This is a genomic window from Rahnella aceris (genome assembly GCF_011684115.1).
Lineage (GTDB): Bacteria > Pseudomonadota > Gammaproteobacteria > Enterobacterales > Enterobacteriaceae > Rahnella > Rahnella aceris.
Genome location: NZ_JAADJV010000001.1, coordinates 2,590,514 through 2,648,064, shown reverse-complemented (window position 1 = coordinate 2,648,064; position 57,551 = coordinate 2,590,514). Strand labels below are relative to the sequence as shown.

The following is a 57,551-nucleotide window of genomic DNA, read 5'->3' as shown; positions in this document are numbered from 1 at the left end:
CGGTCTTCAACCATACGTTTGACGGCTTCGGTACGTTTCACCTGCACCATTTCGCCTTCAAGATAACAGGAGTTAATCCCTGCTTCGCGCAACCACGCAACCAGCTCATGCACACGCTCGCGTTTACGCACAAAGATCACGGATTTAGTGACATCTTCCTGTTTCAGCAAATGGATGAGCATCCGGGTTTTATGCGCCAGATCGTCGGCACGATAATACCATTGCAGGATTTTTTTGCGTTCGCGGCGTGACGGGTCAGCTTCGATTTCCACCGGCTCAGTCAGGATGCGTTCTGCGAATTCACGGATGGCTTCCCCTTCCAGCGTTGCGGAGAACAGCAACGTCTGTTTGCGCCAGCGTGCTTCGGCGGAAATCGTTTCGATGTCCTGAGCAAAACCCATGTCCAGCATGCGGTCGGCTTCGTCGAGGATCAGCGTTTCGATTGCGCGGCAGTCAAAGTTTTCTTCTTTAATGTATTGCAGCAAACGACCGGTGGTCGCAACAACGATGTCCTGGTTTTCGCTGAATACTTCGGCGTGGTTCATATAAGCCACACCGCCGGTGATGGTGGCGATATCCAGTTCGGTATGTTTGGCTAACTCACGCGCCTGCTCAGCAACCTGCATAGCAAGTTCACGGGTTGGCGTGAGGATCAGAATTCGTGGCGGACCAGATTTCTTACGCGGGAAATCCAGCAAATGCTGCAATGCAGGCAGCAGGAATGCCGCTGTTTTGCCGGTGCCGGTAGGAGCCGAACCCAACACATCGCGTCCGTCCATTGCTGGCGGAATGGCCTCTGCCTGAATGACAGTAGGACGGCTATAGCCTTTGTCGCCAAGGGCTTCAATCAGGCGTTCATCGAGTTCGAGTTCGGAAAAAGTGGTTACAGTCATGGTCTACCTCTACTTGGGGCGCCGATTATAGACGTGTTAGACGCGATCTTCACCTATTTAAGCGGTTTGCGTGGCTTTTACTCTGCTTCTCTTTGCCCTATGCTACGACAGTTTTCGTTTACAGGCCTGTTGGCTGGCGTAATTACGGTGAAATTAGTGACAAAAGTAGTCAGTTCTGCAAACCCTTTACGGCGTAATGGATTTACCTTTAAGCAGTTTTTCGTTGCACATGACCGATGCGCGATGAAAGTCGGTACCGATGGTGTCCTGCTCGGTGCCACGGCGCCGGTTAGCCATGCACGACGTGTTCTTGATATTGGCTGCGGCAGCGGCCTGATTGCCATGATGCTGGCGCAACGCAGTAATGCTCAAACTGTTATTGATGCCGTCGAACTCGAACCTTCCGCAGCGGCGCAGGCTGAGGAGAATTTCCGCAACTCAGTTTGGGCGCAAAGGCTGGCGGTGTATGCGCAGGACATTAATGTTTATGCCGGCGAACATCAGGCTGAATACGATCTGATTGTGAGTAATCCGCCTTACTTTGAATCGGCTGTTGCCTGTCGCGATGAAGCCCGAAATGCCGCCCGTTACACCGAAACTCTGACGCACGATGCATTGCTTGAATGCGCAAATAAGCTGCTTACGCCAGAGGGATTGTTTAGTGTTGTTTTGCCGTACGACATCGGGCTGGCGTTTGAAACTCTGGCTCACCGAAAAGGCTGGTTCAGCGTACGGCGGATGGCCGTACGCGACCGACCGGGAAAACCGCTTAACCGGCTAGTGCTGACCTTATCAAGGCAATCAGCTGAAAGGGTTGACGAGGAACTGGCACTGCGGAAATCGGAAGGCGTTTACAGTGAAGCATTCTGTGCGCTGATTACTGATTTTTATCTGAATTATTAGTGGATGGCTGGGCTTTCAAAAAGTGCGTTCCTTCGCACTTTCCCGATACCATTGCTGCAAATATTACGGCTGCAAAATGGTCGGCTGCGGATTTTCCTGTAGATCAGGATAGTCCAGCGTGAAATGCAGTCCTCGACTCTCTTTGCGTTCCAGGGCACTGCGGACGATCAACTCGGCAACCAGCACCAGATTTCTCAATTCCAGCAAATTATTGGAAATACGGAAGTTGGCATAATACTCGTCAATTTCCTGTTGCAGCGTCATGATGCGGCGCAACGCGCGCTCCAGACGTTTTGTCGTGCGCACAATCCCTACGTAATCCCACATAAACAGCCGCAATTCATGCCAGTTATGCTGAATGACCACCTGCTCATCGGAATTATCCACCCGGCTTTCATCCCATTGCGGAATATTTGTCGCCAGTTTGGCATGCGGCAGACGTTTAATTATATCTTCTGCTGCCGACCAGCCATAAACCACGCATTCCAGCAGTGAGTTAGAGGCCAGACGGTTAGCGCCATGCAGGCCGGTATAACTGACTTCGCCAATCGCATACAAACCATCGAGATCGGTGCGCCCGTGCTGATCAACCATTACGCCGCCGCAGGTGTAATGCGCAGCCGGAACAATCGGGATCGCCTCTTTGGTCAGATCAATACCCAGTGATTGCAGCTTTTCATCAATCATCGGGAAATGATGCTTAATGAATTCCGGCGGGCGATGGCTGATATCGAGATACATGCAGTCGGCGCCAAGACGCTTCATTTCATGGTCGATGGCCCGTGCCACCACATCGCGCGGTGCCAGTTCTCCACGTTCATCGAAATCCGGCATAAAACGGGTGCCATCCGGGCGTTTGAGCAGGGCACCTTCGCCGCGCAGTGCTTCCGTCAGCAGAAAGTTACGTGCCTGAGGGTGATAGAGGCACGTCGGGTGAAACTGGTTGAATTCAAGATTGGCAACACGGCAGCCTGCACGCCACGCCATGGCGACGCCATCGCCGGAAGAGATATCCGGATTGGTCGTGTATTGATAGACCTTGGCTGCGCCCCCCGTGGCCAGTACAACGGCCTTGGCACGGAGCGTTTCAACGTGCTCTTTATCGCGGTTCCAGACATACGCGCCAACGACGCGTTGTGTCCCCGGCAATCCAAGCTTGCTTGAGGTAATTAAATCAACGGCATTATAGCGTTCTTTCACGCAAATATTGGCGTGTGCCCTTGCTTTCCCAACCAGCGTAGTCTCTACTTCTTTACCTGTAGCATCAGCAGCATGCAGGATCCTACGGTGGCTGTGGCCGCCTTCACGTGTCAGATGATAACGTTCTTCTGAGCTTGTGTTGGTTTCGGTATCAAACAGTACGCCCTGGTCGATCAACCACTGGACACAATGACGTGCGTTGCTCGCGATAAATTCAACAGCTTCTTTATCGCATAAGCCCGCACCGGCAATTAATGTGTCATCAACATGTGAGGCAATGCTGTCTGCTTCGTCGAAAACGGCGGCAATCCCGCCCTGGGCGTAAAATGTTGAGCCTTCGTTGAGCGGGCCTTTACTGAGAACAGTGACATGACAGTGGTCTGCAAGTCGCAAAGCCAAAGAAAGGCCTGCAGCGCCACTTCCGATTATCAATACATCGCTAACAAATTCAGATGAAGGTTGCATAACGTATGATGTTTGCAGAAGAAGAGGGAAATTCATGTTAGCCTAAACTCCCGTGCAAAAGCCACGGGCTTGAGACTTCAATAGAAAAAACAACGGCGATGTGGAACTTAATGTTTCATGTGAACTCCAAGCAGTACTTGCTCAGGAATATAATGATGAAAGCTGGCAGTACGACTTTAAGCGCGGAGAAGATTTTGGGGAGATTTTACCTCGGATGAGCGAGCAGTTAGCCGATCAGGTTCTGGTTGAGCGGGTCCAGAAGGGTGATCAAAAATCGTTCAATTTACTGGTTATTCGTTACCAGCATAAGGTAGCGAGCCTTGTATCCCGCTATGTGCCACAAGGTGATGTGCCTGATGTGGTTCAGGAATCTTTTATCAAAGCATATCGTGCGCTGGAATCTTTCCGCGGCGACAGTGCTTTTTATACCTGGCTGTATCGTATTGCAGTCAACACAGCGAAAAACTATTTAGTTGCTCAGGGGCGACGCCCGCCATCCAGTGATGTCGACGCGAATGAAGCCGAAAATTTCGAAAGTGGCGGTGCACTGAAAGAAATTTCGAACCCTGAGAACTTGATGTTGTCTGAAGAGTTACGGAAGATTGTTTTCCGTACTATTGAAGCACTTCCTGAAGATCTTCGTATGGCGATTACCTTGAGGGAGTTGGATGGATTGAGCTACGAAGAAATAGCCGCCATCATGGATTGTCCGGTGGGTACGGTGAGATCCCGTATATTCCGTGCCCGGGAAGCAATTGATAACAAAGTTCAACCGCTCATCCAGCGTTAGAGATGACGGACACAGGAAGGATACTTAGGCATGCAGAAAGAAAAGCTTTCCGCTCTGATGGATGGTGAAGCCATTGATACCGAACTGTTAAGTTCGTTATCAACAGATACCAGGCTTCAGCAAGACTGGCAGAGTTATCATTTGATCCGCGATACCTTACGTGGTGATATTGGGAACGTTGTGCATCTGGATATCGCAGACCGTGTGGCCGCAGCGCTGGCTAATGAGCCGGTAAAACTGGTGCCGGGTTCAGCAACCGAATCACAACCTCAGCCTCATACCTGGCAAAAAATGCCATTCTGGCAAAAGGTGCGCCCTTGGGCGAGTCAGTTGACTCAGGTCGGCGTGGCTGCTTGTGTATCACTTGCTGTGATTGTTGGCGTTCAGCATTATAACCAGCCTGACGCATCGGGTGCTTCTCCGGAAACCCCAGCGTTCAATACGTTGCCTATGATGGGTAAAGCCTCTCCGGTGAGCTTCGGCGTGCCAAATGAAGGCAATACCACCAGCGGGCAACAGAATGTTCAGGAGCAACGTAAGCGCATTAATGCGATGTTGCAGGATTACGAATTGCAGCGTCGCTTGCATTCAGAGCAGCTTCAACTCGAACCAGTTACTCCTCAGCAAGCCGCTGTTCAGGTCCCAGGAACTCAGTCTTTAGGAACGCAAACGCAGTAATGAAGCAAATTTGGTTTGCCGTTTGTTTAGCTGCGGGCAGCCTGCTTACTCCAAGTATCGCCTCGGCAGATTCTTCTTCCGAGGCGTTACTGCAAGAGATGGGCAAAGCTTCCCAGACGCTGAATTATGAAATGGGTTTTATCAACATTACGAAGCAAGGGATTGATTCCTTTCGCTATCGTCATGCTGTTTCTCATCAAACTTCCCTCGCTCAACTGGTTCTGATGGATGGTCCGCGCCGTGAAATTGTCCAGCGTGGAAAAGACGTCAGCTACTTTGAGACCGGTTTACAGCCCTTTACGTTGGATGGCGATCATATCGTTGATTCCCTGCCTTCCATCGTGTTCAGCGATTTTTCTCTTCTGACCAAATACTACGATTTTATCGCCGTAGGCCGCGCACGCACAGCGGATCGCCTGAGTCAGGTGATCAGAGTTGTATCCCGCGATGGTACCCGATTCAGTTATGTCATATGGATCGATGAGCAGACGAAATTGCCGATGCGTGTCGATTTACTGGATCGTGACGGTGAAACGCTTGAGCAGTTCCGTGTGATCAGTTTTGATGAGGGAGAACAAGTTGTTGGAACGCTTTCTGATCTCGAAAAAGCCAGTTTACCGCCTGTGCTGTCTTTACCTGCGTCTGAGCAGGTGAAGTTTGACTGGCAAATAAAATGGCTGCCGGCTGGCGTGACAGAGGTGGCAAGTAGCCGCCGAAACTTGCCCAATATGTCCGTATCGATAGAATCGCGGCTGTACACTGACGGATTGTTCAGTTTCTCTGTCAATGTCAGTGCAACAACTAATGGCCCTTCTGAGCAGTTGATCAGGCAAGGGCGCAGAACTGTGCAGACTGAAATACGCAATGGCAATGAAATTACGGTCGTCGGTGAGCTTCCTCCTTCGACTGCCAAACGTGTTGCCGATAGCATCGTTTTCTCAGAAAAGTAGCTTTTAATCAGAAAAACTGCCTTCGCAATAGAAATACAGGGTGATTACATGATGAAAGAATGGGCCACGGTGGTGTCGTGGAAAGACGGTATTGCGACGTTGCGTTGTGAAACACAGGCGGGTTGCAGTAGTTGCCATTCACGTTCAGGGTGTGGCGCTCGCGTATTGAATGAGTTAGGGCCGCAGACTGAACATAATCTTCAGGTCAGCGTTAACGAGCCTCTTGCACCTGGTCAGAAAGTTGAACTGGGGATACCGGAAGGAAGCCTGTTGCGCTCGGCGTTGCTGGTTTATATGACGCCGCTCTTTGGTGTGATTGCGGGTGGTGGTGCGTTGCAGGCCTTGCTGAAAGCAGATGTATACGCGGTTATTGGTGCGGTGTTGGGTGGTGGATTAGGTTTCCTGATTGCTAAAGCACTGGCTGCGAAAGTCGATGGAAAAGCAGGTTACCAGCCAGTCATCTTGCAGGTGGGTTTGCCTCCTGATGCTTTCCGTTATTCGGTTGAAAGCAAACTCCCTTCTTAACTTTCTGCATCCTACAGTGCTTAAAAATGCCACAGTGTTCGCTAACCCTGTGGCATTTTTTTAGTTTCTGACCGGTATACGGTTTTGGATCATATGCTCGATCAATGCGATGAAAAGATCTGCGCTAGAAAGCGATGTATACTCTACAGAGAAAAGGATGCGGCCGTGTTTATCGAGCAGACGTATTAACGGGCTGTTGCTGCCGCCACTGATAAACTGAATATCCTCAACAGGCACTATTTTCCCTTCGTCGGTGGTTAACATCAACGCGCTCAGATGTATCTTTTTTTCGTTCAGCGCCAGAAGGTTAGCGCCGATAAATCTTTTCCACCCGCAATGTGGATTCACCAGATATGTAAAAAGAATATCTCCCCCCTGAGCCAGCCTGTTTAGGGCCCATGGGCCGCGATACATCAGGTGTTCGTTTTTAATGACTTCAATTAATCTTTCAGAATTGGCAATGTTTGGCGTAATACGATGCCAGGTTTTGCTATTTCCCTCACGGAAGATCATCGTATTTAAAATACGACGGGTGTATTTTCCGGTTCTGAATCGATATATATCCATGATGCGGTCAAAAGGAATAAAACGATTTTTTTTATCCGTTTGGCTTATAACTAAAATTCCATTTTCATGAAGCTGATAGAATTGATTGGGTCGTATCAGACGTCGCAGCAGAATGAGCACCACCCCCAGGGCAATACTGAGCAGAGCGGACAAAATTACGGTATGCAGCCCCTCAGCGGTGTGGCCAAAGGCCAGCAAAAATGCAATTTGCACTGCGCCGCCGATCAACAACAACACAGACAGGACCAGAGTGATCCAAGAGTTGGCTTTGGCAAAGCCATGCTGACTGAGCAGCCGCCCTTCATTGATCATATTGATAACCTTGTGACCGGATTGAATTAAAAATAAAAAAGATATTTGTGGAAGAAGTTGAATGAGAACTTTATGAGTTAGAAATTATGTAATTTCTTTTATAACAATATATTAAGTTTCAATACGCGTTTCTGTATATGGGGATTTTCCTAAAACCAAAAGGCAGGAAGCCCATACATGGAATACCGGACTGAGACAAACCTAGGAAGCACACAGACGCTCCGGTAATGAAAACAAATGAAAATGTGGGGATTTCATCCTGAGAAAGCTCGCATAATCTGGAGTTAGGGTGTGCGGAGACTAGGTTTTCATGGTGCTGGCATGTAGAATGCTGCGACTTAGGCGAAAGACAGCCAACCTACAAACCGTCGCTGTATGTTCATGGCGAATGATTCAGAAATACCAAGGTAGAAAAACTTTTATAATGAAGCATATACGAAATTTCTCCATTATTGCCCACATTGACCACGGTAAGTCGACGCTGTCAGACCGTATTATTCAAATTTGCGGTGGCTTAGCCGACCGTGAAATGGAAGCGCAGGTCCTCGACTCAATGGATCTTGAGCGTGAACGCGGCATCACCATCAAAGCGCAAAGCGTGACGCTCGACTACAAAGCAAAAGATGGTCAGGTTTATCACCTGAACTTTATCGACACGCCGGGGCACGTTGACTTTTCCTATGAAGTATCCCGCTCTCTCGCTGCCTGCGAAGGCGCATTATTAGTGGTGGATGCTGGTCAGGGTGTTGAAGCCCAGACGCTGGCAAACTGCTATACCGCGATGGAAATGGATCTGGAGGTCGTGCCGGTTCTGAACAAAATCGACTTACCGGCCGCCGATCCTGATCGTGCAGCGCAGGAAATCGAAGACATCGTGGGTATCGATGCCACGGATGCTGTTCGTTGTTCAGCGAAAACCGGTGTCGGTGTGCCAGAAGTGCTGGAGCGTCTGGTGCGTGATGTACCACCGCCGGAAGGTGATCCTGAGGCGCCACTTCAGGCGTTGATCATCGATTCATGGTTCGATAACTATCTCGGCGTTGTTTCTCTGGTGCGTATCAAAAATGGCACCATGAGAAAGGGCGACAAAATTAAAGTGATGAGTACCGGGCAGGTTTATAACGCCGATCGCCTGGGTATTTTCACGCCTAAGCGTGTCGATAAAGACATTCTGAACTGCGGTGAGGTCGGCTGGCTGGTATGCGCGATTAAAGATATCCTCGGCGCACCAGTGGGGGACACCCTGACTCTGGCTCGTCAGCCTGCTGACAAAGCGCTGCCGGGTTTCAAGAAAGTGAAACCTCAGGTTTACGCCGGCCTGTTCCCGGTCAGCTCCGATGATTATGAAAACTTCCGTGATGCGTTAGGCAAGCTTAGCCTTAACGATGCATCCCTGTTCTACGAACCAGAAAGTTCTACCGCGCTGGGCTTCGGTTTCCGTTGTGGCTTCCTGGGGCTGCTGCACATGGAAATCATTCAGGAACGTCTGGAACGTGAATACGATCTGGATCTGATCACCACAGCACCGACTGTTGTTTATGAAGTTCTGACGACCAGCAATGAAACTGTCTATGTGGACAGTCCGTCTAAACTGCCTGCACTGAATAACATTCTGGAACTGCGTGAGCCTATCGCTGAGTGTCACATGCTGATGCCACAGGAATATCTGGGTAGCGTGATTACTTTGTGTATTGAGAAACGTGGTGTCCAGACCAACATGGTTTACCACGGTAATCAGGTCGCACTGACTTATGAAATCCCGATGGCGGAAGTGGTACTCGATTTCTTCGACCGTCTGAAGTCAACGTCACGCGGTTATGCGTCGCTTGATTACAATTTCAAACGTTTTCAGACTTCTGACATGGTACGTGTTGATGTTCTAATCAACGGCGACCGTGTGGATGCACTGGCGCTGATCACTCACCGTGGCAATTCCCAGTTCCGTGGACGCCAGCTGGTTGAGAAGATGCAGGAACTGATCCCGCGTCAGCAGTTCGATATTGCTATCCAGGCGGCGATTGGTGCTCACATCATTGCCCGTTCAACCGTGAAGCAATTACGTAAAAACGTTCTCGCCAAATGTTATGGCGGCGACGTCAGCCGTAAGAAGAAACTCTTGCAGAAACAGAAAGATGGTAAGAAACGCATGAAACAAGTGGGTAATGTTGAGTTACCACAAGAAGCGTTCCTGGCCATTCTTCACGTGGGCAAAGACAGCAAGTAAATCCTTTATTGAGTCGTAGGGAGTATGCATGGCTAACATGTTTGCCCTGATTCTGGCGGTTGCAACGCTGGTGTCAGGGATTATCTGGTGCCTTGATCGTTTCAAGCTGGCACCCGCACGCCGGGCTAAAGTTGCTAAAATTAAGGCTGAAACGGGTGGTTCTGTTGACGATTCAACGCTGAACAAAGTGGCGAAGCAACCGGGCTGGGTGGAAACCTGTGCTTCGGTATTCCCTGTCTTGTTAGTTGTGTTTGTGGTGCGTTCATTTATTTATGAACCTTTCCAGATCCCGTCTGGCTCGATGATGCCGACGCTGCTTATTGGTGATTTCATCGTGGTTGAGAAATATGCCTACGGCCTGAAAGATCCCATTACTCAAACCAAGCTGATCTCAACCGGTGAACCGAAACGTGGTGATGTGGTGGTATTTAAATATCCGCAAAACCCGAGCGTGGACTATATTAAACGCCTGGTAGGCTTGCCCGGTGACCGGGTGACTTACGATCCGTTCAGCAAGCAGGTGACCGTGCAGCCTGCTTGCGAAACGGGCAAAAATTGCAGCACCGCGCTGGCTGTGACATATGATTCCGGTGTTGCCAGTGATTTCGTGCAGACTTTTGGTCAGTCTTCGGGCGGCGAAGCGAGCAGTGGTTTCTTTGAAACGCCGCCGTCCGCTAACGTGCCGCAAGACGGTATCCGTCTTGTACAGCGCAATGAAACGCTGGGCAATGTGACGCATCGTATTCTGACCGTGCCAGGTGCACGTGACCAACTGGGGGCTTATTATCAGCAACCGGGTCAGCCACTGGGGACATGGGTGGTGCCGGCTGGCCATTATTTCATGATGGGTGATAACCGTGATAATAGCGCTGACAGCCGTTATTGGGGTTTTGTGCCGGAACAGAATTTAGTGGGTAGAGCTTCTGCAATTTGGATGAGCTTTAAAAAACAGGAAGGTGAATGGCCTACCGGTGTTCGTTTAAGCCGTATTGGTGGAATTCATTAATTTAATGATGCCTATTAGCGCAGCATTATATTTCCACTCGTTGTAGAATATCCTTTCGGGCGATAAAAGTTGGCTCCCCTGATTTTAAATTTTAATTTAAGACGAACAGAGGGAGCCACTGCAAACGAAACAGCTTTGGATTGGCTTAGGGCGAAGCAGGCCTGTTCCGTATGCTGAAGTTTTTGACGCATTCTTAGTCTATTGGTAACTCATGAATCCCATCGTAATAAACAGGCTTCAGCGGAAGCTGGGCTACACTTTTCAACAGCAGGAGCTTTTATTGCAGGCACTGACTCACCGCAGCGCAAGCAGTAAACACAATGAGCGTTTAGAGTTCCTGGGTGACTCAATTCTTAGTTATGTCATTGCTAACGCGCTGTATCATCGTTTTCCTCGCGTAGACGAGGGCGATATGAGTCGCATGCGTGCCACGTTAGTACGTGGAAATACGCTGGCGGAAATGGCGCGTGAATTCGATCTCGGCGAATGCTTACGCTTAGGGCCGGGCGAATTGAAAAGTGGTGGTTTCCGCCGCGAGTCGATTCTTGCGGATACGGTGGAGGCACTCATTGGCGGCGTGTTTCTGGACAGTGATATCCAGACCGTCGAAAAGCTGATTCTCGATTGGTACCGTAGTCGTTTAGACGAAATCAGTCCCGGTGATAAGCAGAAAGACCCAAAAACCCGTTTACAGGAGTTTTTGCAAGGTCGCCATCTGCCGTTGCCTTCTTATCTGGTTGTGCAGGTTCGCGGTGAAGCGCACGATCAGGAGTTTACCATCCACTGCCAGGTCAGTGGCTTGAGCCAGCCGGTTGTAGGAACCGGTTCAAGTCGCCGTAAAGCCGAGCAGGCGGCAGCGGAACAAGCGCTGATACAGCTGGAGCTTGAATGAGCGAAGAAAAGAATTACTGTGGTTTTGTTGCAATCGTAGGCCGTCCTAACGTCGGCAAATCTACCTTGCTGAATGAATTATTGGGGCAAAAAATCTCCATTACTTCCCGCAAACCGCAAACCACGCGTCACCGTATCATGGGTATCCATACCGAAGGACCCTATCAGGCCATTTACGTGGATACCCCGGGGCTGCATATTGAAGAAAAACGGGCCATCAACCGTCTGATGAACCGTGCTGCAAGCAGCTCAATCGGTGATGTTGAACTGGTGATCTTCGTTGTTGAAGGCACTCACTGGACTCCGGATGACGAAATGGTGGTTAACAAACTGCGTGATTTGAAATCACCGGTTCTGCTGGCGATCAACAAGATTGATAACGTCACCGACAAATCTAAGTTGTTGCCACATTTGCAATTCCTTAGTGAGCAGATGAACTTCGTCGATATCGTGCCTATCTCTGCAGAGAAAGGAACGAATGTTGATACTATCGCGGCTCTGGTGCGTAAACGTCTGCCGGAAGCGGTTCATCACTTCCCGGAAGATTACATTACTGACCGTTCACAGCGCTTTATGGCTTCTGAAATCATCCGTGAAAAACTGATGCGTTTCCTGGGCGAAGAGCTGCCGTATTCTGTGACCGTTGAAATCGAACGCTTTGTCAGCAATGAACGGGGTGGGTACGACATCAATGGCCTGATTCTGGTAGAACGTGAAGGCCAGAAGAAAATGGTTATCGGCAATAAAGGCTCTAAAATCAAGACGATTGGCATTGAAGCCCGCCATGACATGGAAAACATGTTTGAAGCGAAAGTCCATCTTGAGTTGTGGGTTAAGGTCAAATCCGGCTGGGCAGACGACGAACGTGCGTTGCGCAGTCTGGGTTATGTAGACGACTTATAAGGTCCGCGCCTATGGAAGGCTGGCAACGCGCATTTGTTTTGCATGGGCGACCTTACAGTGAAACCAGCTTAATGCTGGATCTGTTCACTGAGGGACAAGGGCGGGTTCGCATACTGGCTAAAGGTGCGCGTGGTCGCCGGTCCAATTTAAAAGGCTGCCTGCAGCCTTTTACGCCTTTACTGGTTCGCTGGAGCGGGCGGGGCGAAGTGAAAACCTTGCGTAATGCTGAACCGGTCTCCCTGGCACTTCCCCTTTCTGGTCTGATGCTTTACAGCGGTCTGTACGTCAATGAACTCGTTTCTCGGGTGCTTGAGCAGGAAGCTAATTACTCTTCGTTGTTCTTCGATTATCTCAATTGTCTGCAAAATCTCGCCAGTGCCAGCGGTTCTCCTGAGTATGCGTTGCGTCAGTTCGAACTCTCTCTTTTACATCATCTGGGTTACGGCGTGGATTTCCTGCATTGCGCAGGCAGCGGTGAAGAAGTCAGTGACACCATGACGTACCGTTACCGTGAAGAAAAAGGTTTTATCGCCAGTCTGGTGATTGATAATTCCAGTTTCACCGGCAGAGATTTGAAAGCACTGGCCAGCCGTGAATTCCCGGATGTCTCAACGCTGCGGGCTGCCAAGCGTTTTACCCGTATGGCGCTGAAACCCTATCTTGGCGGCAAACCCCTGAAAAGCCGCGAGCTCTTCCGCCAGTTTCAGGTCAAAAAACCTGTCTCACCTTCTGACAATTCTTCCAGCTAATTCGGACTCCGGGCTACACGCCGCCACTCTCAAGGGTGTAAACTGCAGAAATTAGCTTTTTGTTCCATTCATAAATCAATTCATTCTTAAATCTGGAGCTGTTATGGCTGAGTTGCTGTTGGGCGTTAATATTGATCACATTGCGACACTGCGTAATGCACGCGGTACGGCTTACCCTGATCCGGTTCAGGCGGCATTTATCGCTGAGCAGGCTGGTGCTGATGGGATCACCGTCCACCTGCGTGAAGATCGCCGTCATATCACCGATCGCGACGTACGCCTCCTGCGTCAGACTATCCAAACCCGCATGAACCTCGAAATGGCTGTCACCGATGAAATGGTCGGTATTGCCTGTGAAGTTTTACCGCATTTCTGCTGTCTGGTGCCGGAAAAACGCGAAGAAGTGACGACCGAAGGGGGGCTGGATGTGGCTGGTCAGTTGGATAAAATGACCGTTGCAGTCAGCCGTCTCAGCGAAGCGGGCATACTGGTTTCCCTGTTTATCGACCCGGATATGCGCCAGATTGATGCTGCTGTTGCTGTGGGGGCGCCTTATATCGAAATTCATACCGGTGCTTATGCTGAAGCGAAAACTGACCTTGAACGTCAGGCCGAGCTGGAGCGCATTAAACAGGGCGCGGCATATGCAGCCGGTAAAGGTCTGAAAGTGAATGCCGGCCACGGTCTGACATACCACAACGTGCAGCCGATCGCCGCATTGCCTGAAATGCATGAGCTGAATATCGGCCATGCGATTATCGGTCAGGCTGTTATCGACGGATTATCTTGTGCAGTACGTGAAATGAAAAACCTGATGCGGGAAGCGCGCCGGTAATGAGTATTTTAGGTTTAGGTACGGATATCGTTGAAATTTCCCGTATCGAAGCGGTGATTGAACGCAGTGGCGACCGTCTGGCGAAGCGTATTTTGTGCGCGAATGAATGGGCGGTTTATGAGCAACATCAGCAACCGGTCCGATTTCTGGCGAAGCGGTTTGCTGTCAAGGAAGCCGCGGCTAAAGCGCTGGGAACCGGTATCCGCAACGGTCTGGCGTTTGAGCAATTTGAAGTCGTCAATGATGTGCTGGGGAAACCAGGTCTGGTTTTCCATGCCCGCGCGGCGGAAATGGCGGCCGAGATGGGTGTGAAATCGGTTCATGTTACACTGGCGGATGAAAGGCGTTATGCCTGTGCCACTGTAATCATAGAAAACTAATACTACTTATTTTTGGCATTGCATCACGGCGTGATTACAGCGTGTGATGCAATGCCACAAATTTATCCCAAAGCTGTTCGTTGGTTTCGGTGTGTTGCGGATTGATGATGATGGTATTGTCGATCGGGCAGACGCTCTGACAGGTTGGTTTATCATAATGTCCGACGCATTCCGTACACCGATCGCTGTCAATTTCGTAAATCTCATTGCCCATCGAGATCGCCTGATTCGGGCACTCCGGTTCGCACATATCGCAATTAATGCATTTGTGTGTGATCAGCAGGGCCATGACGTTTTCTCTTATGTTCAATAAACAGGTCAATAATCAGGGCGCGCAGTATAGCAGAATTGCGCTGGTGTAGGTTCTGCATTCATGCCTTTCCACGCCCCCAATGATCCTGATCAAATCAGCTTTTTCACCAGTTCTTCGCTGTGGCGGATCCTCTCCGGCGCGTGCGCTGTATCCTGTTGAACCAGCGCGACAAACAGCAAATCAGTCAGGGAATATTGCGCCGTGGTGGCCGAGAGCGCTGCGCCGCGGGTCGCGGGTAATTCTGCCACTGTATACAAACAATGGTCTGCCTGTTGTTGCAGGGTATTAGGTGAAAACCCGGTAATGGCCAGGACCTTTGCACCACTCTCGCGGGCGACTTTTGCCGCGAGATTGATTTCGTTCCGTTCACCGCTGAAGGAAATCGCCAGCAATAAATCTTCTTTCGACAGCGCCTGCACGGTAGCAACCAGGACATGAGTATCGGATTCGGCAATGGCCGTGACCCCGATTTTCAGCAACTTATACGCCAGATCCTTCGCCACTAATCCGGATGCGCCAATACCGCTCAGCACAATTTTTCGGGCACCGGTGAGCATCGACAACGCAATTTGCAGACGCGGTTCGCTGTTAATATCCAGTGTTGCGCGAAGCGCCGACTGTTTCTCTGCCAGTAATTTCTCCCCCACAACATGCAGGCTGTCGGTGCTTAAAATCTGATTATGCACCGTCACCGGCTCACTGTTTTCCGGTGATGCCAGGGATTCACTCATTGCGAGTTTCAGCGCGGGGAAGCCTTTATAGCCAAGTTTTTGGGCAAATTTCACCACGCCAGACTGGCTGACACCCGCTATTTCAGCCAGTTTCTGCGAACTCATATGACGCGCTTTCTCCGGCTGAGCCAGTAGAAAATCAGCCAGTTTTCGGTCATTTTGCGCCAGCGTCGGATAAAGCTGGCGGATACGGATCATACAACTCATTGAGGATTTATCCCGGCGTCTCTGAATACTTGCATCACATTTTACGGATTATGTTATCTAAAATAGCAAATATTCCTCGCATTGATGAATAATATATTCAAATATTGAGTAATAAATTTGAATTAAAAATTCAGGAGAGAAGCATGAACACAGATCTTAATTTAGGGGCACTGGTTTCAGAAAGCCGAAATCCGGATACGATGAATTTAGATGAGATGTCTACGCTGGAACTGGTGGCCTGTTTTAATCAGGAAGACCGCAAAGTGCCGGAAGCCATCAACAAGGTTCTGCCGCAGATTGCCTTGGCTATCGATAAAGCCGCTGCGTCATTTCAGGCTGGCGGGCGTCTGATTTATCTCGGTGCCGGTACCAGTGGCCGCCTCGGCGTTCTTGATGCGTCTGAATGCCCGCCGACGTTTGGCGTTCCGCACGGTATGGTTGTCGGGTTAATTGCCGGTGGGCCGGGCGCGCTGCTTAAAGCGGTGGAAGGGGCGGAAGACAGCGAAGCGCTGGGTGTTGAAGATTTAAAGAATCTGAATCTGAAGGCTCAGGACACCGTTGTCGGATTAGCTGCGAGCGGACGTACGCCTTATGTCATTGGTGCTTTGCGCTATGCCACAGAAATGGGCTGCGCCACAGTAGCGATTTCCTGTAACCCGGATTCTCCGATTGCGCGCGAAGCCAGCATCGCGATTTCTCCGGTTGTAGGGCCGGAAGCGCTGACCGGTTCAACGCGTTTGAAATCCGGCACGGCGCAGAAGCTGGTGCTGAATATGATTTCAACCGGGGCGATGGTCAAAAGTGGCAAGGTTTATCAGAACCTGATGGTCGACGTGAAAGCGACCAACGTCAAACTGGTCGATCGTGCCTGCCGGATCGTTGTCGAGGCCACGGGCGCGGCACGCCATGATGCTGAGCTGGCGCTGTCTCAGACTGATTTTGACGTTAAACCGGCTATTCTCATGCTACTGGCTGGTATTGATGCATCACAGGCGAAAGCACGACTGGTGCAACATAACGGATTCCTGCGCGCCGCACTGGCTGATTAACCTCAAGGAGTTGAGCATGGCGATGGCAATGGATAAAACGCAGCGGCTGGCTTCCCAGATTCTGCAGGGTGTCGGCGGCGAACGGAATATCAGCAAACTGGAAAACTGCATGACCCGCGTGCGTGTGGAAGTGCACGACGATAATCGGCTGGATCTGACCAGCCTGAAAACGCTTGAAGGTATCAAAGGTTACCTGAAGCAGGGTGACCAGCATCAGTTCATTGTCGGCCCTGGCGCGGCGGCAAAAGTGGTGGATGCGATGCGTCTGTTGCTTAATCCTGCCGGGACGGTGAGTTCGCCAGGTGATGAAAGCGAGATTGCCCGCAATAAAGCCAGCGCCAAAACAAAATACTCTGCGCCGATGAGTGGGGCGCTGCGCAAACTGGCTGATGTATTTATCCCGCTGATCCCGGCATTTATCGCCTCGGGGTTGATTATGGGCATTATCAATCTGCTCAAGCGGCCGGATATCGCCGGTTCCATTGCCCTTGATTATCCTAATGTGCTTGGCTTGCTGGCGATTTTTGGTGGCGCTGTGTTTGCCATCATGAATATTTTAGTTGGCGTGAATGCGGCGCGCGTTTTCGGCGGTTCTCAGGCCATGGGCGGCGTAATGGCGGGGATTCTCTCCAGCCCTGCACTGGCGCAAATTACCCTGTTTGGTGAAGCTTTACAGCCCGGTCGCGGCGGTGTGATCGCAGTATTGCTGGTCGTTGCGCTGATGTGCTGGCTGGAGAAAAGGTTGCGTCAGTGGCTGCCGGAGTCGGTCGAACTGATCCTCAATCCACTGATTACTACACTTATCACTGCGACACTGGCGATTGTCATCCTTCAGCCAATCGGTGGCTATATCTCTGACGGCATCGCACATGGCGTTAATATCGCTATTGATAAAGGCGGATTACTGGTGGGCGCGGTGCTGGCAGGGACATTTCTGCCGCTGGTGTTATCCGGTCTGCATCAGGGGCTGGTGCCGATCCACGTTGAGCTGATCCAGGCACATGGTTCTAATCCGCTGCTGCCGATTTTAGCCATGGCCGGTGTGGGGCAGGTGGGAGCGGCAATCGCAGTTTATATTAAAACCCGAAACCCGCGGCTGAAAAAAGTGATTAAAGGGGCGCTACCGGTGGGCATTCTCGGCATCGGTGAACCGCTGATATTCGGTGTTACGCTGCCGCTCGGCCGCCCTTTTATTGGTGCGTGTCTGGGCGGAGCCGTCGGTGGTGCGCTAATCTGTTACTGGAAAGTCGCGACAGTTATCACGTTTGGTATTTCCGGGCTGCCACTGGCGCTGACCATTATTTCCGGCAAAGTGATGTTGTATCTGACGGGTTTAGTCATTACGGTATTGGCTGGTTTTATTTTTACCTGGTTGATGGGGTTCAACGATCCCGAGGAGTAGCGGATTGAGTACGAAGCCTGATCGGCGGGTGGTCTTTTTTGATCTTGATGGCACCCTGCACCAGCAGGATATGTTCGGTAGCTTTCTGCGGTTTTTGCTCAGGCGGATGCCGCAGAATCTGATTTTAGTCGTGCCGGTTCTGCCGCTGGTGGGAATCGGACTGTTTATTCACGGGCGCGCCGCGCGCTGGCCCATGAGCCTGTTGCTGTGGTCGATTACTTTCGGCCACGGTGAAGCGCGTCTGAAAGCACTGGAGCTGCAATTTGTCGCTGCGTTTCGCGAGAAAGTGGTGGAGTTTCCGGTGGTGCAGCGCAGGCTGCGTGAATATCTCGACAGCGAGGATACCGAAGTCTGGCTGATCACCGGGTCGCCGGAAAATCTGGTGCAGCAGGTCTATAATACGTCCCTGTTTTTGCCGCAGGTTCGTCTGGTCGGCAGCCGGATCGCCCGTGGCAAAGGCGGATGGGTGCTGCCCTTGCGTTGTCTGGGTGAAGAGAAAGTCGTGCAACTCGAAAGCCGCATTGGCTCACCGCTTAAACTTTACAGCGGATACAGCGACAGCAAACAGGACAATCCGTTGTTGTTCTTTTGTGAGCATCGTTTTCGCGTCAGTAAACAGGGCGAGTTACAGCAACTGGAATAACCGCCAGCGCAAAATTCAGATAAAATGTCTGCCGGTAAAAAATGATTGAGGTTGAAGTGGCAGACGCAGAGTTGGCAGTAATAAATGATGATGAACACTGGATGCGACATGCTATGAATCTGGCGCTGAAAGCGCAGGATGAGGGTGAAGTGCCTGTGGGGGCGGTACTGGTTTTAGACAATCAGGTGATTGGTGAAGGCTGGAACCGGTCTATCGGCCATCATGATCCGACAGCGCATGCCGAAATCATGGCATTACGTCAGGGCGGCAACGCCGTGCAAAATTATCGTCTGCTCAATGCCACATTGTACGTTACGCTGGAACCTTGTGTTATGTGCGCGGGGGCGATGATCCACAGCCGGATCCGTCGCGTGGTGTATGGTGCCGCTGATGCCAAAACCGGCGCAGCGGGCTCTTTGCTCGATGTATTGCGCCATCCGGGCATGAATCATCAGGTGGAGATTACGGCGGGTGTGCTGGCAGAAGCGTGTTCGGAACAACTGAGTGCATTTTTTCGTTTTCGCCGCAGCCAGAAAAAAGCGCTGCGACTGGCAGAGCGTGCCGCGCAGGCCGGTGATGCGGCAGATGATCAGGCCTGAGAAACAGGCCTGCCAGTCTTACGGTGCCAGCGCTTCCTGCGCATTCACCACCGGATATCCCTGACCTAACTGAGCCTGCAAGGCCGCTTTCTGTGCCTGCTGTTTTTCCTTTTCCATCAGATATCCCACCAGACTCAGCTGATAACGACGGATATTCTCCACATAGTTATATGCCTGTGTACCGCGTGCATAACCGTAAGTCGTCCGGCTAAAGAAGCGTTTCTGATTCAGCATCGGCAGACGCTGTTTCACATCTGCCCAGCTGTCCGGATTGGCTTTCTGTTGCGCCGTCAGTTTGCGGGCATCCAGCATATGGCCGTAACCCATGTTATAGGCTGCCAGCGCAAACCAGATCCGTTCATCCTGCGGAACAGATTCCGGCATTTTATCCATCAGATGCGACAGATACTGGGCACCGCCACGGATGCTTTGTTCGGCATCCGTGCGGTCGTCGACATTCAATCCGCCAGCGGTAGCGCGGGTCAGCATCATCACACCCCGTACACCGGTCGGGGATTTTGCCTGCGGATCCCAGTGGGACTCCTGATAGGCGATAGCCGCCAGTAAACGCCAGTCAATATTCCCGGCATACTTTTCGAACAGCGGCTGTAAATCCGGCAGCGTACTGTCGATGGCATTGAGGAAAGTCCGGGTATCAACGTAATCAAAATCGCCCACGTGCCCGAGATATTTCTCTTCCAGCTTTTCCAGGGTGCCGTCTTCTGAAATCTGGCTGAAAAAGTCCAGCATGGCGGCAGAAAGGCTATCGTCATCAGGTTGTTTGCGGTAGTACCAGGTCACAGGTTCGTCGTCAGTCGCATCAAAAGCCACCGCAAGACGCGGATAAACACGCTGCATCAGGGCGATGGTCACCGAATCGCCCAGCGTATAATCAAGTTTACCGTTCTCGACTTGCTGCAACAGATCGCGTGGTGACATCTTATCGGTCGTGGTCCATGCGAGGTCGGGATACTTTTTGCTGGCGGCTTCCAGTGTGGCGATATGCGCGCTGCCAGCAGACACCACCAGCGAGCCTTTGATGTCTGCGAAGCTTTTCGGGCGCACTGATCCCTGCCGGTAAACCAGTTGCTGGGAAACGGAATAGTATTCCGGGCCAGCACGGTAGTTTTTCAGCCGCTCATTGTTGTACACCAGACCGGAAGCCAGCATGTCAGTATTATCATGATCCAGATCGTCGAACATGCTCTCAATGGTGGTGTGCTGTGTCACGACCAGCTGCACGCCCAGATAATCTGCAAAGCGTTTAGCCAGTTCGTAATCGAAACCGAGATTGCCTTCCGGGGAGTTCATAAAAGTCAGTGGAGAATTGAGCGTGCTTACGCGCAATTCTCCACGGGATTTTATTTGATCCAGTTGGTCGCCTTCACCTCTGTGCCACGGGACTGCCGGCCATAAAGCCAGCGCCAGTAACAGGGCGGCGATCCCCATCAGAACATAATTAATTTTTAGTCGCGTCAAATAGTTATCTCGCTGCGGCGCTCTTGTTTTTTTACGCTATGCTGTGCAGTTAGTATGGCTATATCCCCAGTGCTGACGCATTTTGCTCAACAAAACGGCAGTCTGCAACTTTATTCATGATATCCGTAAAATATGTGGGGCTATAAATGAATATCAAGTTTCCCTGCGCAAACGGTTTCGTCGGGCGTCAGCTTTCTTTATAATAGCCCGCGTTTTCCCCCTGTTGCGCCCAAAGAAGCACTGTGGTCAGTGTCTTCGAAGACGAGAGATCTGTGATTATGGAAATACTGCGTGGTTCGCCCGCTTTGTCGGCTTTTCGCATTAACAAATTGTTGTCCCGTTGTCAGGAAGCCCGTCTTCCGGTCAGCGATATCTACGCCGAATATGTACATTTTGCCGATGTCAGCGCGCCGCTGAGTTCGGACGAACAAACCAAGTTACAACGCCTCCTGAAATACGGTCCTTCTCTCGCTGAACACGCTCCTTCTGGTCGTTTACTGCTGGTTACCCCGCGCCCTGGCACCATTTCTCCGTGGTCTTCCAAAGCTACCGATATTGCACACAATTGCGGCTTGTCGCAGGTTGTGCGTCTGGAACGCGGTCTGGCATTTTATGTACAGGCGCCGCAACTGACCGAACCACAGTGGAATGAACTGGGCGCATTACTGCATGACCGCATGATGGAAACTGTCTTTGGTCATCTGGAAGACGCCAGCGCGCTGTTTGCGCAGCATCAGCCGGCCCCGGTGCAGCATGTGGATATCCTGGGCGTTGGCCGTGGCGCTCTGGAAGCCGCCAACACCAAATTAGGTCTGGCACTGGCTCAGGACGAAATTGATTATCTGATGGATGCCTTTACGTCGTTGGGGCGCAACCCGACGGACATCGAACTGTATATGTTCGCACAGGCAAACTCAGAACACTGCCGTCACAAAATCTTCAACGCAGACTGGATTATCGACGGCGAAACGCAGCCGAAATCCCTGTTTAAGATGATCAAGAACACGTTCGAACACACTCCCGATCACGTGCTGTCCGCGTATAAAGATAACGCCGCCGTGATGGAAGGTTCGCAGGTCGGTCGCTTCTACGCCGATGCGAAAGACGGTCTGTACGATTTCCATCAGGAGCAGGCGCATATCCTGATGAAGGTCGAAACCCATAACCACCCGACGGCGATCTCTCCGTGGCCAGGTGCGGCCACAGGTTCCGGCGGTGAAATCCGTGACGAAGGTGCAACCGGTCGCGGCGCGAAACCGAAAGCCGGTCTGGTCGGTTTCTCCGTGTCAAACCTGCGTATTCCTGGTTTTGAACAGCCGTGGGAAGAAGATTTTGGTAAGCCGGATCGTATCGTTACCGCGCTGGATATCATGACCGATGGCCCGCTGGGCGGCGCAGCATTTAACAACGAATTCGGTCGTCCGGCGTTGCTGGGCTACTTCCGTACTTACGAAGAAAACGTCAATAGTCACAACGGCCCTGAACTGCGCGGTTATCACAAACCGATCATGCTGGCGGGCGGTATCGGCAACATCCGTGCCGATCACGTGCAGAAAGGTGAAATCACGGTTGGCGCGAAACTGATTGTACTTGGCGGCCCGGCGATGAATATCGGTCTGGGTGGCGGCGCGGCGTCTTCTATGGCTTCCGGCCAGTCTGATGCCGATCTGGATTTTGCTTCCGTACAGCGCGACAACCCGGAAATGGAACGCCGTTGTCAGGAAGTGATCGACCGCTGCTGGCAACTGGGCGAAGCCAACCCGATTTTATTTATCCATGATGTCGGTGCCGGCGGTTTATCTAACGCCATGCCGGAACTGGTCAGCGATGGCAACCGTGGCGGGCGTTTCCAGCTTCGTGACATCCTGAACGACGAACCGGGCATGAGCCCGCTGGAAGTCTGGTGTAACGAATCACAGGAACGTTATGTGCTGGCGGTGTCTCCGGCGCAGCTTGAACAGTTCGATGCGATTTGCCAGCGTGAACGAGCACCTTACGCGGTCATCGGTGAAGCCACCGAAGAAATGCATCTTTCTCTGAAAGACAGCCATTTCGACAACCAGCCAATTGATATGCCGCTGGATGTCCTGCTGGGTAAAACGCCAAAAATGACCCGCGACGTCACCACATTGAAAGCGAAAGGTGACGACCTGAATGCGGAAAACATCCAGATTGCGGAAGCGGTAAATCGCGTTCTGCATTTGCCAGCTGTTGCTGAGAAAACCTTCCTGATCACCATCGGCGACCGCACCGTCACCGGCATGGTCGCGCGCGACCAGATGGTCGGCCCGTGGCAGATCCCGGTAGCCGACTGCGCAGTCACCACCGCCAGCCTCGACAGCTACCACGGCGAAGCGATGTCACTGGGCGAACGCGCTCCGGTTGCCTTGCTGGACTTCGCTGCCTCTGGTCGCATGGCCGTTGGTGAAGCGCTCACGAATATTGCTGCGGTGGAAATCGGCAGCCTGAAACGCGTTAAGCTTTCTGCTAACTGGATGTCTGCGGCCGGTCACCCGGGCGAAGATGCCGGTTTATACGCGGCTGTAAAAGCGGTGGGCGAAGAACTGTGTCCGGCGCTGGGTATTACTATTCCGGTGGGCAAAGACTCCATGTCGATGAAAACCCGCTGGCAGGAAGGTAACGAACAACGCGAGATGACGTCTCCGCTGTCGCTGGTAATCACCGCGTTTGCCCGTGTCGAAGACGTCCGCCATACCGTGACGCCGCAACTGCGCACCGACCAGGGTGACACCGCATTGCTGTTGGTGGATCTGGGGGCAGGTCATAACGCACTGGGCGCGACAGCGCTGGCACAGGTTTACCGCCAGCTCGGTAACACGCCTGCTGACGTTCGCAGCGCAGAGCAACTGGGTGGCTTCTTCAACGCCATGCAGGCGCTGGTATCTGAACAGAAATTGCTGGCCTACCATGACCGTTCCGACGGTGGTTTGCTGGTGACGCTGGCTGAAATGGCCTTTGCCGGGCATTGCGGCCTGACTGCAGATATTGCTGCGCTGGGCAACGATGTGCTGGCTGCGTTGTTCAACGAAGAACTGGGCGCCGTGATCCAGGTTCGTGCATCAGACCGTGAAGCGGTGGAAAAAACCCTGGCTGATTTTGGTCTGGCGGATTGCACGCATTACCTCGGTACCGTGGAAACCGGCGATCGCTTCATCATCACTTCCGGCAGTAAGCCGGTGTACAGCGAAAGCCGTACCACGCTGCGCACCTGGTGGGCAGAAACCACCTGGCAGATGCAGCGCCTGCGCGATAACCCTGAATGTGCCGATCAGGAACATCAGGCGAAAACCAACGATCTCGATCCGGGTCTGAACGTCAAACTGACTTTCGCTCCGGATGAAGACGTAGCCGCGCCATACATCGCCAAAGGTGCGCGTCCGAAAGTCGCCGTTCTTCGCGAGCAGGGTGTGAACTCACACGTTGAAATGGCTGCTGCTTTCCACCGTGCCGGTTTCGATGCGGTTGACGTGCATATGAGTGACCTGCTGGCCGGTCGCCGTGATTTACAGGATTTCCACACGCTGGTAGCGTGCGGTGGATTCTCTTACGGTGACGTGCTGGGTGCGGGTGAAGGCTGGGCGAAATCCGTCCTGTTCAACGACCGCGTGCGCGAAGAGTTTGAAGAATTCTTCCACCGTCCGCAGACGCTGGCACTGGGCGTGTGTAACGGTTGTCAGATGATGTCTAACCTCAAAGAGCTGATCCCGGGCGCAGAGCATTGGCCACGCTTCGTGCGTAACCTGTCTGACCGCTTCGAAGCGCGTTTCAGCCTGGTGGAAGTGACGGCCAGCCCGTCGATGTTTATGCAGGGCATGGCCGGTTCACGTATGCCAATCGCGGTTTCCCACGGCGAAGGACACGTGGAAGTCCGTGACGCCGCGCATCTGGCGCAAATCGAGCACAGCAATCTGGTGGCGCTGCGCTTTGTGGATAATAACGGTCATGCGACCGAAAACTATCCGGCGAACCCTAACGGCTCCCCGAACGGGATAACCGCGGTCACTAACCTGTCAGGCCGCGTCACTGTAATGATGCCGCACCCGGAGCGTGTTTTCCGCACGGTCAGCAACTCCTGGCATCCGGAAGAGTGGGGCGAAGACAGCCCGTGGATGCGCATGTTCCGTAATGCGCGTAAACAGCTTGGTTGATGCTTAATAAGCCTCAGTAATAAAAATCCGCAGTGCGAAAGCCTGCGGATTTTTTGTATCCGGGTATCCGGCAAAGAAGTAAACTTCAGCCAAAGCGGCTCTGTGTAAAAGAAAATTTCAGTTTACACGCGACCATAAATTTCTAATGCATTGTTTTATAATGAAATAACTTTATTATATTCATGTGGTTTATCATTGCTTAATTAATGATTAACTATTTATATGTGTTTGTCGTTATATACTGCCCCGGTCAACTCAACAGGGCTTTAACGCCAATGAAAAATTTATATTCCGTGAATTATCGCGCAGCATTCGCTTTTGCATTTTTAACCTTTTCATTATTGCTTTCAATTAATGTTAAGGCGCAAGATAATGTTATTAATTCTCAGCAGCAGAATGTTTCCTCGCAAGAAAATGATAAAGGCTTATGGGATTCCTATAAAAATAATGTTGCTGAAACATGGATGGCACCTCAGCAGCAGGATCTCTTTCTGCCTGTATTAACGCGTCATAACCGACATACACACAGTCAAAAACAAATTGATGGGTATAATGAACATCCGTGGGGCGGCGGTTATGGTATTTCACGTTATGATGAAAAAGGAAACTGGCACGGGATTTATGCAATGGCCTTTAAAGACTCCTTTAATAAATGGGAGCCTGTGGCCGGTTACGCTTATGAAAAAATATGGCAGCCACTGGATGATAAAGAATTTCGTCTGGGGGCAGGGTATATAACCGCTGTTTCGGCGCGGGATAATTATGATTACGTCCCCTTCCCGTTAGTCCTGCCGCTGGTGTCTGTCGGGTACTCGAGACTGACTTTCCAGGCTACCTATATTCCCGGTACAAATTCTAAGGGGAATGTACTTTTTGGCTGGCTGCGTTTGCAAATTTAATAGGAATAGTCTTTAAAGTAATGTTTGTGAGTGTAAGAAATGTTGTATTGGTTTCAGGAAAAATCTGATAATTGGAAAACCATTTTCTTAAAATTCAGATGATTAACGATTTACAGTATTTTTGTTTTATCCGTGTTTATATTCTTCATTCATGATGGAGTTATGATAGAGCTTCAACATGGAGTTAAAACAATAAATGCATATCGTTAATATTAGAAACGTTATCAGGGAAATCATTTTTTTTGGCGCCATCAGTGTGAGTGCGTCAGCATCAGCTAATAATAGTGGTACTAACCCCGTCAGCGATCCCGATACCATTCAGTACAAATCGCTGGCTGCGAACGTGTGGTCAGACTTCACCGATAAAGTATCAACGACCTGGAATGATTCTGATGCACAGGATTTGTATCTGCCGGTAATCACCTGGCATAACCGTCTGACCTACGATAAAGAGAAAACCGATAAATACAACGAACGTCCGTGGGGGGGAGGCTATGGTATTTCCAGATATGATGAAAAGGGTAACTGGAATGGCATTTATTTTATGGCGTTTAAAGATTCCCACAATAAATGGGAACCCATCGGCGGTTACGGCTGGGAAAAAATATGGACGCCAGCAGAAGATAAAAACTTTCGCTTAGGGCTGGGATATACCGCGGCGGTGACGGCGCGTGACGATTATGAATATATTCCTATCCCGATTGTTTTACCGCTGGCTTCTGTCGGCTATAACAAACTGACCTTCCAGGCGACGTATATTCCGGGAACCTACAATAACGGCAATGTGTTCTTTGCGTGGCTGCGTTATCAGTTCTGATGCGTTTTTTGTGACTGTACAAAGCCCGGCCACAGGTTGTGAACCTGATCCCCCACTTCTGATGAATATTCCACTATGCTAAAAATTCACCGCAGGAATCAATCTGTTGGCTTCTGCGGTGTTTTTGTTTTCAGGGAATCTACAAAACACTTCATCAAGAGGATCACTCGTGAAAAAAGCATCCCGTTATTTTGCATTGTCTGCACTTGCCTGCGTTTTACCTCTCACGTTGCCCGTCGCTCAGGCCGCCCAGTCCGATAATTTAGAACTGCAACAGGTTCTGGTGCTTAGCCGGCACGGTATCCGCGCCCCGTTGGTCAATTATGGCGATGTGCTGGCCGAATCGACAACACACACCTGGCCGGTATGGAAAACCGAAGGCGGTTTGCTGACACCGAAAGGCGGTCAGGTTTCCGAACATATGGGGCATTATTTCCGTGCCTGGCTGGCGAAAGACAAACTGCTGCCTGCCGCCGGGTGCCCTGAAAATGCGCAGGTCTTTACCTACGCCAACAGTTTGCCGCGCACCATTGATACCGCGAAACACTTCACCACCGGCGCTTTTCCCGGCTGCGATGTCGCGGTGCTTAACCGCGTAGAAATCGGCAAGATGGATCCGGTGTTTAACCCGATTATTACCGCAGAAGTGAACGATACCTTCAAAACCAGTGCGCTGAATTCCATTAGTCAGCACGCAGGCGAGGGCGGTCTGACGGGATTGAATCAGCGTCTCAAGCCGAACTATCAGTTGCTGGAAAGCATCCTCGATTATAAAAACAGTAAAATCTGTAAAGAGAAACAGCAGTGCGATCTGGCTTCGCAGCCGTCAGACGTGGTGCTGACACAGGGCAAAGAACCGGGCATTACCGGCCCGCTGCGTATGGCCACCGGGGCGACCGATGCGTTCATGTTGCAGTACTACGAAGGTTTCCCGATGAAGGATGTTGCCTGGGGTAAAATTGATACGCCAGACCAATGGACGAAGCTGGAAACCATCAAAAATCTGTATCACGAAACACTTTTCGGCTCGCCGGCGATTGCTGCCAACGCGGCTAAACCATTGCTGACCTTTATTGCCGGTGCGCTGGACCCGAAACTGGCGTCAACCGCCGATCAGAAAGCCGCGCAACAGGCAAAACTGGCGGTGCTGGTCGGGCACGATTCGAATATCGCTTCCTTGCTGGCCGCACTGAAAACGCAGGATTATCAGTTGCCGGGGCAGTACGAGCGGACGCCTATCAGCGGCACGGTGGTCTTCCAGCGCTGGCATGACAAGAAAGCGGATAAGGATCTGATGAAAATTGAATACGTTTATCCGACCGCCCGTCAGATCCGCAACAATGTGGCGCTGAGTCTGAAAAATCCGCCGGAACGTGTGACGCTGCACATTGAAGGATGTACCACCGACAAACAGGGCTTCTGCCCGATGGAACAATTTACTCAGGCACTACAAAAAGATATGAAGGGCTGAGTCTGTTAGCCGCTAGCTGGCAATAGATAGTGATTTAAGTTAGTTAGCGGCATCCATTCGTTACCCGATAATGTGTCAGGTTCCCTGACTCTGGCACATTATGGCGTCCTCTTCGTTTTACCTCAGCGCCCGTCAGCGGGCCAAAATCACCCTCCGCTCACACCATTTCTGGTGGCGGTGGGAAATCCCCACCTGGCTACTGATTGTCTCGGTTTACAGCGGCTGGTTTGCGGCAGTGTATTTCTGGAATAATCTCGGGCCATGGCTCGCAACGCCTGTGCTTATCTGGTTCACGACCTGGTATATGTCGCTGCAACATGAACTCATCCACGGGCATCCGACCCGCAAACCCTGGCTGAATCAGCTGATTGGCACGCTGCCGCTGGCGGTCTGGTATCCCTATGGCCTGTATCGCGACACGCATCTGCAACATCACCGCAATGAACATCTGACGCTGCCCGGCGATGATCCTGAAGCCTATTATTTCAGCCGCGCCAGTTGGGAAACTCTGTCGCCCGCCATGAAGGCCGTTGTCCGTCTGCGCAATACCTTGCCGGGAAGAATGCTCATTGGCCCGTTACTGGATATCGTCAGTACGCTGACCGGCGCGCTGATAGCCGTGTTACGCGGTGAGTGGCGCACAGTGGGGATGTGGCTGATACATGGCGCATTGCTGGTGGTTGTGTTCAGCGGGATGGCGCAACGCGGGCTGTCGCCGCTGTATTTTATTTTCGCAGTAAGTTATCCGGCACTCAGTCTGACCAAAGTTCGTTCTTTCTTTGAGCATCGCGCAGAGCATGCGCCGCAGGCCAGATCAACGCTGAATGAAGCCGGTTTTTTGTGGCGTTTACTGTTTCTGAATCTGAATTATCATCTGGTGCATCACGATTTACCCGGCGTGCCATGGTATGCGCTGCGCCAGATCTATGTCTCTGACCGCGAAGCCTATATTCAGCGCAGCGGGGGTTTTGTGGTGCACGGCTATCGCCAGTGGTTCCGTGACCACACGCAGACACCCGTTGACGTCGAAGCTCATCCTTTTGCCGCCGGGAAATCTCCGGCGCAATCCGTGCCAGGCGACTATGATTATCAGCAGGATACCCCCTGACGGAGTGGCCAGATGATGCTGATGTCTTTGCCGATGTACGCGGTTTCTCCCGCTGATGTGGAAGCGTTCGCCGGAGTGTTACGCCAAAAACTCAGGCAACTTGGCCTCGCCTCCACGCCGGACAGGCTTAACTGGCCGCAGGATTTATTCTCACATTGGCAGGCGCCGGATTTACTGCTCAGCCAGACCTGCGGTTTCCCGCTGATGGAAAGCTTGCCGCAGGTTCAGCTGGTAGGCACATTCAGTTATCACGCCCCCGGTTGCGATGGTTTCCGTTACCGTAGTTTTTTGCTGGCGCGTGAGGAGGATGCCGGATTGCATCTGGCCGGTTTCCGTCACCGGCGGCTGGCGTTTAACAGCACCGACTCCCAGTCAGGTTATAACAGCCTGCGTGCACTGGTCGCGCCGCTGGCCCAAGACGGAGCATTTTTCTCGCGGGCGACGGCGACCGGCAGCCACCGCGAATCGCTTCATTACGTTCAGCAGAATCTCGCCGACCTGGCGGCAATTGACTGCGTGACGCTGGAACTCCTGCGCCGTAGCGAACCCCGCTCCCTCAGCGGGCTGGCGGTGATCGGACAAACGGCTGCTGTACCGGGTTTACCGTTGATTACTTCTCCGGAGACCTCTGCGGAGGATCTGGCAATTTTGCGGCAGGCGTTACATGACATCGTGGATGAACCGATCAGTCATCCCTTACTTATTGAAGGATTTACCGAAGTGCCGCGGCAGGCTTACCGCGTCATCAGCCAGATGAAAGCATTAGCTCAGGCGTTTGGCGTCAGTGAGCTGATGCCTGCATTGCAAAAAACGACATAAAAAAACCGGGCACGGTGCCCGGTTGTCGTTTTTCTGCATCATGGGATCAGTGCGTTTCGATCGGAAAATCTTCGTTAATATCGCCCCATTCAGCCCACGAACCGTCATACAGCAGCACGTCTTTAACACCCAGAGAATCCAGCCCAAATGCCAGTGCGGCGGCCGTCACGCCGGATCCGCAACTGGTGATCACCGGTTTATTCAGATCCACACCCAGACGCTCAAACGTTGCCTTCAGATCCTGCGGTGATTTCAGGTGTCCGTCCTGCGTCAATTCGGTAAACGGAACACTCAGGCTGCCGGGAATATGACCGCCGTGCAGCCCGGGACGCGGTTCCGGTGCCTCGGCTTTGAAACGCGCCAGTGAACGGGCGTCGATAATCTGCACGTTACCGATGGCATCTTTGACCTGTTCTGCGCTCACGACCACCGGACGCACCAGTCCGGCGTTGAACGTCGTGGGCACGCGGGTGTGCTCGCCACTTTGCGCCGGCTTACCTTCGGCAATCCATGCGTTCAGACCGCCATCCAGCACGCGTACGCTTTTGGCTCCGAAACTGGTCAGCATCCACCACACGCGTGGCGCGGAGAATAAATCGCCTTCGTCATAAAGGACGATGGTTTGCGTATCGGCCACGCCTAAACGGCTCATCGACGCAGCGAATTCTTCCGCTGTCGGCATCATGTGTGGCAGGCCGGTCGTGCAATCAGAGATGCTGTCGACTTCCACATAAATCGCATTGGGAATATGCGCTTCGAGATATTTTGCGTGGAAATCTAGGGGCGGTGTAATGCCCGGTTTGGATTTACGACAATCGATAATGACCACGTCCGGTGAGTTCAGATTCTTCGCCAGCCAGTCGGTAGATACGGTATGGGTAGAAAAAGTCATGTTCTGTTGCCTTATCTTTTTGTGAAACCAGTCTCAGAGATCGCCCGGGATCAGGGAATACATCCAGGCGTCACGCGGCTGGCCGTGATAATAAAGCCGGTTGCGGTGCAGACCTTCTGATATCGCGCCCGTTTTTTCCGCCACCCGTCGGCTGTGGTCATTGCCTTCCATTACCACGATTTCCAGACGGGTCAGCTCCAGCTCGGTAAACGCAAAGCGCGCCGCCGATCTGGCTGCCAGCGTCGCCAGTCCGCGGCCGGTATAACCGGTGCGGATCCAGTAACCGAGATTGGCGAATTTATACTCCGGCGTGATGCGGTTGATGCCCACACTGCCAATCAGATTACCGCCTGAGCGCTCAAATACACAGAAATTGAATTCTGCGCCGCGATGGCGTTTCTGCTCGCTGTCGGCCAGATATTTCCGGCTGTCTTCAAGCGAATATTTATCCGTACACCAGGATTCCCATGCGCCAATTTCCTTCACGGAGGCTTTAACCGCCGCTAAATGCGTGACGGCCTCAAGTTCGGTCGCTACACGAATTTCGAATTCTTCATCCTGATAGATCTGGCGAGTCATCATGGGCATTATCCTGTCATGGAGGAAACCAATTATTTTAGGAAACCAAAAAAATCAGCCTCACATATCCGGCATCTGTATGTCAATTGGTGAAAACGCCAGTTAAACGAGAAAAAACAGCAAGCTGGCCACCCTCGTTTTTTACGCTTCCGGCACCAGAATCACCAGCTTACATTCTGCATATCCGGCAGGGAAAAATGTCTGTTGCCGGTAACAGATTTCGCCCTGAAGCGGATGATGAAAACGGCGTTCACCGCCTTCACGCGCCAGCACTTCCTGCTGCGACCACCACTGATTGAACTCGTGACTGCGATCGCGCAGGCTGATTACCGACTGACGGACTGTTTCAGAATGGGCGTAATGGCTGGTCTCGGCACGAAACTCCGCCACTACACGTTTGGCGCGTTCCGGCCAGTTTGTGACCAACTGGCGTGCCAGCGGATGCAGGAACATAAAATCCAGCAAATTAGGGTGTTCATCAACCCCCAGCCAGCCACTGAACAACGCCTCCGCTTGCGGATTCCACGCCAGTACATTCCAGCTACTGTCGAGCAGATAACCGGGGCAGGCGAACTGACTGACACACTCTTTCAGGCTGGCGTCCGGTGCGCCGGAAGAGGGTAATACCTGCGGATCTTTCACCGACGCCAGACTGAATAAATACTCTCGTGCCGCAGGTTCCATGCGCAGCGCTTTGGCCAGGCTGTCAAGGGTCGCAGCGGAAATGGACACATCGCGCCCCTGTTCAATCCACGTATACCACGTTGCGCTGATCCCGCTGATTTGTGCCAGTTCTTCGCGGCGCAAACCGCTGGTTCTGCGGCGTGGTGAACCGGGAAGCCCGACCATTTCCGGCGTCACGCGTTCGCGGTGAGTCCGTAAAAACGTGCCCAGCGCTTTCGGTCCGCTGAGCGACTCTGCGTTATCAATCATAATATTCACTTAAACAGGGTGTAATTGATACCAGTATAAACGCTCATATTGTACCCGTATAGAACAATGCCTATAGTGATTTTGAGGTCATTTGAAACCCGCATTCTTATTACAAAAACAAGACAGACAGGAGCAATGATGAACACAAAAAATACTCACAGTCAGGCCGTAGATAAGCAGTTTGGTTCACAGGCTCAGGATTATCTGACCAGTGCGGTTCACTCGCAGGGCGCTGATTTACACCGTCTGGCGGGGTTGCTGGCACCCTATAACGAGGCGCGGGTCATTGATCTGGGTTGTGGGGCAGGGCACGCCAGCTTTGTCGCAGCAGGTGTGGTTAAAAATGTGATTGCTTACGATTTGTCGTCACAGATGCTGGACGTGGTTGCACAGGCTGCGCGGGATAAGCAACTGACGAATATCACCGTGCAACAGGGCGTGGCGGAATCGCTGCCGTTCGACGACCGCAGCGCGGATGTGATTATCAGCCGCTATTCCGCGCACCACTGGCATGATGTCGGGCAGGCGCTGCGTGAAGTGGCGCGTGTGCTGAAGCCGGGCGGGAAATTTATCATGATGGATGTGGTGTCGCCGGGGCATCCGTTGCTGAATATTTATCTGCAAACCGTGGAAGTGCTGCGCGACACCTCGCATGTTTGCAACTATTCACCAGGCGAATGGCTGAACATGGTGGCTGAAGCCGGGCTGGTTGCGCGTGAAGTGACGACAGATCGTTTGCCGCTGGAGTTCACCAGTTGGATCGCCCGCATGCGCACGCCTGAACATTTCGCCGTCGCTATCCGCGAGCTGCAAAAAAAGATGTCTGACGACGTGGTAAAACATTTTGAGATCCAGCCTGACGGCACATTCACCAGCGATATCATGATGCTGGTGGCGTCGAAGAACTGAAGGGAATAGCGGTGAATTGCGCCCTCCGGCATAAGGAAGGGCGCAATGTTTCTGCATTATGATTTTTTACCGAACACCTTCTGTCCAGTCATCACCAGCGCCAGCACGGCGGCACCGACAATCAGGCCCACCACTAAATCAGTGGCACCGGTAATCAGTGTATTCACCCAGCTTTCGTGCCCGTGCGTCAGAGGCTCAATCAGGCTGTGCATAAATGGCAGACCGTGGCTGATGATACTGCCGCCGACCAGGAACATGGCGATGGTGCCGACGACAGAAAGCATTTTCATCAGCCAGGGGGCGAGATTCACGATGCCGCGGCCAAAGGCGCGTACACCTTTCATGATGCTGCTTTCACCGGCAAGCTTGCTCAGGTACAAACCTGCGTCGTCAATTTTGACTATCGCACCGACCAGCCCGTAAACCCCGATAGTCATTGCCACCGCAATCAGCACCATCACGGTAACCTGATTAAGGAACGGCGCCGATGAAACAATACCCAGCGAGATTACGATGATTTCAGCCGAAAGAATAAAGTCGGTGCGCACCGCGCCTTTGACCTTATCTTTTTCGTGCGTTTTAGCCTCTGTTTCATTTTTTATTTCGGCGGCTGCCGGTTTTTCTTCTTCATGATGCCCGCCCGGCATCAGTTTATGGGCGATTTTTTCGAAACCCTCGTAGCACAGATAGGCACCGCCAATCATCAGCAACGGGGTGATGGCCCAGGGAATAAACGCACTGATCAGTAAGGCCAGCGGAACCAGAATGGCTTTGTTGATCATCGAGCCTTTGGCAACGGCCCAGACGATCGGCAATTCGCGATCGGCTTTCACTCCCGTGACCTGTTGTGCATTCAGCGCCAGATCATCACCCAGCACGCTGGCTGTTTTTTTTGCAGCGACTTTACTCATTGCCGCCACATCATCAAGAATCGATGCGATATCATCGATTAAGGCCAGAAGACTACCACCCGCCATAAATACTCCCTTTCATCATTATGATTATGCAAAGGTTCTCCGCGCGCGCGGGAAACCGAACTCTGTAGCCCTGACAGTGCAGGCGATCACAGCAACAGAAAATTCATACAAAATAATCATAACAGTGATTGCATGCCGGCGTCGATTTGTGCAAAAGTTGTGCGGGTTATAAATAACTTTGAAAACTCTCCATACTTTCTCCATTAAATATCTCTATTTCTGCGGCAGTTAGAGTGACTGAAAAGATTACTTTCGTTGTCTCCTTATTTTTACCACAATGGTTGAATTTCTTTACATTCGATTACGTCCGCTTTCATTGATTCGCCGATAATTAATTCAACGGATTGCTTCCGCCCCATTAATTAACGAAACTAACGAAAGAAAGGTGCGTAATATGAAACTGTTACCTGCAATTACAGCTGTTGCTATTACTGTTGCTTCATTCTCAGCCCTGGCTGCAACGCCTATTACAGAAATGCAGGCGCAAAGTGGTAATTACCAGTCATTGGGCACTGTGTCTGTGAGCGCGCCGAATACGGTTCCGGGCAGCTTGCATGACCAGCTGAACCAGATTGCCTCAGATAAAGGTGCAAATCACTACCGTGTGATCGGTGCAGACACACCGGGGGATTCAAGTCTGACCCGGGCAAGCGTTGAATTGTATAAATAAAAATCTGGTGTTTTAAACGAGTCGTTTAATTCGTCTGATTCTTATTAGTTTCAATGACGTTATATGAAGTTGAGAAGGCCAATGTCACCTGACATTGGCCTTTTCTATTCCCTGTATCACGCTTCTTATCACATTTATTTTGAGAATCATCCCATGTAATTTATTTTATATGAACCTTTCAGGCGATTTATTCCCTTATTAATCATTTCTTAAGAATTTAAAGATGATATAAGGGTCTATATCCCCAGGAGGACGTTTGAATGTTAAATGCCGCAAGAATGACGATTAAGAACACCGGGATTTCGATTCAGAATCAGTTTTTTTATTTGCAGAATTTTATTAGTTCACCACGCACGATGGGGACGCTGATGCCCTCGTCGCCGTGGTTGTGCCATGCGATGCTCAGCCAGATTGACTGGACAACATCGCTGGCTATCGCCGAACTGGGCGCGGCCGACGGTGTTCTGACCCGCCGCATCCTGAGCCGTATGCGGGCAGATGCCAGGCTTGAGGCTTTTGAAATACAGCCCGCGTTTGTGCGTAAGCTTAATCAGATGAAAGATAGTCGTTTGCAGGTGATGGCGCATTCTGCCGAGCACATGAGCACGCAGTATGACGCCGTGTTTTCCTGCCTGCCGCTGCTGTCGATGCCTTTGCGTACCAGCATCAGGATTCTGCAGACCACACGGCAACAGCTGAAAGATAAAGACGGCGTGCTGGTTTTATTCCAGTACAGCCAGCTGTCAGAGAAATTGTTATCACGTTACTTCACCTGGAAAAAAATCCGGGTAGTGAAGAATTTTCCGCCCGCACTCGTGTATATCTGTAAACCTCGCTGATACAGCCACTTAGGGGATAGAGCTCGCAAAGCTTATTGCAGGCCATTGCGCAGCAAGGATTTTTCAGTATGATGCCCTGAACGGCGTAAATAAAACGCTACAGAAGCTTCACCGGCAGGTGACAAAAATCTGCCAGTGAGGCTTTTTTGTTGTACTATCTGGCGAGTACATCGGCAGGGCAGTGCAATGACCCACTTCTGACACTCACACTTCATATTGATGATGGATTTTCATCAGGCGGGCTAACGGCTCCCGGGGAATAAAGGATAGCGGTAATGACACAAACCATTTTCATGGTCGGCGCACGCGGTGCAGGTAAAACGACGGTTGGCAGCGCTCTGGCGAAAGCACTGGGCTACAAATTTGTCGATACCGATCTGGCGTTACTGTGCGCTTCTGGTCTCAGCGTGGCAGATATTGTTGAGCGCGAAGGCTGGGAAGGTTTCCGCCGTCGTGAAACTGAGACACTAAAAGCCATTTCCTCGCCACTGACCGTGGTTGCCACAGGGGGAGGCGTGGTGCTGTCCCAGGAAAATCGCGATTTTATGGGTGAAAATGGTACGGTCATTTATCTGCGTTCCCCTGCATCTACCCTGGCAAACCGTCTGGAAGATGCACCACTGGAAGATCAGCGCCCGACGCTGACGGGCAAGCCGATCGCTGAAGAAATGACAGAAGTCCTGAATGAGCGCGAAGCGCTTTATCAGGAGTCCGCCCATCATGTGGTCGACGGAACTCAGGAGCCGCAGACTGTCGTGAATCTGATTTTGGATGCACTGGCGTTGCCGATGGCGCGCTGAATTCCGCTCATCTCCTGACAAAACGAGCCCGGGTGGCTCGTTTTTTTATGTCAGCACGTTGTGACTCAAGCTTGAATCAGGAACCGGTGTAAACAAAACGGGCCATGTCATGTGAGGGGGATCACGTATGCTTAAGTATTGTACTGATGTATATGTGGGCGTAACATAATAACTCAGGTGATTACTTTAACCTCTAACAATGGAACCCATGATGAAGTCCCTGATGTCGTTTTTTAATCAGCATGCCAAGGTGATGCCTGCCCTCCTGTCGATCACCATCATCCTCATTGAAGCCTCCATCGCCCTGTATATTTTGCGCAATATTTAATCACGATAATCTGCTGAGTTTTACGTCCGTCACCTCATTAATACTCGGCATTTAACTTGCCTGACTCTTAATTTCATCTATTTAAGAATTCCTTTAAGCATATTCATTTGCCTGACGTGTTGTGCGTGAAAAATAAACGACTTGACGCTGACACGTATCAGCTTTAGTTTTTATTTAACTTAACAGGAACCTTGTTCCATATACCGGAACTCACTCCTTTATGACCACATTAGAAAATGCGGCTGCGGTACTGAAATTATTTTCAAAACAGGGGATTAGTCAGGGGCATCCCGGTTTGTCATTCAGTGATGTGGTCGAAAATTTAAAATTACCGAAAAGTACGGTGTCCCGTCTGCTGATGACGATGGAAACGCAAGGGCTGCTGGAACGTGATCCGGACAGCCGTCTGTACCGCATCGGACAATTATTACTGGCCGTCTCCAGCCATTATTTGTCGGCCCCGCTGGTGGATTTAGCGTCGCCGTATATGACGCAACTCAGTCAGCTGACGCAATGCACGGGTTATATCTCGATGCTGGAAGGGCGCGACATTATGGTGATGCGCATGTTTCCCGGCAGAACGTATCTGCAAGTGGTTACTCCGGCCGGAAGCCTTTTGCCCGCGCACGAAACGGCTATCGGGCGCGCGATCCTTTCGCGCTATACCGATGATCAGGTTCTGGCGCGGTTTAGCGGAAAATATCAGGCGAATTCTGCTAATTCGCCTGAGAGCAAGGAGGTTTTGTTAGCCAGGCTGGCCGATGTCCGTCTGACGGGGGTGTCATTTGCCAACAATGAGACGTTGCTGGGAATAAGTACCTTAGCCACCAGTATTTTTAATAAGCACCGTAATGAAACCGTTGGATTATGTTTATCTTTCCCTTCGCCGGCGCAGGGGAAAGAAATTCCGGAAGGAATAAAAGAAGGGCTGATTGCCGTAACCCGGCAAATTGCCGAAAAATTGGGTGATGAGTATTGGCATTTATCTAAAACGGCCATGTAGCAGCCGTCAGGATAATGACGAATAACGGACCCGGATTATTTGCTATGTGAAATACTTGCTCAACACCAGGGGCCTTATGTCAGATCAACCTGCAAAGAATAATAAGGAGAATCCGCTAAAGGATATTGGCACTCTCATCGTGATGATTCTGTTGTCTGTTTTAGGCGCAATCATCGGTGTCCAGCTGATTACTACTTTAGGCGTTACGCCGAATACCTCGATTATAGGCGCGCTGTTTGCCATGTTACTGGCACGCATTCCGATGCAGGCTTTTTACCGCTACCGTTCTGTTCATACGCAGAATCTGGCGCAAACCGTCATTTCATCTGCGACCTTTGGTGCGGCAAACAGTTTGCTGATGCCGATCGCTATTCCTTATGTCATGGGCCAGCCGCAACTGATCATGCCGATGTTTACCGGTGTGGCCGCAGCGATGTTGCTCGATGCCTACCTGCTTTATCGCCTGTTCGACACCAAAGTGTTCCCGGCCAGCAATGCCTGGCCACCCGGTGTTGCGGCGGCTGAAGCGATTAAAGCCGGTGATAACGGCGGGCGTCAGGCCTGGCTGCTGGTCGCGGGCGTGGTTGTTGGTGTGGCTGGAGCGATGCTGAAAATCCCGATGGCGGCTTTCGGCACGGCGTTTATCGGCAATATCTGGGCGCTCAGCATGTTTGGTATTGGCTTGCTGATCCGCGCTTATGCGCAGCCGGTCGCCGGGCTGGACCTCAACGCGCTGTATATTCCTCACGGCATGATGGTCGGCGCGGGGCTGGTGTCGCTGCTGCAGGTGATTCAGGTGGTGCGTGCTAAACATGCCGACGCCAAAACGACCTTTACCCAACCGGCGAAAGAGGTGCGTAAAGCACTCGGGCTGGGCGCATTCGGTTATATCGCCATCGCGGCACTGCTGGCGCTGGCGGGCGGCCTGTACAGTGAAATGTCAGTCAGCATGCTGATTGCGTTCGTGATTTACGCCGCCTTTGCCGCCTTCTTTCACGAGCTGATTGTCGGGATTGCCGCGATGCACTCCGGCTGGTTCCCTGCCTTTGCCGTGGCGCTGATTACCTTAATTATCGGTATTCTGATTGGTTTCCCACCGCTGGCGTTATGCGTCCTGACGGGCTTTACCGCCGCTACCGGTCCGGCATTTGCTGATATGGGTTTTGATCTGAAAGCCGGATTTATTTTGCGCGGTTATGGCAAAGATTTGCAGGCTGAACTTTACGGCCGCCGCATCCAGTTATTCGCCGCATTGCTGGCATTTGTCATCGCCATTCCGGTGGTGTGGTACGCCCATTACGGTTACTTCGCCCAGGATTTAGTGCCGCCGGTGGCGCGGGTTTATGCCAAAACCATTCAGGCCGGTGCTCAGCCGGGCATTGCACACAGCCTGCTGATCTGGGCGATTCCGGGCGCATTGATTCAGCTGATTGGCGGACCGAAACGCCAGCTTGGCGTACTGCTGGCGACCGGTTTGCTGATCAACAGCGTGATGGCCGGATGGGCCGTGGTCTGCGGCATCGTGCTGCGCATTATCATTATCCGGATCTGGGGTGAAAAAGGGCGTACGCCAATGGAAGTGCTGGCGGCAGGTTTTATTGCCGGTGACGCGCTTTACAGTTTCTTCACGTCGATCTTCAGTGCCAAAAAGTAGTGAGTACCGCACCAACACCAGGGCTGATGTTCAGCCAGCATTAAACACCTGACTGTTCCACGATGAACAGCACCCGCGACCGTTTTGGCTACTGCGTGAAATACGCCGGTCGCGATGTTTTAAGAGGACTGAGTGATGAGTTTGCAACAGACATTAACGGTATTCGAACTGATTGACAGCGCCCACGTCAGCGGTCAGGACATTGTGGACTTGTTCGCCCGTTATCCGGGTATTACCGCCAGCACACACCGCGCTGACGGCCCGAAAGGTGGCACTGATTTTGTGCGTATCACTGTGCCGGGCAGTCAGGGCAAAAGCAGTGGCGGCACGGCACCCACGCTTGGGATTATCGGTCGTCTGGGCGGGATTGGCGCGCGTCCGACGCGTATCGGTCTGGTCTCTGATGGCGATGGTGCGATTGCCGCTGTCACCAGCGCACTTAAACTGGCTGATATGCAGCGCAAGGGCGATGTGCTCGACGGTGATGTGATTATCACTACCCACATTTGCCCGAACGCACCGACCCGTCCGCATGATCCGGTCGATTTTATGGATTCGCCGATTGATGACGTGACCATGAACGACAACGAAGTGGTGGACGGCGTGGACGCGATCCTGTCTATCGACACCACCAAAGGCAACCGCATCATCAATCACAAGGGTTATGCCATTTCACCGACGGTGAAAGAGGGTTACATCCTGCGTGTTTCTGAAGATTTGCTGCGCATCATGGAAATGACCAGCGGCAAACCGGCGGTCACTTTTCCGATTACCACGCAGGACATCACGCCTTACGGCAACGGTGTGCATCATCTGAACAGTATTCTGCAACCGTCAACGGCGACGACCGTGCCGGTGGTCGGTGTGGCTATTACGGCGGAATCTGTTGTGCCGGGCTGTGGCACCGGGGCAAGTCATGAAGTGGATATCGCACTGGCGGCAAAATTTGCTGTTGAAGTGGCGAAAGAGTTTGGCCGCGGCACTTGTCAGTTCTTTGATGCCGATGAATATCAACTCCTGTTGTCGCTGTACGGAAGCTTGCGTCACCTGCAAAACCGGAAGTAACACGATGATGACATCCCTTGCGACGTTAACAATCGGACAGGCACCACGCAGCGACATTATGCCGCTGCTGATGGAACATCTGCCGGCCGGGTCAGTCACCCATGTGGGCTTACTCGACGGGTTAAGCAGGGAGCAAATAGAGCAGCGTTATGCGGCTGCTGAGGGCGACGCTGTACTGGTCACCCGCCTGCTGGATGGTTCGCAGGTTACGATGGCTGCGCACCGCGTGGAAAGCGGATTACAGGAAAAAATCGACGTACTGGAAGCCCTGGGTTGCATGACCATTCTGCTGCTTTGCACCGGCGAATTTCATCATCTGCATGCTAACAATGCGCTGCTGCTGGAGCCTGACCGCATTATTCCACCGTTGATCGCCTCAATAGTCGGTCAGCATCGTGCGGGGATTGTGGTGCCGGTTGAATCACAGGTGGTTGAGCAGGCGAACAAATGGCGAAAATTAGCCAAAGCGCCCTGTTTTGCTGTTGCCAGCCCTTATCTTTCTGACGATCAGGCGCTGACGGACGCGGCGATGCATCTGGCTGAACAGGGTGCGGAAGTCGTGGTGCTTGATTGCATCGGTTTTAACCGCCATCACCTCGATGTGCTGAAAAAATATCTGAATATTCCGGTGCTGTTACCGAATGTACTGATGGCAAAACTGGCGGCGGAACTGGTGGTTTGAGGTATGACTGAGGGGCGAACAGCTACCCACAATGGCACTGTGCGGCCGTAAAATCAAATCAGCGCTACCGCTTTGCGGGCGGTGTCGTCTCGTGCGGATAAAGCGGTAATAATCAGTGACAGAAGGCGCTTTCTGCCCCTAATATGAAGGCTCTGAAATTTATCGCAAAGGGCCAATCTATGTTGAAAAATAATGAGTATTTTGACGGGAAAGTAAAGTCGATTGGTTTTGACAGCGAAAGCACGGGTTCAGCCAGTGTTGGCGTGATGGCCGTCGGTGAATATACTTTCGGCACCGCAAAGCCGGAAGAAATGACGGTGATCAGCGGTTCACTGAAAGTGTTGATCCCGGGATCGCCGGACTGGCAGGTATTTAAGCCAGGCGAGACGTTCTACATTCCGGGTAAAAGTGAATTCAACTTACAGGTCGGCGAAACCACCTCATACCTCTGTAAGTATCTGACTAAATAACTTCTTCAGACACAGAAAAGGCGCTCATGAGCGCCTTTTTTACGTTTTGCATCCGGTCTTAGCGTTGCGCTTCGCCGCCTAATGCCTCGATCAGGTTCTGGATCAGCGCTGCCAGTTCACCGGTCATCAGCACGAAATCTGCATCGAAACGGCCAGCGAAGTCTTCGCGGTCGATATCTTCGTTTTGATCACGAATGACGTCGCTGAATTTCAGGCGCTTAATGCTGCCGTCGTCCGCCAGCACCACGGCGATACGTTCCTGCCAGTCAACCGCCAGCTTAGTCACCAGTTTGCCGTTCTCGATATGCGTGGCGATTTCATCGCTGACCAGCACCTGTTTCTTACAGCGGATCACGCCGCCTTCCTCCAGGATCGCTTTCAGCTCGGCTTCGTCCTGCAGCGTAAAACCGGCGGGGGTATCGCCGGAACGCACCCATTCGGTCAGCGTCAGTTCGATCGGGCTTTCCATGGTCAGCGGCACCACTGGCAGCGAACCGAGGCTTTTACGCAGCAGCGCCAGCATGTCTTCGGCTTTCTTGGCGCTGGCGGCGTCAACCATGATCAGGCCGTTAACGGTATCAATCCACATGAATGTCTGGCTGAACCGGCTGAAGGCGCGTGGCATCAGGCTGTGCAGCACTTCATCTTTCAGGGAATCTTTTTCAGTCTTTTTCAGCTTGCGGTGTTGTTCACCTTCGAGCTGCTCAATTTTGGCCTGTAACTCCTGTTTAATCACCGGAGAAGGCAGGATTTTTTCTTCTTTACGGGCGCAGATCAGGATCTGACCACCGTTGACATGCGTCAGCGCGTCGCCGCCGTGGGAACCCATCGGTGAGACCCAGCCGGTTTTCGACATGTCCTGGCTGCCGCACGGGGTAAAGGTGAAAGCACTGAGCTGTTTTTCCATTTCGTCAGCAGATAACGAAACTTCACGGCTCAAACGGTAAACTAACAAATTTTTAAACCATAACATGGCGTTATCCCTGTCCCGGCGCACTCGTGGTACGCTGAATAAATGAATGCAGGGCGGCATGATAACCAATTGAGCGTCAGCCGTCGTTAAGAAATCGCCGCACCCTGTAACATTGCATAACAGCTTATTCTGGTGACAGTCGCGTCTGGCTTCTAAACTGAATAAACTCAAAAAAACTGACCCTGCAAAGTGTAAAAGGAGAGCAACACGTGCGAATTGGCATTGATTTAGGCGGCACAAAAATAGAAGTCATTGCGTTATCTGATGAAGGTAAAGAGCTGTTTCGCAAACGGGTCGATACGCCGAGAAATGACTACGAACGTACGCTCAAAGCGATTGAAGGGCTGGTGCTGGACGCCGAAAAAGCCACAGGTCAACGTGGCAGCGTGGGGCTGGGGATCCCCGGCACCTTGTCGCCATTTACCGGTAAGGTGAAAAATTCCAACTCGGTCTGGCTGAACGGACAACAGCTGGATGAGGATCTGGCGCTGCTGTTAAAACGCGAAGTGCATATTGCCAACGATGCCAATTGCCTGGCGGTGTCAGAAGCCACTGACGGCGCGGGCGCGGGCCGTCACACCGTATTTGCCGTGATAATCGGTACCGGTTGCGGTTCCGGTGTGGCGCTTCACGGTGCGGCGCATGCGGGCGGCAACGGCAATGCGGGGGAATGGGGGCATAACCCGCTGCCGTGGCAGGATGAAGAAGAAATGCAGTTTGCCCGTGAAGTCCCGTGTTACTGCGGGAAATCAGGCTGCGTCGAGACCTTTGTTTCCGGCACCGGTTTTGCAGAAGACTATTTTCGTTTGTCCGGTCAGCGGCTCAAAGGCGCAGAGATTATTGCGCTGGTGGAGCAGGGCGATGAAACTGCAGAACAGGCGCTCGGGCGTTATGAGCGTCGTCTGGCCAAGGCGCTGGCGAACGTGGTGAATATCCTCGACCCGGACGTGATTGTTTTTGGGGGCGGCATGAGTAACGTGGATCGTTTGTATCAGACGGTGCCGCTGCTGATTAAACAATGGGTGTTTGGCGGGGAATGTGAAACGCCGATCCTCAAAGCCGTACACGGTGATTCGAGCGGCGTACGCGGCGCTGCCTGGCTTTGGCCGCAATCACGTTTCGCGTTGTAAGCCATTATCCGTTTATCAACTTCAAGGGCGCAGATTTTGCGCCCTTTCCGTTTGTAACCCGCTTCAGTCAGAACATCTTGCTCAGAACGTTTTCCAGTGCATTGACCAGGATCTGGCTGTGTTCTGCGGTAAAGACCAGCGGCGGGCGGATCTTCAAAATGTTGGCATGCGGGCCGGAGGCGCCAATCAGCACGCCTTCTTCGCGCAGTGCGTTGACCACCGCCAGCGCGGTAACGGAATCCGGCCCGCCGTTTTCGTTGACGAAATCGACGCTGACGAACAGTCCTGCGCCACGCACGCTGCCAATCGCCGGGAAGCGTTGAGAGAGTGCGTTGATGCCGTCAAGAATGGCTTTACCCGCCAGCCCGACACTGGCAATCAGATTTTCCTGCTCGATGACTTCCAGCACCGCCAGCCCGACCGCAGAAGACACGGTATTGCCGCCGAAGGTATTGAAATAGCTCGATTCACTGCCGAAGCGTTCCAGGATGTGCGGCTGAATAGTGATGCCCGCCATCGGGTGTCCGTTACCCATCGGTTTGCCGAGCGTCACGATATCTGGCAACACGCCGTGGCGCTGGAAGCCCCACATATGTTCGCCGGAACGGCCATAGCCCGGCTGGACTTCGTCGGCGATATACAACGCCCCGGCTTCGTGAATAACGTCGATGGCTTCTTTCAGAAAACCGGCCGGATCGAAGAAACCGCCGTCGCTGGTGAAGAAGGTGTCGATCATCAGGGCCGCCGGTTTGATGCCATGGCGATCCATATCCGCCAGTGCGGCACGGATGTCGTTGGCAAAGCGCTTGCCAACTTCAGCCGGGTTAGCCGGATGGTGAACCGGTGCCGGAATCACCCGCGCATCACCGTTCACTTTAACGTATGGCCCCATCGAGGCCGATAGCCCGGCAATCGCTTTGGTCATGCCGTGATAACTGAATTCGGTGACGATAACGCCGGTGCCGCCGGTAAAATCTTCGGCGATACGCAGCGCCAGATCGTTAGATTCGCTGCCCGTGCAGGTGAACATTACCTGGCTCAGCTCAGCGGGCATGGTGCCCACCAGTTTTTCGGCGAAGTTCAGGACATTTTCATGCAGATAACGGGTGTGCGTGTTCAGCGTGGATGCCTGACGCACCAGCGCTTCCAGCACATGAGGATGGCAATGGCCAACGGAAGGCACGTTGTTGTAGACGTCGAGATAACGGCGGCCATCAGCGTCATACACCCACACGCCTTCGCCGCGCACCAGATGCACTGGATTCTTGTAGAACAACTGGTAAGCCGGGCCCAGCAAACGACGGCGGCGTTCTATCATCGCCAGATTGTCGGCTGAAATATTGCCGCTGCTGGCGGCATCAAACGCATTGGTTTTCAACATGAGAGTCATCTCCTGACAGGCGGTTTCAACGTCACTGCCGGTGTGCAAAAAAATGCCATGACGGCGGAAGGTGATTTGATAATGCGCCGGGGAAAGCGGTAAAACTTGACCTCAGCGCGCTGACTGCTGTGCGTTGCAGTCAACTTTTCGCCGTCAGCGCGTCACGCGTGTTTTGCGGTCAACATTTGCTGTTCCTGAGTCAAGCGACGAAAACGCGCCCCTTCCATTCTGGCTATCCGCAATATCGATTTGATTTAACCGGTACGGAGTGGAACCTGATGACTGCAAAACAATCTGACATGCTCGATGACACCAGCCTGAATCTGCTGGCAACAGAAGCATTGCGCCGCTATTCCCCTGATCTGCAAGGGCATCTTTCGCTGATCTGCCGGTCGGAAAATGCCACTTTTTTACTGCGCTGCCCCGACGGCGAACGTTATGCACTGCGTGTTCACCGGGGTGGCTATCACCAGCGGGATGAAATAGAGAGTGAACTGGCGTGGCTGGATGCGCTGCGTGAAAGCGAGATTCAGGTGCCTGAGGCAGTAAAAGGGCGGGATGGTACCGCTGTGCAAACTGTCGCGGTGAGCGAAACTGAAAACCGCAATGTGGTGATTTTTCGCTGGATTGAGGGCGAAATGCCAACCACGGATGTGGATCCGCGGGCGTTTGCTCAGTTGGGGGAAGTGACTGCGCGCCTGCATCAGCACAGCCGTCAGTGGCCGCATCCGGCCGGGTTTCGCCGTATTATCTGGGACAGCGATACCATGGTCGGCCCGCACGGTCACTGGGGCCGCTGGCAGGATGCGCCGGGCATGACGGCGGCCGGGATCCCGCTGATTGAAGAGACGCTGGCGCACACCGGCAGCGTGCTGAAAAGTTACGGCAAGAGTGCACAGCGCTACGGGCTGATCCACGCCGATCTGCGCCTGACGAATTTACTGTTGCACAAAGGTGAAACCCGGGTGATCGATTTTGATGACTGCGGTATGGGCTGGTATCTGCATGATGCGGCGGCGGCGATCAGTTTTGTTGAACATCATCCGCGGGCGCAGGCGTGGGTCCGCCACTGGCTGGAAGGTTACGCACGTATTTGTCACGTGAGCGATGCCGATCTGGCGGTGATCCCGACACTGATTATTCAGCGGCGGATTCAGTTGCTGGCCTGGCGCGGATCGCATGCCACCACGGAAATGGCGCAAAGCCTTGGCAATGAATGGGAACAAGAGAGCCTGCGCCTGTGCCGTGAGTATCTGGCGAAGGCACATCATCCCTTTGTGATCGGATGAAACTGCACGAAAAGCGGGCGCCGTAGCAGGGCGCAGGCGCGGCTGGCAAAACTGCCGAAAATTTATCTCATTGTATTGCATTGGTTTATCACCCGGAGATGTGAAGCAAGGTGCTGGTACGGAACTTGCAATTCTCTTTTATTACCGACACTTTTTATTGCCGACATAAAGGGAGTAAAAGACGATGCAGACAGGCCTTTCTTCTACGGCTTCCGGAGCCGGTTTCAGCAATGCGCTGAACGCGCTGACGCGCAGCAATGACAGCCACCGGGGGGTGCTGGCCGCAGCCGCCAGCGGCCTGAGCGATTTTATTCAGGCCAAAGGGGCAGATGTCGATCGTGTGCTAGGCATCTGCCACATCAATCCTGAATTGCTGCAACAACCTACGCTGAGTCTCGGGCTGACTAATTACTGTCAGGTTCTGGAAGAAGCGGCGGCGCAGTCAGGTTGTGATAACTTCGGTTTGCATTACGGGAAACAGTTCAAACCGCAGTCATTAGGGCTGATTGGCTACATCGGTTTATGTTCTTCTTCGGCAGAAACCGCGCTGCAAAACGTAGTGAATGCCTTTCCCTTTCATCAGCACAATACGCTGACGCGGCTGGTGGATAAGGGGGATCATTACCGGTTCGATTATCAGGTGCGGCACGGCAGCATTCTGTGCAGACGGCAGGATGCGGAACTGACGCTGGGGATGATCCTCAATTTATTGCGTCACGGGCTGGGGAAAAACTGGGCGCCGCGTGAGGTGCATTTTGAGCATCCGCGTCCGCAGCAATGGCATGAACACTGCAAAGTATTTGATGCGCCGGTGTATTTCGATCAGCCGTACAATTCCCTGCTGATCGTCAAACGCGATTTACAGCGGGCGATGCCGGAACGGGATCAGACGCTGTTGCTGGTCATGCAGGATGCGATCCGCCGTCTGAATGCGGATGCGCCGTCGCAGCAGTCGGTCACCGACAACGTGCGATCGCGGGTACGTCAGGCGTTATTACGCGGCGAGCCGGTGCTTGATGAAGTGGCCGAAAAAATGGGTATGTCGCCGAGTTCGCTGCAACGCCGCCTGCGCGAACAGAACCTGACGTTTACCCAACTGGTGGATAACGTCCGTTGCGAACTGGCGACGCATTATCTGCAACAGCAACAACTGCCGATTTCCGAAATGGCGTTGCTGCTAGGGTATTCCGAAGTCAGTGCCTTTTCGCGGGCTTTCCGCCGCTGGTTTGGCGTCAGCCCGCGTCAGTGGCGGCAGACTGCCGCCAGCTAAAGCGCCATCTCCCGTTTAAAGACTTCCAGCGTGTGCGCCTTCACGCGGATAAATTCCGGGTGGCTCATGATTTCCGACCCTCGCGGGCGCGGCAGGTCGAACGGCACGATTTCCGCAATCTGCGTCGGCCGTCGCGTCAGCAGTAAAATCTCATCCGCCAGAAATACCGCATCTTCCAGGTCATGCGAAACAATCAGCATAGTGACGCCGGTCGCCAGTTGCACTTCCTGTAATTTATCGCGGATAAACAGCGTCATCTCGAAATCCAGCGCCGAGAAAGGCTCATCGAGGAACATCACTTCCGGACGCGTCGCCAGCGCCCGCATGATGCACACGGTTTGCTGTTGTCCGCCGGAAAGCTCATACGGATAGCGTTTCAGGTCGAAACGGATATCAAACATCTGCGTCAGTTCTTCGACCCGCGCATTCACATCCGCTTTGCTCATGCCGTGGCGTATCAGCGGATAGGCGATGTTGGCGCGGGCGCTCATCCACGGAAACAGCGCGTCGCGGTAGTTTTGAAACACATAGCCGATGGTGGTTTGCGCCAGCGTTTTGCCGTCGAACAGAATGTCGCCTTTATCTACCGGGATCAGCCCGGCGATCATGTTCATTAAGGTCGATTTACCGCAGCCGTTCGGCCCGAAGATCGACACGATCTTTCCACGCGGTAAGTCGAGATTCAGGTCGGTATACAGCGGCTGTCCGGCAAACGCCTTGCTCAGCCCGCGGATCGTCACATGGGTGTCCGGTCGCGTGGCATATTGCGGCAACTGCGGGCCTTTATAATCAGGGTTCAGCGAGAGAGGGTGCGTCATGCTTTGCTACTCCAGTGGACGGTTTTTTTCTCGATCAGCAAAAAAGCCAGATTGAGCAGATAACCCAGCGCGCCGGTGATCAGGATCGAGGCGTACATATCTTTGATGTTAAACACCTGCTGGGCATCGATGATCCGGTGGCCGAGGCCGGTTTCTGATCCGATAAACATTTCGGCGACGATCACGATCACCAGCGCGATCGACACGCCGGTGCGCAGGCCGACAAAGGTTTGTGCCAGGCTTTCCATCAGCATGATGTCTTTGAAAATATGCCAGCGGGAAATTCCCATTACTTTGGCGGCCATCAGGCGCGTTTTTTTGGCATTCATCACGCCGTATGCGCTGTTGAACAGGATGACCAGCACGGCGGCAAAGGCAGCAATGGCGATTTTGTTGGCGTCAGTAATCCCGAAAATCAGCATAAACAGCGGGATCAGCGCAGACGACGGCGTGGAGCGGAAGAAGTCGATCAAAAATTCCAGGCTGCGGTAAACCTTTTCATTGCTGCCCAAAATTACGCCCAGCGGCACGCCAATTACGGCGGCAAAGGCAAAAGACACCAGCGTGCGGTAAAGGGTTGCGCCGATGTCGGTGCGCATGGACGCGTCGGAAAATGACTGGAACATGTAGCCGATTGTCTCGACCGGCGAGGGCAGAAGCACGGGATTCAGCCATTTTGCGCTGACGGCCAGTTGCCAGAATAAAAACAGCAGTACCGGGCCGACCAGCGGCAGTAACCTTGAAGACCAGCGTGAAGTCATCCTGTTTCTCCTTATCCCTGATAGATCAGCGAAGCGACATCCACCGGCTTGCTGAAGATTTTTCTTTCCGTAAAGACGTCATAAAACTTCTGGAACCATTGCAGGTTGTCGCCTTTCAAATCGGGATACATCACGAAGCCCGGCAGCGGCACTTCTTTGACCAGCGCCGGTTCAATGCTGGTGTAACCGGCGACGTTTTCGCGCGCTTTATCAGGGTGAGCCGCAATGAATTCCACCGCTTTCTGATAAGCGGCAATAAACTTTTTGGTTTCTTCCGGCTTGCTGGCGATAAAACTGGCGTTCAGTGCCGCTGCGCCGCCGAACCACGGGGCGTCGGCGTTGCCGAGCACGTATTTAGAAATAACGCCGGTTTCGAGTGTGCGCGAAAGGTTTTTCATGCGTCCGACAGTGCCGGTCGGTTCGAGCGTATATACGCCGTCAATTTGCCCGGCGGCCAGAGCAGGCGCGTGTTGTCCGACCGGCAGTTCAATGACTGACGGATTAGTGAAGCCATTTTTCTCCAGAATAATTTTTGCCATCGTGACGTTCTGGATCCCCGGACCGCAGGCGATTTTCTTGCCTTTCAGGTCACTGATAGCTTTTGCCGGGCTGTTGAGCGGCACCAGAAATTCATCTAACACCAGCGTATGGTTTGACGGGTTAGAACAGATAATTTTGAACAGACCCGGTGAGGTGATCGCCCCGAGTCCCAGCGCGCCGGTTGCCGTGCCGTTGGCGCAGCCGTGGATCCTGCCGGTGATCATCCCTTCGACAATTTGCTGGGCACTGGCGAATTTAACGCCTTTCACATTCAGCCCGGCTTGTTTAAAAAAGCCCTGTTCCAGTGCCACATACAGCGGCAAACCACCGACAATCGGCCAGTAACCAATACGAATTTCATCGTCGTCGGCTGCAAAAACTGACGTCGGGATCATTCCGCCAAGGGTGGACACTCCGCCGGTAATGGCGAGCCATTTCATCAGCTGGCGACGTTTTTTATCAACTTCAGGTTTGATGTTTTTCATTGGCGGTTCCCTAAGCGGTTATGAGGACGTTGCAACTTGTACTGCAACTTGTATACATAACGTTAAGCACAGGGCGTGCCAGTTCGTTCCGGCAGCGGGAATAAACGTAAATTCAGCAGGTTGAGGAAAAAGCGCGCACTGAACTGGTGCGATTTTTGTGCACGCTTTCACAAAAAGGATCCACCGCAGGGCATGCAGCTAGCAATTTATCTAGCAACCTGCCCGGCAGTGGCGAGGGATCAGACTTTAAATTCACTGCTCAGGCGGCTGACGCCCAGACCGTTCACTTTGGTGACTTTGATTTGTACCGGAATGCGGTCTTTCATTGCTTCGACATGGCTGATCACGCCGATGGTTTTACCCGAGGCATTCAGGCTGTCGAGCGCATCCAGCGCGGTATCCAGCGTGTCGGCATCGAGCGTACCGAAACCTTCGTCGAGGAACAGCGAGTCGATACGGGTTTTATCGCTGACCAGATCGGACAGCGCCAGGGCCAGTGCCAGGCTGACCAGGAAGCTTTCGCCGCCGGATAGCGTGCGGGTATCGCGCACGGCATCGGCCTGCCAGGTATCGACCACTTGCAGTTCCAGCGCATCGCTGGTTTTGCGCTGCAACAGATAACGTCCGTGCAATTTTTCCAGCTGGCGGTTGGCCAGATACACCAGATGATCGAGCGTCAGACCCTGCGCGAATTTACGGAATTTCGCACCGTCGCTGGAGCCAATCATCTGGTTGAGATAACCCCAGTCATCACAGGTCCGCTGCGCCTGCGCAATCTGTGCAATCAGCGTCTGCTGACCATGGTGGCGTTGCTTGTCGCTTTCCAGCTGATTTTTCACTTCGCCCAGACGTTGTTGCAGGACTTTCAGTTGTTGTGCCAGCTCCGCCTGTTGCACCGTCAGGGCGTTAAGATCACTGTCGGTTTCACTGAGATGTGCAGGACGGGCAAGCTGATGTTTTTCGAGCTGCTGACGGGCATCCGCCAGTAATGCCTGCGCCTGTGCCAGTTGTTGTTGCAGATGTTCTTTGCGTTGCTGAAGCTGCTGGCGCAACGCGTCGTCGAGCAGCGCCAGTTTCACTGCGGCTTCATCCGCAAATCCGCTGGCGCTCAATGCCTGCTGCCACGCCTGTTCCACCAGCGTCAGTTGTGCGGCGGTCTGTAACTGTTGCTGCTGCGTACTGGCCAACTGACCGGCCAACTGGTCGCGCTGTTCCTGCGCCTTATGCAGCGCGGTCTGGACATCACTCAGCGCTTGTTCTGTCGCCTGTTGTTGCTGATGTAAGTGCTCGCGAACCTGAGCAACCTGACGCTCTCCGAACAGTTCGAGGCGTCGGGCATTCAGCTCAGAAAGGGATTTTTCACCTTCCGCCAGTTGCTTTTGCAACCGCACGAGGTCTTGCTGAGATTTTGCCTGCATCTCTTCCAGCCGGGTAACGCGCTCTGTCAGCAAGGCACTTTGCTGCTGCACTTTCTGCTGTGCATTCAGTGCGTCGTTCAGAGCATCTTTGGCCTGTTGCAGAGCCCGCGCCAGCTGTTCGTGCTGGCTCAGCCGCGCCTGCGACTGCTGCTCTTCCTCATCGCGGGCGGTCAGCCATTGCGTGATGTCGGCGGTATCATGCAGCGTAAACGTCAGATTCAGCGGCGCACTGAGTTGTTGCCAGTTCAGGGTATGCGAATTCAGTTGTTGCTGATCCTGCTCAAGCTGAGTTTGCAGCCGTGTTTGTTGCTCTTTCAGGCCTTTAATTTTCGCCGCCAGTTCGATACCGCTGGCTTTTGCTGCATCGAATTCCAGTTGCATTTTCTCGACGCGCTGCGCGGTTTCAGAAGGTTTAACCTCCTGATAATGTTCAATCGCCGGATGTGATGTCGAGCCGCACAGCGGACAGGCTTTGCCGCTTTGCAAATTCGCGCGTTCGGCTTCAAGACTGACGATCAGCATTTCCTGTTTATGCAGCGCCTTGACGTCGTTCAGATGTTCCAGTTGTTTCTGACATTGCAGACGGATCGCGCCCAGACGCAGTTCTTCTTCGGCCAGCAGCGTCTGGTACTGCGCAAAATCTTTATGCTGTTGCTGCACGCGCTGGTTCAGTTGCGGGAAGATTTGCGAGAGTGAAAACAGCTGCTGCCGCACCGGCCGGAGCTGCATGAGTTCGGTTTGACGTTTCTGTAACACTACCTGCGGGTACTGTTTTTCCAGTTCAGCCTGACGTTGTTGTGCAACGTTAAGGGCTTCAGTCAGCGCGGCCTGACGGGTGTGATGCTGGCGGCTTTCCTCATCCAGTTTCTGACGTTCCGCCGTGATTTGCTGCAGCGTCGCGCTATGTTCACCAGCCTGTTTCTGCGACTCGCTGACCGCCTGTTGTGTTTCCACCAGCGATTTGCGCCATTGCGCGATTTCGCTATCCAGTGGCAGGATTTTTTCTTCGATCAGCGTCTGCATCTGACGCTGTTCTTCCGCCTGTTTCTGCCGTGCAGTGTGCGCCTGTTCCACCGCCAGACTCAGCGGCGTCATCTGTGCAATCTGCTGCTCCTGCTGCTGCGTCAGTTGTATCAGTAATTGCTGAAGGCGCTGCGCGTCATCCTGACAGCGCTGGCGATCATTGAGTAACGGACGCAGTTTTTCTGCCGGTTCGCTGCGCGCCAGTTGCTGTAACTGCGGCGCGGCGGCCAGATTTTCCTGCTCTGCGGCGGTCAGTTGTTGCTGAGACTGCTGCTGTTTTTGCTGCACCTGCTGCCACTGTTGCAGCCAGTTCAGATCCTGCTGGCGCTGCTGCGCCTGCTGACTGAGGCTGATTTCCTGCGTGTTCAGTTCAGCACGTTGTGCTTCCAGCGTCTGGCGCTGTTCTTCGCTGAGCAGTTCGATTCCGGCCATGCGCTGATGCAGACCGTCCAGCGCAATGCGCGCTTCTTTATGTTGCTCAAACACGCGTTGAGAAAGCAGACCGTAAATCTCGGTGCCGGTCAGTTCTTCCAGCAATTCGGCGCGGTCGTTGGCATCGGCATTCAGAAACGCGGCGAACTGCCCCTGTGAAAGCATCATGGATTTGGTGAAACGGCCGAAATCCAGCCCGGTCAGTGTGGCGATGGCATCGAGTTTATCGCGCACTTTATCCGCCAGAATTTTGCCGTCGGCCAGTAACGCCAGCTCGACTTTCGGTGCCTGCAGATTGCCGTCAGGGGAATTTTTGGCGCGGCGCTGGCTCCAGAAAGCGCGGTAACCCACACCTTTGACTTCAAACTCCACCTCGGCCAGCGATTCTGCGGTGTGGCGGGTCATCAGTTCATTCTGGCTTGGTGTAATGTTCAGCCGTGGCGTCTGATGATAAAGCGCCAGACAAATGGCATCGAGCAGGGTGGTTTTCCCCGCACCGGTCGGACCGGTGATGGCGAATAATCCGTTGCTGGCAAACGGCTCGGCGGTGAAATCAATTTTCCATTCGCCTTCCAGCGAGTTCAGGTTTTTTAAACGCAGGCTGAGAATTTTCATTGTGCGCTGTCCTCCGCGTTCTGACCGTTGGTAACCTGTTCAACCACCTGCGCAAACAACGTGCGCATCCGAGCCTGACGCGGCTCGTCAGGGGCCGGTTCCAGCGCCAGTCGTCGTTCAAACACGTCGCTGACGCTCAGTTCGCTGAGGGTTTCTTTTTCCTGCTGCTCAATACTGTTGATGCGCTGTTCTTTGCTGCGGCGTAACAGCACGACTTCTACCGGCAGATCTTCCGTCAGCGCCTGAATGCGTCGCTGGATGTCGCTGAGATAATCCTGGGTGGAGACTTCAATATCGAGCCACACCGGTTTGGCCGGATCACCGCCTTCGAACTGTGCCAGTTGGTGTTCAATCTCCACCAGCGAGCCTTTGATTATCTGCATCGGCTGGAAAACCGGGATTTCCAGTGTGTCGATGGCGTTGAGCGTCGCACCATCAAAATCAAGTAAGTACACACTTTTAGCTTTGCTCAGTTCGTCAAAACTCAGGGCAATCGGCGAGCCGCTGTAACGGATATGTTCGGTTTTGGCGACGCATTGTGCACGGTGAATATGACCCAGTGCCACATAATCGACCGGCGGAAAGGCCTGCGCCGGAAACGCATCGAGCGTACCTATATAGATGTCGCGCACGGAATCAGAGGTACTGACACCGACAGTCGTCAGATGGCCGGTCGCAATAATAGGCAGCGGCATGCCCAGTTCGTCACGTCTGGCCTGCGCAGCCTGCCAGAGCGCGTCATAATGCGCGGCGATGGCTTCCTGCAATGCCAGTTGCTTGTCGCTGCCGGACTGTCCCGCCTGGCTGGCGAGCAGATCACGCGGGCGTAAAAACGGGATAGCGCACAGTATCGCGCCGGGTTTCCCGTCACGCTGACTGAGCACTAAAATCTGTTCAGAAAGGTTTTCACCGACGGTGGCAATCACCCGCGTATTCAGGCAGGAAAGGAGCTCGCGCGATTCATTGAGCGTGGCGACAGAATCGTGGTTACCAGCCAGCACCACCAGCTGGCAGCCGGTTTGCTGTAATTCCACCACGAAGCGGTTATACAATTCGCGGGCATAACTGGGTGGGGAACCCGTGTCGAAAATATCGCCCGCGACAATCACGGCATCGACCTGATGTTGCTGCACCTGACCGGTCAGCCAGTGCAAAAATGCCTGATGTTCGGCTGCACGGCTTTTAGTGAAAAAGTACTGGCCGAGATGCCAGTCTGACGTGTGGATCAGGCGCATGAGACTCCCGTATGAACCCTGGATGACGACAATGGGGTAAAGTATAAACGTCGGCAGGGGAAGCTGTCCCCGATAAATCAGACCAATTTCAGCAAGATGGCCGGAAATTATCTGTCATAGTTGACTGTAATGAACCATTCTTTTCATTCATAAATCTGTCACAAAACTGACGCATAATGGCGCCCGCAATCAAATAAAAGATCGCTAACCTATTGGCAGGACCTACGATGGCTAGACGTATATTGGTGGTTGAAGACGAAGCTCCAATCCGTGAAATGGTGTGTTTTGTACTGGAACAAAATGGCTATCAGGCCGTAGAAGCTGAGGATTTTGATTCAGCGATTGGGCAGCTTGTTGAACCTTACCCTGAACTGATCCTGCTTGACTGGATGTTACCTGGCGGTTCCGGTATTCAGTTTATTAAGCATCTTAAACGTGAGGCACTGACCCGCGAAATTCCGGTGATGATGCTGACCGCACGCGGTGAAGAAGAAGATCGGGTGCGCGGCCTTGAAGTGGGTGCCGATGATTACATCACCAAACCGTTTTCTCCGAAAGAACTGGTTGCCCGCATTAAAGCCGTGATGCGTCGCATCTCGCCAATGGCGGTGGAAGAAGTGATCGACATGCAGGGTTTAAGCCTGGATCCGTCGTCTCACCGGGTAATGGCCAACGAGCAGGCGCTCGATATGGGGCCGACCGAATTTAAGTTATTACACTTCTTTATGACCCATTCCGAACGTGTATACAGCCGCGAACAGTTGCTCAATAACGTCTGGGGCACTAACGTTTATGTGGAAGATCGCACGGTTGACGTGCATATTCGTCGTTTACGTAAGGCGCTGGAAACCAGTGGACATGACAGAATGATCCAGACTGTTCGTGGTACCGGATACCGTTTTTCAACGCGTTATTGAGCCCTCACAGCGGAGAATCTGTGTGCTAGAACGTTTGTCATGGAAACGACTGGCGGGTGAATTGTTTCTCTTTTGCCTGCCAGCGTTAATTCTCGGTATCTTCGTCGGCCATTTCGGCTGGCTCCTCCTGGTGTCGCTGATGGCGGCACTGGGCTGGAATTATTACAACCAGCTTAAACTCTCTCACTGGCTGTGGCTCGACCGCAGCATTACGCCACCGAATGGGCGCTGGAGCTGGGAGCCGCTGTTTTACGGGCTGAACCAGATGCAGATACGCAACCGGCGTCGCCGTCGGGAATTAGGTCAGCTCATCAAACGTTTTCGCAGCGGTGCCGAATCGCTGCCGGATGCCGTGGTGCTGACCACTGAAGATGGCAATATTTTCTGGTGTAACGGACTGGCGCAGGATTTGCTCGGTTTCCGCTGGCCGGAAGATAACGGGCAACATATCTTCAACCTGCTGCGTTATCCGGAATTCCGGCTGTGGATCCAGACCCGCGATTTCAGCCGGGCGCTGAATTTACAACTCAATAATGAGCATTATGTCGAATTTCGCGTCATGCCTTATTCCGAAGGACAACTGCTGATGGTGGCACGCGACGTGACCCAGATGCGTCAGCTTGAAGGCGCACGGCGTAACTTCTTCGCTAACGTCAGTCATGAACTGAGAACCCCATTGACGGTATTGCAGGGGTATCTGGAAATGATGGAAGACGCCAAGCTGGAAGAGCCTTTCCGCACTAAAGCGCTGGATACCATGCAGGAACAGACGCGGCGCATGGACGGGCTGGTGAAGCAGCTGCTGACGCTGTCGAAAATCGAAGCCTCAGCGAATATTGATTTGCACGAGAAAGTCGATATTCCGGTGATGCTCGGCATGCTCGAACGTGAAGTGCAAACGTTAAGCAACGGCAGGCATGAAGTGGTGTTTCGCGTAAACGACAAGCTGAAGGTCTTTGGTAATGAAGATCAACTGCGCAGCGCGGTGTCGAACCTGGTGTATAACGCGGTTAACCACACGCCAGCGGGGACACGGATTGAAGTCAGCTGGCAACAAACGCCGCATGGCGCACAGTTCCAGATCAGCGACAACGGACCGGGCATTGCGCCGCAGCACCTGCCGCGCCTGACCGAACGTTTCTACCGCGTCGATAAAGCCCGTTCACGTCAGACCGGCGGCAGCGGACTGGGACTGGCAATCGTCAAACATGCGCTCAGCCATCACCACACGAAACTTGAAGTCATGAGTGAAGTCGGCGTCGGTACCCGGTTTATGTTTATGCTGGCGCCGAAGTTGATTGTTCCTCAGGAACAGGCCAGCCAAAGCGGCGTAAAGGGATAAAAATCAAGCCACAGCAACAAGCTGTGGCTTCTTTTAGCAGATGATCTGTAAACCTTTTTCTTCAATTAGCATCAGTAAGATCAGCGCCGCTCCGGTGGGTTTGGTTTCATCCCGCTCCCATTTTTGAATGCTGTTGGCGGACAT

54 protein-coding genes (2 of these 54 running past the window's edge) are annotated in these 57,551 nt (G+C 52.7%); 36 read left to right on the top strand and 18 right to left on the bottom strand.

Features of this window, described 5'->3' with window-relative positions; all coding sequences use genetic code 11:
- A protein-coding gene (gene srmB, locus GW591_RS12100; RefSeq protein WP_015698402.1) for an ATP-dependent RNA helicase SrmB crosses the window boundary here: on the bottom strand, positions 1-893 show its 5' portion. The gene continues 436 nt to the left of window position 1, outside the view; 893 of the gene's 1,329 nt are visible here — the first part of the coding sequence; its start codon is at positions 891-893; its stop codon lies off the left edge, out of view.
- Positions 894-992: 99 nt separating this feature from the next.
- Between srmB and trmN the strand changes: the two genes are divergently transcribed.
- Positions 993-1,796, top strand: a complete 804-nt coding sequence (gene trmN, locus GW591_RS12095; protein WP_443568265.1) for a tRNA(1)(Val) (adenine(37)-N(6))-methyltransferase TrmN — start codon at positions 993-995, stop codon at positions 1,794-1,796.
- Positions 1,797-1,859: 63 nt separating this feature from the next.
- On the opposite strand, the gene nadB is transcribed toward trmN, so the two are convergent.
- Positions 1,860-3,461 carry an L-aspartate oxidase gene (nadB, locus tag GW591_RS12090; protein WP_015690322.1) on the bottom strand — a complete coding sequence of 534 codons (1,602 nt, stop codon included), beginning with the start codon at positions 3,459-3,461 and terminating at the stop codon, positions 1,860-1,862.
- Positions 3,462-3,675: 214 nt separating this feature from the next.
- On the opposite strand from nadB, the gene rpoE reads away from it, so the two are divergent.
- The 4 genes from rpoE to rseC are packed head-to-tail and all read left to right on the top strand — an operon-like array spanning position 3,676 to position 6,404.
- Positions 3,676-4,251, top strand: a complete 576-nt coding sequence (rpoE, locus tag GW591_RS12085) for an RNA polymerase sigma factor RpoE (RefSeq protein ID WP_013576726.1) — start codon at positions 3,676-3,678, stop codon at positions 4,249-4,251.
- A gap of 30 nt (positions 4,252-4,281) precedes the next feature.
- Complete coding sequence (rseA, locus tag GW591_RS12080) at positions 4,282-4,929, top strand: anti-sigma-E factor RseA (RefSeq protein ID WP_013576725.1); 648 nt, start codon at positions 4,282-4,284, stop codon at positions 4,927-4,929.
- Positions 4,929-5,879, top strand: a complete 951-nt coding sequence (rseB, locus tag GW591_RS12075) for a sigma-E factor regulatory protein RseB (RefSeq protein WP_166860644.1) — start codon at positions 4,929-4,931, stop codon at positions 5,877-5,879. The genes rseA and rseB overlap by 1 nt, the downstream gene beginning before the upstream one ends.
- A 48-nt stretch (positions 5,880-5,927) precedes the next feature.
- On the top strand, positions 5,928-6,404 hold the full coding sequence (gene rseC / locus GW591_RS12070; protein ID WP_037036752.1) for a SoxR-reducing system protein RseC: 477 nt from the start codon (positions 5,928-5,930) through the stop codon (positions 6,402-6,404).
- A 60-nt stretch (positions 6,405-6,464) separates the two neighbouring features.
- Here rseC and GW591_RS12065 read toward each other — a convergent pair whose 3' ends face one another.
- Positions 6,465-7,283: a hypothetical protein gene (locus tag GW591_RS12065; protein ID WP_112151743.1), complete on the bottom strand. Its 819-nt coding sequence runs from the start codon at positions 7,281-7,283 to the stop codon at positions 6,465-6,467.
- A gap of 424 nt (positions 7,284-7,707) precedes the next feature.
- On the opposite strand from GW591_RS12065, the gene lepA reads away from it, so the two are divergent.
- The 7 genes from lepA to acpS all read left to right on the top strand — a co-directional run bounded on the left by lepA (position 7,708) and on the right by acpS (position 14,271).
- Complete coding sequence (gene lepA, locus GW591_RS12060; protein WP_041689010.1) at positions 7,708-9,507, top strand: translation elongation factor 4; 1,800 nt, start codon at positions 7,708-7,710, stop codon at positions 9,505-9,507.
- Positions 9,508-9,535: 28 nt separating this feature from the next.
- Positions 9,536-10,513 carry a signal peptidase I gene (gene lepB, locus GW591_RS12055; RefSeq protein ID WP_166860641.1) on the top strand — a complete coding sequence of 326 codons (978 nt, stop codon included), beginning with the start codon at positions 9,536-9,538 and terminating at the stop codon, positions 10,511-10,513.
- Positions 10,514-10,724: 211 nt separating this feature from the next.
- Entirely contained in the window at positions 10,725-11,405 is a 681-nt protein-coding gene (rnc, locus tag GW591_RS12050) for a ribonuclease III (protein ID WP_015698392.1), read from the top strand.
- Positions 11,402-12,307, top strand: coding sequence for a GTPase Era (gene era / locus GW591_RS12045; protein WP_013576718.1), 906 nt, complete (start codon positions 11,402-11,404; stop codon positions 12,305-12,307). The genes rnc and era overlap by 4 nt, the downstream gene beginning before the upstream one ends.
- A gap of 11 nt (positions 12,308-12,318) precedes the next feature.
- Positions 12,319-13,056: a DNA repair protein RecO gene (gene recO / locus GW591_RS12040; protein WP_013576717.1), complete on the top strand. Its 738-nt coding sequence runs from the start codon at positions 12,319-12,321 to the stop codon at positions 13,054-13,056.
- Between the two features lie 103 nt (positions 13,057-13,159).
- A complete protein-coding gene (pdxJ, locus tag GW591_RS12035) occupies positions 13,160-13,891 on the top strand; it encodes a pyridoxine 5'-phosphate synthase (protein WP_013576716.1) in 732 nt (243 codons plus the stop codon).
- The gene (gene acpS, locus GW591_RS12030; RefSeq protein ID WP_013576715.1) at positions 13,891-14,271 is read left to right on the top strand and encodes a holo-ACP synthase; all 381 of its coding nucleotides are present in this window, start codon (positions 13,891-13,893) and stop codon (positions 14,269-14,271) included. The genes pdxJ and acpS overlap by 1 nt, the downstream gene beginning before the upstream one ends.
- A 34-nt stretch (positions 14,272-14,305) precedes the next feature.
- Here acpS and GW591_RS12025 read toward each other — a convergent pair whose 3' ends face one another.
- Together GW591_RS12025 and GW591_RS12020 are read right to left on the bottom strand one after the other, a co-directional pair.
- Positions 14,306-14,560 (bottom strand): YfhL family 4Fe-4S dicluster ferredoxin, encoded by a 255-nt coding sequence (locus GW591_RS12025; RefSeq protein ID WP_013576714.1) that lies wholly within the window; start codon positions 14,558-14,560, stop codon positions 14,306-14,308.
- Positions 14,561-14,673: 113 nt separating this feature from the next.
- Entirely contained in the window at positions 14,674-15,522 is an 849-nt protein-coding gene (locus tag GW591_RS12020; RefSeq protein ID WP_037036757.1) for a MurR/RpiR family transcriptional regulator, read from the bottom strand.
- 143 nt (positions 15,523-15,665) lie between these two features.
- Here GW591_RS12020 and murQ point away from each other — a divergent pair, with 143 nt between their 5' ends.
- The 4 genes from murQ to tadA are packed head-to-tail and all read left to right on the top strand — an operon-like array spanning position 15,666 to position 19,215.
- A complete protein-coding gene (murQ, locus tag GW591_RS12015) occupies positions 15,666-16,571 on the top strand; it encodes an N-acetylmuramic acid 6-phosphate etherase (protein WP_013576712.1) in 906 nt (301 codons plus the stop codon).
- Positions 16,572-16,599: 28 nt separating this feature from the next.
- A complete protein-coding gene (locus GW591_RS12010; protein WP_037037465.1) occupies positions 16,600-17,973 on the top strand; it encodes a PTS transporter subunit EIIC in 1,374 nt (457 codons plus the stop codon).
- A gap of 4 nt (positions 17,974-17,977) precedes the next feature.
- Positions 17,978-18,616, top strand: coding sequence for a phosphatidylglycerophosphatase C (yfhb, locus tag GW591_RS12005; RefSeq protein WP_013576710.1), 639 nt, complete (start codon positions 17,978-17,980; stop codon positions 18,614-18,616).
- 41 nt (positions 18,617-18,657) lie between these two features.
- Positions 18,658-19,215 (top strand): tRNA adenosine(34) deaminase TadA, encoded by a 558-nt coding sequence (gene tadA / locus GW591_RS12000; protein WP_112197066.1) that lies wholly within the window; start codon positions 18,658-18,660, stop codon positions 19,213-19,215.
- Positions 19,216-19,233: 18 nt separating this feature from the next.
- Here the strand turns inward: tadA and mltF are convergent, their stop codons facing one another.
- On the bottom strand, positions 19,234-20,694 hold the full coding sequence (gene mltF, locus GW591_RS11995) for a membrane-bound lytic murein transglycosylase MltF (RefSeq protein WP_013576708.1): 1,461 nt from the start codon (positions 20,692-20,694) through the stop codon (positions 19,234-19,236).
- Positions 20,695-20,969: 275 nt separating this feature from the next.
- On the opposite strand from mltF, the gene purL reads away from it, so the two are divergent.
- The 6 genes from purL (at position 20,970) to GW591_RS11965 (ending at position 29,977) form a co-directional block, all read left to right on the top strand.
- Positions 20,970-24,863, top strand: a complete 3,894-nt coding sequence (gene purL / locus GW591_RS11990; RefSeq protein WP_183065365.1) for a phosphoribosylformylglycinamidine synthase — start codon at positions 20,970-20,972, stop codon at positions 24,861-24,863.
- 275 nt (positions 24,864-25,138) lie between these two features.
- Complete coding sequence (gene pagP / locus GW591_RS11985) at positions 25,139-25,762, top strand: lipid IV(A) palmitoyltransferase PagP (protein ID WP_037036764.1); 624 nt, start codon at positions 25,139-25,141, stop codon at positions 25,760-25,762.
- 196 nt (positions 25,763-25,958) lie between these two features.
- Complete coding sequence (gene pagP / locus GW591_RS11980) at positions 25,959-26,579, top strand: lipid IV(A) palmitoyltransferase PagP (protein ID WP_013576705.1); 621 nt, start codon at positions 25,959-25,961, stop codon at positions 26,577-26,579.
- 169 nt (positions 26,580-26,748) lie between these two features.
- Positions 26,749-28,050, top strand: coding sequence for a bifunctional glucose-1-phosphatase/inositol phosphatase (agp, locus tag GW591_RS11975; RefSeq protein WP_134706822.1), 1,302 nt, complete (start codon positions 26,749-26,751; stop codon positions 28,048-28,050).
- A gap of 100 nt (positions 28,051-28,150) precedes the next feature.
- Complete coding sequence (locus tag GW591_RS11970) at positions 28,151-29,158, top strand: fatty acid desaturase (protein WP_166860637.1); 1,008 nt, start codon at positions 28,151-28,153, stop codon at positions 29,156-29,158.
- A 12-nt stretch (positions 29,159-29,170) separates the two neighbouring features.
- Positions 29,171-29,977 carry a phosphate/phosphite/phosphonate ABC transporter substrate-binding protein gene (locus tag GW591_RS11965; RefSeq protein WP_166860634.1) on the top strand — a complete coding sequence of 269 codons (807 nt, stop codon included), beginning with the start codon at positions 29,171-29,173 and terminating at the stop codon, positions 29,975-29,977.
- 46 nt (positions 29,978-30,023) lie between these two features.
- On the opposite strand, the gene sseA is transcribed toward GW591_RS11965, so the two are convergent.
- The 3 genes from sseA to GW591_RS11950 all read right to left on the bottom strand — a co-directional run bounded on the left by sseA (position 30,024) and on the right by GW591_RS11950 (position 32,381).
- Complete coding sequence (gene sseA, locus GW591_RS11960; RefSeq protein ID WP_119261904.1) at positions 30,024-30,869, bottom strand: 3-mercaptopyruvate sulfurtransferase; 846 nt, start codon at positions 30,867-30,869, stop codon at positions 30,024-30,026.
- Between the two features lie 33 nt (positions 30,870-30,902).
- Positions 30,903-31,451 (bottom strand): GNAT family N-acetyltransferase, encoded by a 549-nt coding sequence (locus GW591_RS11955; RefSeq protein ID WP_112151736.1) that lies wholly within the window; start codon positions 31,449-31,451, stop codon positions 30,903-30,905.
- A gap of 138 nt (positions 31,452-31,589) precedes the next feature.
- Positions 31,590-32,381 (bottom strand): helix-turn-helix transcriptional regulator, encoded by a 792-nt coding sequence (locus GW591_RS11950; RefSeq protein WP_119261903.1) that lies wholly within the window; start codon positions 32,379-32,381, stop codon positions 31,590-31,592.
- A 138-nt stretch (positions 32,382-32,519) separates the two neighbouring features.
- On the opposite strand from GW591_RS11950, the gene GW591_RS11945 reads away from it, so the two are divergent.
- Entirely contained in the window at positions 32,520-33,290 is a 771-nt protein-coding gene (locus GW591_RS11945; protein ID WP_013576698.1) for a class I SAM-dependent methyltransferase, read from the top strand.
- Between the two features lie 56 nt (positions 33,291-33,346).
- On the opposite strand, the gene GW591_RS11940 is transcribed toward GW591_RS11945, so the two are convergent.
- A complete protein-coding gene (locus GW591_RS11940; RefSeq protein WP_013576697.1) occupies positions 33,347-34,267 on the bottom strand; it encodes a DUF808 domain-containing protein in 921 nt (306 codons plus the stop codon).
- Between the two features lie 394 nt (positions 34,268-34,661).
- Between GW591_RS11940 and GW591_RS11935 the strand changes: the two genes are divergently transcribed.
- From GW591_RS11935 to ppnP, 8 genes are all read left to right on the top strand, one after another.
- Positions 34,662-34,937, top strand: coding sequence for a YdgH/BhsA/McbA family protein (locus tag GW591_RS11935; protein ID WP_013576696.1), 276 nt, complete (start codon positions 34,662-34,664; stop codon positions 34,935-34,937).
- A gap of 260 nt (positions 34,938-35,197) precedes the next feature.
- The gene (locus GW591_RS11930) at positions 35,198-35,776 is read left to right on the top strand and encodes a class I SAM-dependent methyltransferase (RefSeq protein ID WP_013576695.1); all 579 of its coding nucleotides are present in this window, start codon (positions 35,198-35,200) and stop codon (positions 35,774-35,776) included.
- Between the two features lie 275 nt (positions 35,777-36,051).
- Positions 36,052-36,576, top strand: a complete 525-nt coding sequence (gene aroL, locus GW591_RS11925) for a shikimate kinase AroL (RefSeq protein WP_013576694.1) — start codon at positions 36,052-36,054, stop codon at positions 36,574-36,576.
- Between the two features lie 548 nt (positions 36,577-37,124).
- The gene (locus GW591_RS11920) at positions 37,125-37,907 is read left to right on the top strand and encodes an IclR family transcriptional regulator (protein ID WP_166860631.1); all 783 of its coding nucleotides are present in this window, start codon (positions 37,125-37,127) and stop codon (positions 37,905-37,907) included.
- A gap of 76 nt (positions 37,908-37,983) precedes the next feature.
- On the top strand, positions 37,984-39,561 hold the full coding sequence (locus tag GW591_RS11915; RefSeq protein ID WP_037036782.1) for an OPT/YSL family transporter: 1,578 nt from the start codon (positions 37,984-37,986) through the stop codon (positions 39,559-39,561).
- Between the two features lie 135 nt (positions 39,562-39,696).
- Positions 39,697-40,626 (top strand): DUF1177 domain-containing protein, encoded by a 930-nt coding sequence (locus tag GW591_RS11910; protein ID WP_112151735.1) that lies wholly within the window; start codon positions 39,697-39,699, stop codon positions 40,624-40,626.
- Between the two features lie 4 nt (positions 40,627-40,630).
- Entirely contained in the window at positions 40,631-41,308 is a 678-nt protein-coding gene (locus tag GW591_RS11905; RefSeq protein WP_037036786.1) for an AroM family protein, read from the top strand.
- A 179-nt stretch (positions 41,309-41,487) separates the two neighbouring features.
- Entirely contained in the window at positions 41,488-41,778 is a 291-nt protein-coding gene (ppnP, locus tag GW591_RS11900) for a pyrimidine/purine nucleoside phosphorylase (protein WP_013576688.1), read from the top strand.
- Between the two features lie 58 nt (positions 41,779-41,836).
- Here ppnP and rdgC read toward each other — a convergent pair whose 3' ends face one another.
- Positions 41,837-42,751, bottom strand: a complete 915-nt coding sequence (gene rdgC / locus GW591_RS11895) for a recombination-associated protein RdgC (protein ID WP_112151734.1) — start codon at positions 42,749-42,751, stop codon at positions 41,837-41,839.
- Positions 42,752-42,960: 209 nt separating this feature from the next.
- Between rdgC and mak the strand changes: the two genes are divergently transcribed.
- Positions 42,961-43,881 (top strand): fructokinase, encoded by a 921-nt coding sequence (mak, locus tag GW591_RS11890; protein ID WP_013576686.1) that lies wholly within the window; start codon positions 42,961-42,963, stop codon positions 43,879-43,881.
- A 67-nt stretch (positions 43,882-43,948) separates the two neighbouring features.
- Here the strand turns inward: mak and GW591_RS11885 are convergent, their stop codons facing one another.
- Positions 43,949-45,262, bottom strand: a complete 1,314-nt coding sequence (locus GW591_RS11885; RefSeq protein ID WP_153374562.1) for an aspartate aminotransferase family protein — start codon at positions 45,260-45,262, stop codon at positions 43,949-43,951.
- Between the two features lie 278 nt (positions 45,263-45,540).
- Here GW591_RS11885 and GW591_RS11880 point away from each other — a divergent pair, with 278 nt between their 5' ends.
- Together GW591_RS11880 and qhpR are read left to right on the top strand one after the other, a co-directional pair.
- The gene (locus GW591_RS11880) at positions 45,541-46,551 is read left to right on the top strand and encodes a phosphotransferase enzyme family protein (RefSeq protein WP_112198706.1); all 1,011 of its coding nucleotides are present in this window, start codon (positions 45,541-45,543) and stop codon (positions 46,549-46,551) included.
- 184 nt (positions 46,552-46,735) lie between these two features.
- Complete coding sequence (gene qhpR, locus GW591_RS11875) at positions 46,736-47,821, top strand: AraC-like transcriptional regulator QhpR (protein ID WP_225444899.1); 1,086 nt, start codon at positions 46,736-46,738, stop codon at positions 47,819-47,821.
- Here qhpR and GW591_RS11870 read toward each other — a convergent pair.
- The 5 genes from GW591_RS11870 to sbcD all read right to left on the bottom strand — a co-directional run bounded on the left by GW591_RS11870 (position 47,818) and on the right by sbcD (position 55,148).
- Positions 47,818-48,639, bottom strand: coding sequence for an ABC transporter ATP-binding protein (locus GW591_RS11870; RefSeq protein WP_037036791.1), 822 nt, complete (start codon positions 48,637-48,639; stop codon positions 47,818-47,820). The genes qhpR and GW591_RS11870 overlap by 4 nt on opposite strands.
- Positions 48,636-49,400 carry an ABC transporter permease gene (locus GW591_RS11865; protein ID WP_037036792.1) on the bottom strand — a complete coding sequence of 255 codons (765 nt, stop codon included), beginning with the start codon at positions 49,398-49,400 and terminating at the stop codon, positions 48,636-48,638. Before GW591_RS11865 ends, GW591_RS11870 begins: the two co-directional genes overlap by 4 nt.
- Before the next feature lie 11 nt (positions 49,401-49,411).
- A complete protein-coding gene (locus tag GW591_RS11860; protein WP_037036793.1) occupies positions 49,412-50,425 on the bottom strand; it encodes an ABC transporter substrate-binding protein in 1,014 nt (337 codons plus the stop codon).
- Between the two features lie 239 nt (positions 50,426-50,664).
- Entirely contained in the window at positions 50,665-53,913 is a 3,249-nt protein-coding gene (gene sbcC / locus GW591_RS11855) for an exonuclease subunit SbcC (RefSeq protein WP_166860628.1), read from the bottom strand.
- On the bottom strand, positions 53,910-55,148 hold the full coding sequence (gene sbcD, locus GW591_RS11850) for an exonuclease subunit SbcD (RefSeq protein WP_112151728.1): 1,239 nt from the start codon (positions 55,146-55,148) through the stop codon (positions 53,910-53,912). Before sbcD ends, sbcC begins: the two co-directional genes overlap by 4 nt.
- A 227-nt stretch (positions 55,149-55,375) precedes the next feature.
- On the opposite strand from sbcD, the gene phoB reads away from it, so the two are divergent.
- Positions 55,376-56,065: a phosphate response regulator transcription factor PhoB gene (phoB, locus tag GW591_RS11845; protein WP_013576682.1), complete on the top strand. Its 690-nt coding sequence runs from the start codon at positions 55,376-55,378 to the stop codon at positions 56,063-56,065.
- A gap of 22 nt (positions 56,066-56,087) precedes the next feature.
- Positions 56,088-57,407, top strand: coding sequence for a phosphate regulon sensor histidine kinase PhoR (gene phoR / locus GW591_RS11840; protein WP_112151727.1), 1,320 nt, complete (start codon positions 56,088-56,090; stop codon positions 57,405-57,407).
- A gap of 33 nt (positions 57,408-57,440) precedes the next feature.
- Here phoR and GW591_RS11835 read toward each other — a convergent pair whose 3' ends face one another.
- Positions 57,441-57,551, bottom strand: the 3' end of a protein-coding gene (locus tag GW591_RS11835; protein WP_013576680.1) for a helix-turn-helix domain-containing protein. The gene runs 222 nt beyond the window's last position; the window shows 111 of its 333 coding nt (coding positions 223-333); its start codon lies beyond the right edge, outside the window; it ends in the stop codon at positions 57,441-57,443.

Excerpts from the sequence above, each read along its gene's own strand:
- murQ (WP_013576712.1), top strand. The coding sequence starts at position 15,666 with ATGAACACAGATCTTAATTTAGGGGCACTGGTTTCAGAAAGCCGAAAT.
- rnc (WP_015698392.1), top strand. The coding sequence starts at position 10,725 with ATGAATCCCATCGTAATAAACAGGCTTCAGCGGAAGCTGGGCTACACT.
- lepB (WP_166860641.1), top strand. The coding sequence starts at position 9,536 with ATGGCTAACATGTTTGCCCTGATTCTGGCGGTTGCAACGCTGGTGTCA.
- tadA (WP_112197066.1), top strand. The coding sequence starts at position 18,658 with ATGATTGAGGTTGAAGTGGCAGACGCAGAGTTGGCAGTAATAAATGAT.
- GW591_RS11885 (WP_153374562.1), bottom strand. The coding sequence starts at position 45,262 with ATGTTGAAAACCAATGCGTTTGATGCCGCCAGCAGCGGCAATATTTCA.
- GW591_RS11915 (WP_037036782.1), top strand. The coding sequence starts at position 37,984 with ATGTCAGATCAACCTGCAAAGAATAATAAGGAGAATCCGCTAAAGGAT.
- GW591_RS11930 (WP_013576695.1), top strand. The coding sequence starts at position 35,198 with ATGTTAAATGCCGCAAGAATGACGATTAAGAACACCGGGATTTCGATT.
- acpS (WP_013576715.1), top strand. The coding sequence starts at position 13,891 with ATGAGTATTTTAGGTTTAGGTACGGATATCGTTGAAATTTCCCGTATC.
- GW591_RS11940 (WP_013576697.1), bottom strand. The coding sequence starts at position 34,267 with ATGGCGGGTGGTAGTCTTCTGGCCTTAATCGATGATATCGCATCGATT.
- GW591_RS11910 (WP_112151735.1), top strand. The coding sequence starts at position 39,697 with ATGAGTTTGCAACAGACATTAACGGTATTCGAACTGATTGACAGCGCC.
- rpoE (WP_013576726.1), top strand. The coding sequence starts at position 3,676 with ATGAGCGAGCAGTTAGCCGATCAGGTTCTGGTTGAGCGGGTCCAGAAG.
- trmN (WP_443568265.1), top strand. The coding sequence starts at position 993 with ATGCTACGACAGTTTTCGTTTACAGGCCTGTTGGCTGGCGTAATTACG.
- GW591_RS11955 (WP_112151736.1), bottom strand. The coding sequence starts at position 31,451 with ATGATGACTCGCCAGATCTATCAGGATGAAGAATTCGAAATTCGTGTA.
- lepA (WP_041689010.1), top strand. The coding sequence starts at position 7,708 with ATGAAGCATATACGAAATTTCTCCATTATTGCCCACATTGACCACGGT.
- sseA (WP_119261904.1), bottom strand. The coding sequence starts at position 30,869 with ATGACTTTTTCTACCCATACCGTATCTACCGACTGGCTGGCGAAGAAT.
- GW591_RS11945 (WP_013576698.1), top strand. The coding sequence starts at position 32,520 with ATGAACACAAAAAATACTCACAGTCAGGCCGTAGATAAGCAGTTTGGT.
- phoB (WP_013576682.1), top strand. The coding sequence starts at position 55,376 with ATGGCTAGACGTATATTGGTGGTTGAAGACGAAGCTCCAATCCGTGAA.
- GW591_RS11920 (WP_166860631.1), top strand. The coding sequence starts at position 37,125 with ATGACCACATTAGAAAATGCGGCTGCGGTACTGAAATTATTTTCAAAA.
- rseC (WP_037036752.1), top strand. The coding sequence starts at position 5,928 with ATGATGAAAGAATGGGCCACGGTGGTGTCGTGGAAAGACGGTATTGCG.
- rdgC (WP_112151734.1), bottom strand. The coding sequence starts at position 42,751 with ATGTTATGGTTTAAAAATTTGTTAGTTTACCGTTTGAGCCGTGAAGTT.
- GW591_RS11860 (WP_037036793.1), bottom strand. The coding sequence starts at position 50,425 with ATGAAAAACATCAAACCTGAAGTTGATAAAAAACGTCGCCAGCTGATG.
- GW591_RS11935 (WP_013576696.1), top strand. The coding sequence starts at position 34,662 with ATGAAACTGTTACCTGCAATTACAGCTGTTGCTATTACTGTTGCTTCA.
- pagP (WP_013576705.1), top strand. The coding sequence starts at position 25,959 with ATGCATATCGTTAATATTAGAAACGTTATCAGGGAAATCATTTTTTTT.
- era (WP_013576718.1), top strand. The coding sequence starts at position 11,402 with ATGAGCGAAGAAAAGAATTACTGTGGTTTTGTTGCAATCGTAGGCCGT.
- GW591_RS12025 (WP_013576714.1), bottom strand. The coding sequence starts at position 14,560 with ATGGCCCTGCTGATCACACACAAATGCATTAATTGCGATATGTGCGAA.
- recO (WP_013576717.1), top strand. The coding sequence starts at position 12,319 with ATGGAAGGCTGGCAACGCGCATTTGTTTTGCATGGGCGACCTTACAGT.
- GW591_RS12065 (WP_112151743.1), bottom strand. The coding sequence starts at position 7,283 with ATGATCAATGAAGGGCGGCTGCTCAGTCAGCATGGCTTTGCCAAAGCC.
- aroL (WP_013576694.1), top strand. The coding sequence starts at position 36,052 with ATGACACAAACCATTTTCATGGTCGGCGCACGCGGTGCAGGTAAAACG.
- ppnP (WP_013576688.1), top strand. The coding sequence starts at position 41,488 with ATGTTGAAAAATAATGAGTATTTTGACGGGAAAGTAAAGTCGATTGGT.
- pdxJ (WP_013576716.1), top strand. The coding sequence starts at position 13,160 with ATGGCTGAGTTGCTGTTGGGCGTTAATATTGATCACATTGCGACACTG.
- pagP (WP_037036764.1), top strand. The coding sequence starts at position 25,139 with ATGAAAAATTTATATTCCGTGAATTATCGCGCAGCATTCGCTTTTGCA.
- GW591_RS11965 (WP_166860634.1), top strand. The coding sequence starts at position 29,171 with ATGATGCTGATGTCTTTGCCGATGTACGCGGTTTCTCCCGCTGATGTG.
- GW591_RS12020 (WP_037036757.1), bottom strand. The coding sequence starts at position 15,522 with ATGAGTTGTATGATCCGTATCCGCCAGCTTTATCCGACGCTGGCGCAA.
- rseB (WP_166860644.1), top strand. The coding sequence starts at position 4,929 with ATGAAGCAAATTTGGTTTGCCGTTTGTTTAGCTGCGGGCAGCCTGCTT.
- qhpR (WP_225444899.1), top strand. The coding sequence starts at position 46,736 with ATGCAGACAGGCCTTTCTTCTACGGCTTCCGGAGCCGGTTTCAGCAAT.
- GW591_RS11950 (WP_119261903.1), bottom strand. The coding sequence starts at position 32,381 with ATGATTGATAACGCAGAGTCGCTCAGCGGACCGAAAGCGCTGGGCACG.
- nadB (WP_015690322.1), bottom strand. The coding sequence starts at position 3,461 with ATGCAACCTTCATCTGAATTTGTTAGCGATGTATTGATAATCGGAAGT.
- GW591_RS11905 (WP_037036786.1), top strand. The coding sequence starts at position 40,631 with ATGATGACATCCCTTGCGACGTTAACAATCGGACAGGCACCACGCAGC.
- GW591_RS11865 (WP_037036792.1), bottom strand. The coding sequence starts at position 49,400 with ATGACTTCACGCTGGTCTTCAAGGTTACTGCCGCTGGTCGGCCCGGTA.
- GW591_RS11870 (WP_037036791.1), bottom strand. The coding sequence starts at position 48,639 with ATGACGCACCCTCTCTCGCTGAACCCTGATTATAAAGGCCCGCAGTTG.
- rseA (WP_013576725.1), top strand. The coding sequence starts at position 4,282 with ATGCAGAAAGAAAAGCTTTCCGCTCTGATGGATGGTGAAGCCATTGAT.
- sbcC (WP_166860628.1), bottom strand. The coding sequence starts at position 53,913 with ATGAAAATTCTCAGCCTGCGTTTAAAAAACCTGAACTCGCTGGAAGGC.
- sbcD (WP_112151728.1), bottom strand. The coding sequence starts at position 55,148 with ATGCGCCTGATCCACACGTCAGACTGGCATCTCGGCCAGTACTTTTTC.
- GW591_RS11970 (WP_166860637.1), top strand. The coding sequence starts at position 28,151 with ATGGCGTCCTCTTCGTTTTACCTCAGCGCCCGTCAGCGGGCCAAAATC.
- GW591_RS12010 (WP_037037465.1), top strand. The coding sequence starts at position 16,600 with ATGGATAAAACGCAGCGGCTGGCTTCCCAGATTCTGCAGGGTGTCGGC.
- GW591_RS11880 (WP_112198706.1), top strand. The coding sequence starts at position 45,541 with ATGACTGCAAAACAATCTGACATGCTCGATGACACCAGCCTGAATCTG.